Raw genomic sequence first — 54877 nt, 5'->3', positions numbered from 1 at the left:
GCATCGAGAATCTGGTGCTGGTGATCGAGAAGCCGGTGCCGGGCGCCGAGGCGACCATGCTCGGCTTCGAAACCCTCACCTTCGCCCCTATCGAGCGCGACCTGATCGAGCCATCGATGCTGACGGCGGGCGAGCGCGACTGGCTCAACGCCTATCACGCCAATGTCCTGCGGATCATCGGCCCTCAGCTCGAGGGCGAGGACCGCTCATGGCTCGAGGGCAAGTGCGCGCCGGTCTGATCCTCACCGTCGCGTTGCTCGCGCGCCTGCGCCTTGCGTTTGCGCAGGTTCGCGCGCAGCGCTTCGGCCAATCGGGCCTTCTTGTCGGCATCGCTCATGGCCCCGGCGATAAACCGGGTGCCATCGGGTTGACAATCCAGCCGCGCTCGTCTCTTAGGCGCGCTCCGTCCGGGCCTTGCAGTCCCGGGGCCGGAATGCTGCCGTAGCTCAGTGGTAGAGCGCATCCTTGGTAAGGCTGAGGTCGTGAGTTCAATCCTCACCGGCAGCACCATTTTCTACTTATAAATCAATATCTTATAAATACCCTTCGGGGGCTGGCGAGGCCGTTCCGCGAGATCGGACACGCATAGGACACAAGCGGATGAAAACCGCAGGTGCCCATGGCGTGGGTTCGGCAGCGTTTCGCCGTATCATTCGGGCGTTTCGAGGCGGTTCCGGGGTGGTTTGAAGCGCCTCTCGACTCGGGTAGGTTCGCCCCGATTCTGGCAGCGGATGAACGGCCATGTTGACGATCGCGGTCACGGCACTTCTGACGATAGCGGCGCCGGGGAAAGTCGCGCCGGACGAACCCGCAAATGCAGCTGGCTATATCAAGCGCGACGGGCTCGAGGCGGGAGTACGCAACTTCGCGTCCGACAAGTTGCAGCATCGCCGTTACTTCGAAGGCGGCTCCGCCGACGCCTGCACCAAGCCGATTCTCACCGAGCCGGGATACGAGGGCATTCCAGTCACCGATTGCACTTATGTCGACTCAGGCCTTCAGGGGTGGGTTCGTCTCGCTTCGGTCCCAGCCGACCTGATGTCCGACTGGATCCTGAATGCGGCCAAGCTTTGCAAGAAGCCCAACGCATGTGCGGCGAAGCTCGCGGACGATCTGTGGGAGTCGAACAACTATTCCTTTCCGATCGCCGGCATCATCGTCGAACGGGGGAACTCGGTGGGCGGCGGTTCGGGCGGGGCCACGAACCTGATGTTCATACACGGAGTGACTGTGGAACGCCCGGCGATCCTGCCGGAACATGCGGTGCTCGATATAGAATTGCAGAAGCGATGCGCGCTTGCATTGCTCGCTTATTCCAACGGAGTCGTGCCCGCGCCGGTCTCCGGCGACCCAAACAACAGCTGCGCCAAGATCGCCGTCGTTCGCCAGGTATCGCGGCCCGCCGCGGTGCGGCAGGACATCTACATCAGCTATGGCGACCCGAAGCTGACGAAAGAGCAGCGGGCCAGCGCCAGCGGCCCGACCTGTCCGGCGGAGTCTCGCAAGCTGAACTGGCTCGCCATTTCGCGGTCGGGCTTTATCGAGGGCTGGAAGAGTCGACATCATCCGCTGATAGATACCGCCGCTCGCGCCATCGACGCGGGAATGGATGGGCTAGGCTGGATCGACTGCGCCAAGCAGTAACGGATCGCCACGCCCGCAGGATTTTCGGCAGGTTCAGAAGGACCGAATATCCATGCGAAACGCTCGCGATGCCGGTACTGCCTCGAATATCTCGACATCCGGATTGAGACTGCGCGCCAACGCCACCAGGTCCAGGCGATTCGCGGGCGGCATCCGGCACCCAAGGATCACTCCATCGAGTTCCTCTTCCCCGAAGCGCAGGTCCTCGAACGCCGCTTCGGGATCGCGGCACAGACCGAAATTGATCCGCCACTCCTGCTCGTACGACCAGGCGCTGGCCTTGGTGAAAATCTGCTTCCGGGTCGTCGCAGGGGTATCGATGTTTGCGCCCAGGATCATGTCCGCGAACCCAGCCGTATCGAGGAACCGGGGCATTTCCTCCGAATAGGTCACGGGCCTCGCGGTCTGGAACGCATTGTTCTCACCAGCCGTCGAGAACCGCAGCACTGCGCCGGAATGCTGCTCTGCATAATGCGACCACATCAGCATGTTGCCGGGGGACACGGTCAGGCAGAGGATCTTGGTCTTCTCGGTCCATTGCCGGCTCTCGCGGTGCATATCGGCGAGCGACTGGTCGAGGCTGGCAAGCGTACCATCTAGTGTGCGGTCCAGGTCGGCCTCAAGGTCCGCGTCCTCGCGCTTCGTCCTCGCATAATGCCCGCCATCGAGCAGGACGCGAAACCGCTCCTTGACGAGGCGGCGCAGCTCGGAGGCGTCGATATCCATATGGAGATCGAAGCCCATGTCGAACGGGTCGTTGAGCAGCGAGGCAGTCGTCCAGCGCAGTCTACCGTTGGTGAGGACGATCCTCGCGGTGCCGAACGACGAATATTTATAGAAATGGGGAGGACAGGCAGCTGGAGTCATTGCGCTGGCTACCACGCCGTAAGCCCGGCCGTTACCCCGACTGGCGTTGCCCGAACTATCCCTTCGCAAGCTACCTCACCGCCAATCTTCAAGTCGGAGCATCCATCAAACCGTCTACAATCTGTCGGCATTCACCGTTTCGCCGAGCGGCAAGGTAAATATGGCAGTAATGTGAGGCTAATGATTGGATCGATACCGATACTAACTGTCGGCTATCCGGCGAGATTTGACATACGCCGATGCTTTTGGTGAAAACCAATCCAATGCCGCTCAGGCGACTTCCTTGAGAAGTTGTTCGCCCACGAGCCCGATTGAGCCGGATTGCGAGATGGCGGGTTGAGGACCCCATTTCGCAGTCGGCCGGGGTGGGTATGTCGAGGTTCGCGATTGCCGAGGCTTTCGTAGAAAATGCGCGGTCGGCCGCGAACGCCGATGTGCTTCGTGCCGCTTTGCTGGATTGCTGCGAGACGATGGGCGTGCGCTATTTCGCCCTGAGCCATCATGTCGACTTTCGCCAGGCAAACGGTCCCGCGGTCCGTGTCCACAACTATCCTCCATCCTGGCAGGAGTGGTTCGACGCGAACGGTCTTGGAAAATGCGATCCCATTCACCGGGCCTCGCATCGTGCGACCGTGGGATTTGCCTGGTCCGAGGTGCCGGACATGATCAAGATGACCCCGGAAGATCGATTTGTCCTCGATCAGGCGTACCGGATCGGCATAGGCGACGGCTTCACCATTCCGGCGAGCGTGCCCGGTGAAACGCTCGGCTCCTGTTCGTTTGCGGTAGGCGCCGGCGAGGCATTTCCGGCCGAATTCCACTTCGTCTGCCAGCTGGTCGGCGGCTTCGCATTCGAGGCGGCGCGTCGTTTGTCGGGTGCGCGCGACTTCGGGATCGCCAACACGCCTATTCTGACCGACCGGCAGCGGGACTGCGTCCTGTGGGCGGCACGGGGCAAGACCGACTGGGAGATCTCCGTGATCCTCGGCGTAGGACATGAGACAGTCATCCAGCATCTGAAGCACGCACGTGAGCGCTACGGCGTGCAGAAGCGTGCCCTGCTCGCGGTCCGAGCGCTCTTCGATGGACTGATCAGCTTCTCCGACATTTTGAAGCGCTGACGCTATCCCCATTTCTTGGAATATCCCCGTTCGGCGCTGAACGGGATGCTGAGCCTCGCTTGAATTTCGAGGGCTCACCACATGGTTTTTCTCACCGACACGATGATCGACAGCGGCAGCGACACCGCGATCCGGGCGATGTTCGCCGCCCGCAAGAGCGTCTTCGTCGACCTCCTCAAATGGGACCTGCCGGTCCTCGACGGGCGCTATGAGCTCGATCAGTTCGACGACAGCTTCGCCCGTTACCTGATCATCACCGATCGCGACCAGCAGCATCTCGGGTCGGCCCGGCTGCTGCCCACCGCGCGGCCCCATCTCCTTGATACCGTCTTCCCCGCGCTGTGCGACGCGGAGCCTCCGCGAGGCGAAAGGATCTGGGAAATCACCCGCTTTTGTCTCGACCGCCGGCTGCGTGCCGCCGAACGATTTTCGATCCGCAACCAGCTCGTGACGGCGTTGGTCGAGCACGCTCTGGCCAACGGAGTCGAGCGCTACACCGGTGTCGCCGAGATGGCCTGGCTGCAGCAGATCCTCTGCTTCGGCTGGCAATGCCGGGCGCTGGGCGAGCCTATCCGCTGCGGCCGCAGCCTGCTCGGCGCGCTCGAAATCACCATCACTGCGGACACGCCGGACGAGCTTGCCGCGGGACGCATCTGGTCGCCGATCGCCAACCGAAATCTCGCGGCGTTCGACGCCGTGAATGCCTGAGGAAACGTCATGCGCGCTATTTCAGCAGCCGATCCTGCTCGCTCCGATGTCGAGCAGCTCCGCACCCATGGTTGGTGCGTCATCCCCAACCTGTTGCCTGCCCACGCGATCCAGGCGCTCGCCGCCGATCTCGATCCACTCTACGCCGCGACGCCGTTCTGCCAGGGCGACTTCTACGGTGGTCGCACCAAGCGGTTCGGGAGCCTGCTGAAGCGATCGGCGCATTCCGCCGCGCTGGCGCTGCAACCACGCATTCTCGCGGCGACAGAAGCGGTCCTCAGCCCCTGGTGCGACACGATCCAGCTCAACCTCATGCAGGCGATCGAGCTTCATCCCGGCGCCCCTGCGCAATTCCCGCACCGCGACCAGGACATGTGGGCGGGCGTGAAGGGCGAGGTCGAATATCTGGTCAACGTGATGTGGCCGCTTACCCGCTTCACCGTCCAGAATGGCGGCACCATCATCTATCCCGGCAGTCATGGCGCCGAAGCGCTTCGTGAAGAGATGCCTGGGCAGTCCATTATCGCCGAATATGGGCCGGGCGACGCGTTTCTGTTCCTCGGCTCGACGCTCCACGGAGCCGGGGCGAACCGGAGCCCGGACGTCCGCCGCGCGGTGGTGGTCAGCTACTGCCTGGGCTGGCTCAAGCCCTATGAAAATCAGTGGCTGGCTTACCCGCCGCACATCGCGAGAGGCTTCTCGCCCGAGCTTGCAGCCCTGGTGGGCTATCGGCAGCACCGGCCGAACCTCGGCAATTATGAAGGCGTGTGCCCCTCGCTCCTCCTCACGGGCGATCTTCCGGACCATGTCGGGGCCGTGGATGCGCTTCGGCCCGATCAGGCCGAGGCGGTCGCTGCGCACCGCGCCGACCAGGAGATTGCCGCATGAGCCCGCTCCAGGCGATGGAGCGAAGCTATGCGACGCTGAAGCAAGTGCTCCGGGAGGGCCGGTATGCGCCGGGCGCCCGCCTTGAGGCGAACCGCATCGCGGAGGAGCTCGGCGTCAGCATGACGCCGGTGCGCGACGTTCTTCATCGCCTGGTCGGTGAAAGCCTGGTCGAGGCGCGCGCCGGGGAAGGTTTCCATGTGCCACGATACAGCGAAGCTGCCCTGCGCGATCTCTACGAGTGGCATTCCGCCCTTGTCCTGATGGCAGTCCGCACCGCTCGCAATCCGCTCGTGACGGATGCGTTGGACAGCGAGACGATTGCGGCGAGGACCGCGCAGCTATTCGAGCGCATCGGCGAGATGGCGCCCAATCGCGAGATTCGGGCGGCGATTTCGAGCGTTGGGGATCGCCTGCATCCGTTCCGCATGATCGAGTCGGAAGTTCTTGAACCGTTGATCGGCGAATTGGACGAGTTTGCCTTGGTAAACGCCGGGCTCCCGCAAGCAATAAGGCGCTATCATCTTCGCCGAATGAAGGCGGTCACAGAGCTAATTCGGCGCCGGGAAACGGCTTGATCGGGCCTATGATTATAATCGGATTATAAACTTCTTATAACCGCCGGCATGTCGAATCTTCTCCGGGTCGCATCTCGCGACAGGAGAATGATCATGGACCGTGAACCCAACGAAACCATCGACCTGATCGATCTCGGCGTCGCCAGCGTCGAGACCCAGGGCGCCCAGCAGGGCAAGTTCGACGTCGTCGGACTCATCCCGCAGACCGGTCTGTCGGACGACGACTGATCCGCGCGCGCACCGGCCCGGCCTCGCCGGGCTGGTGCCGTTCGTCGACCGGCTGGCGTTGGAGACCCGTCATGAGCGAAGATACGCGCAAGCTGATCGATCTGGGCGCCGCTACGACCCAGACCAAAGGCGGCTGCGTTGGCTTGCGGGTAATCATCGGGCGGATCCTTCCGTTCGACCTCTCGGACAATTGACCGCGAGATTCCGGCGCGCGTCCCCGCCGCCGGGATCGTCCACATTCTAAAACGGGAGCCGCGATGTTCTGGCAGATCCTGCCGCATGCCACCGCCTGCGTCGCCGCGCATCGCCTTTTCTTGCTCGACGCCCGACAGGATCGCTATTTTCAGGTCCCCCCCGCTCCTGCCGAACAGATGTGCGGGTGGCTCGAGCGCAATCACGCCTGCGCGCCGCCAGCGCCCGTCCTGGCAACACTGGTCCGTTCCAAGATCTTCCGTCCCGGCGACAGGGAGCCGACCAATGCCCTCAAGGAGCGGGTCGCCGTTCCCGACGGCATTGCGACCTTCGAACGCCGCCAGGTCGCTCAGCCGAGGTCCTTCAGAATCGCCCGTACCGTTGCGGGAACCTGGCTGAGACTGCGAACGCTCTCGCTCAACAGCATCCTTTCCGGGTTGAGAACGAGAGGGCCGCTGCCGGTGCGCGGCCATCTGGACGCCACGCTGGCCGAAGCGGGCGCGTTCGAGCGCGGCCGCGGCGCCGTGCCGATCGCGCGCAACTGCCTTCTCGACTCGCTCGCATTGGACGGCTGGCTCGCGAGGCGGGGCCTCGGATCGCAACTGGTGTTCGGTATAACGCCCGAGCCATTCTCGGCGCATTGCTGGCTCCAGACACCGGAAGCGATCCTCAACGACAGCTTCGATCATGTGTCGAGCTTCACGCCGATCCTGGCGATATGAACCGATCGACCTATCTCGTCTGCATCACTCCCCGCGATGCGGCGACATCCGAGCGGCTACGCGCCTTCCTCGGCAGGCTGCAACCGTCGCTCACCACCCTCGTCGATGCTCCCGGGGTCATCATCCTCGGCGACGCGAACGCCGCGAGCCTGACCCTTCCGGGTGGCCGCGGCCTGATCTGGGGACATCTCTTCGAACAGGTGACTTTCGCGCGGGTGACAGATGGGGTCAGGCCCGCGCTCCTCCAGCCTGCGGACGAACTGCTGCGCAGCCATTGGGGAGGCTATGTCGCGATCCGCTCCTTCGGAGACGCGGTGGAGGTGCTTCGCGATCCCTCGGGCGCGGTCGCCTGCTATCATGCCGAGATCGACGGCGCCCATGTCGTGACATCGCGGCCGGATCTGCTGCTTGAGCACGGGTTGCTTCTCCCGGCGATCGACTGGACGATCGTCGCCCAGTCGCTCTGCTACCGCGACCTGCGGCCGGCGCGGACCGCGCTGCGCGGGATCGATGAGGTGCTTCCCGGCATGATGCTGGAACTGCGCGCCGGTCGTGCCCAAAGCCGCTGCGCATGGTCCCCCTGGACGTTCGCCGAACCGGGACCGCAGTCGAGCGACCCGGCAACCGCTGCGGCCACGCTTCGAGCGTGCGCCATGGGTTCGATCGGCGCGTGGGTGGACTGCTTCGAGGCGCCGATCATCGAAATTTCGGGCGGCCTGGATTCCTCGCTCGTCACCGCCGGCGCCGCCGCGGTCTCCACCGCTGCCTCGTGCATCACGTTCGGGCCTGCCGAGGGCGATCCAGATGAGCGGCCATGGGCAAGGGCCGTCGCTGCGAGGACGGGGCTTCCCCTCCAGGAGCTGACACCCGACGCGTCGATCGTCGATATCGCACGAACCGATTCCGCCGACTTGCCGAGACCCTGCGCACGCGCATTGTCACAAGCCTTCGATGCGCCCCTCCAGGCGCTTGGCCGTTTGCAGGGCGCCGACGCATTTCTGGGCGGCGGTGGCGGGGACAGCATCTTCTGCCTGCTCCACTCTGCGCTGCCGGTCGTCGACCGCTGGCTAGAGGCGCCGCCGCACATCGCACCCGGCAAGCGACGCCATGTCTGGTCAATCATCGCGATCCAGAATCACCTCGAGGGCTATGGCCGCGAGGCGATTGCGCCCCTCGTCGCGCCGCTCATGTCGCAGCCGATCCTGGAGACCTGCCTAACGATCCCGACCTGGCTTTGGTGTTCGGGCGGGAACAACCGGGCGGTCGCACGCGAAGCCTTCCGCGATCTGCTGCCGGCGGCAGTCATCGATCGGCGAACCAAAGTGGCATTCAACGGCCTCGTCCACCGCGTCATCCGGGCCAGTCTGCCCACCCTTCGCGAAATCCTGCTCGGCGGCGTCCTGGCTCGGCAGGGCCTGATCGACACGCAGACCCTCGAAGCCCATCTCAAGACCGTCACTACAAATGACGAGAAGCTCCCCGAACTGATGGCGCTGGTCGAGGTGGAAGCCTGGTCACGGCACTGGGAAAGCCTGTCCTATACATCGCCTTCCTTTCCGGGGAGATCCTGCTCATATTCGGCGACGTCGGCCCAGGCGGCGACCGCGCCGGTGAAGATGTTGAGCAACCGCGTCGCCGGCGGCGGATGCGAGATGCCGGGGTCCCGCAGGCGTTCGCGGCGCAGCTCGAACAGGAGCGAGCTGATCGCGCTGGCCAGCAGCATCGCGTGGAAGCGGCCCTCGCGGCTGGCAAGGTCGGGCGCGAAGGCCAGACGGTCCTCCATCGCGTCGGCGCGCGCGGCCTGGTAGCGCTGGACCCAGCGGTTGGCGGCCATGTCCCCCGACATGCCGTGGAGGAAGAGCATCTGCGTCGCCAGCGCGTCGGCCTGAAGCTCGAGGCAATAACTGTCCTCGCGCGCCGCATCGTCGCTCGAGCTTTCCAGGAACAGCGCCTCGTCAAGACGGGCCGCGCCACCGTGCCGGCCTTCGCGGAGCCAGGCGACGTGCCCCAACAGCGCGTGTGCCTGCTCGTGGAGCGCGATCCATTCCAACGCGAGCGCCAGCAACAGGTCGGCCTGCGCGAGCCTCAGGCCGTCAAGCGGCATTCTGCTGGTGAGCGCGGCCGCGATCTCCACGCCGGGAAGCACGGTGACTTCCGAATAGTCGATATAGCGATTGCGGCCGGGCAGACCGCATTCCGCGATCAGATGTCCTTCGGGCCGATCGTCGCGGGTTGGGCGCGCGGTAAAGAAGCCCAGGACACACAGCATGTTGAGAAGCGCGTCGTCGAGCGCCAGGCAAAGGCCCTCGCTCAACTTGATGCGAAGCGCGCCATCGGGCCATTCGATCCGCGCATCGACCTTGCGGCTCGGGTCGAGCTCGACCGCGCGAAGCAGTTCGATGTTCCAGCCCTGCTGGAAGCCGCGACCTTCCTCGACGATCTCTTCGATCAACTCCAGGTATTCGGTCCGCAATTGTTCGAGCAGCGCAGCGCCGCCCTCGATGCCGTCGAAATTGAGCTGCCGGATTCCCTCGGCTCGAGGCTGCGCGAAGGGCGCGATCGCCGTGTGCAACGCCTCCAGGCTTTCGCAACCGGCACGGAGCAGAGCGCTCTTGCGGAAAGTGAGAGCAGGCTTGGACGTCACGGTCGCCATGGTGGACCCAGGACGGGCTGACGCAAGCCCCGATGCGCCAAAGCGCTTAAGCTGGGGCGCCGAGCTCCGCCAGCCATTGCGGTTGTTGAAGGCTGCCGCCGGTCACTTCGCTTGTGAGCCAGGCATTGAACTCGAGGAACCGCGCCTCTTCCTCACGGTACCGGTCGAGGTCCATCAGGACGGTGCTTTCCCCGAACCAGCGCCCCTCGGGCATCCCGACGGCCTCGGCAATGATGCCCGCCGCTTCCCATGCCTCTTCCTCGTAGAAGATGCGCTTCTCGTCATCCCAGCCGAAATGGAAGGCGTAGGATCGCGCCATGGTGCTGACGGCATGGACCGCGCGGTGGACGGGGGCCGGATGCGAGCCGCGATATTGCTCTTCGACCGATTTGTGATCGAGGTCGAAAGCCAGAAACAGCGTCGCGATCGATACCAGCCACTGTAATCCTTGCGCCTCGGACTTTTCGATCGACCAATTCTCCTTCCTGGCCTGGTCGATATCGGCCAGCAGGATCATGTCGAGTGCGTCGGTGTCCGCATCGAACTCGATCATCCGCAGCAGGCATTGGTCCGGCCCGTCTGTCCCTGTGCTCGCCAATTCATCGATCCCGTCCAGGCCGAGCTTCTCGTGCACAAGGTCGAGATGACCGCGCGCATGATGCGCGAGCTCATGGCAAAGCAGGAACAGCAGAGAGCGCTGGAAGAGATCCCACAGGGCGAGCCGCCGCTCTTCGGGCCAAAAGCCTTCGGGCACCGAAGCGAGCTGCTCGCCCCTGAGCAGGACGAGCGACGGGGAGGCCGACAGCGTGAGCGGCGGCGTATCGAACGCGCCGTCGAGAAACTCCTGTTTGGACAGTCCGATCTGGAAGGCCGCCCAAAGTCGCCACAGCAAGCCGATATAGATCGCGATACCGCGACGGTCCTCGCGTTCGATCGCCAGCGCATTTGCCGCGTTATTGCTGACATAGAAGACGGTCAGCCGCTCGAAGCGATCGGCATAGTAGCTCTGGCTGTGAAGCTCGCGCGTCTCGACGATGAGATCACGGACCACCGAGCAGGCCAGTTGCTCGAAGCGCGGCAGGCTATCGGGATCGACCAGCCCTCCCGAACGCAGCACCAGGCCGTCGCCCTGCCAGATGCCCCAATCGCCTTCGGGTCGTGCGGACTTCACAAGTGAGCCGGGATCAGTCGTCAATTGCGAGGACGATCAGGTCGATGAGACCGCCGGGGCGGTCCGCGCAGGCGTGCTCGAGGTGGATCGAATAGCCGTCCCCCTCATTTGCCCGGACGCGGCGCACGAGATTCTGGAAGGAGGTGAGGTCGGCATCGCGGTCGCTGGTCGGGCTGAGCGACGCGCCGCCCTCGGTCCGCTTGAAGATGAAGTTTCCGCCGCCCTCCTGGAGGTCATCGATAAATGCCAATGCCGATTCCTTTCGGTCCCGGTTTCGAGCGGCTGGAGGTTGGAGTCCATAGCCGGGCGGCCCAAAGGAAGGGGATATCACACCGCAGGATGCTTCGTCGCTTCCGTCGCAAGCGGCTCAGCGTCGCTCGACACTGAAGCCGATCTCAACCGCGCCAGAACAGATGGTAGCGGAACGCCTGCTCCGCGCCCCAGGGCGTGTGGTGCACCTCGTCGCGGGTGTCGATCAGCCGGAACTCATAATCGAGAAGCGCGGCCAGGCTCTCGGCATCGTGCTGGACGATCTCGAGCCCGCTGCACTTGAGCGGCCCGCCCGGCGCGAAGCCCGCGATGATCGCCCAGCCGCCCGGCTTCAGCGCGGCGCGGAGCGTGTCGAAATAGGCCTCCTGATCGGGGCGTGCGGTCAGGAAATGGAGGACGGCGCGGTCGTGCCAGAGATCGACAGGCGCGGCCGCGCGCCAGCGCGTGACGTCGGACGCGATCCATTGAACGCGATCGGCTTCGCTCCCCAGCCGCCTACGGGCGTGCTCCAGCGCCGCTTCGGAAATGTCGAGGACCGCGAGCGACGAATGGCCCGACGCCAGCAGGTGGTCGACCAGCGTCGAAGCGCCGCCGCCGACATCGAGGATTGCGGCCTCGCTGGGCAGGCCCGTCGCCTCGATCAGTGTGAGCGACACGTCCGGCCGCTCCTGGAACCAGCTCACATCGCCCGGTGCCTTGGTGCCGTAGACGGATTGCCAATGGGTGTGCCGCTCGTCTCCGATCGCCTCGGTCATGCTCGCTCCCTCACTGGATATTCTGGGTATTGCCGTGCGCGCATACAAGCTACCGCCCATCACGATTCGCCCGCCGGTCTCATCGGTGAAAAGGGCGTGCCCGGCTTGCGCGCGGCGCGCGAGCGCTCCGCGACCTCGGCGACGCGCGCCTGATAGTCGGGGTGCTCGGTGGCCATCCAGCGGTCCCACCAGCTGAAATAGAGCCCATAGTTCGTGCGCCCACTCTGGTGGTGGAGGTCGTGGTGCGTGGTGGTGTTGAGCCAGCCCCATAGCCGCGAGCGGCGCCCGGAAACGGGCGAGAATTCGACGCCGGCGTGGCCGATCACGTTGCGCGCGATCTGCCAGGTCATGAAGATGTAGAGCGCGGTGTCGTGCATCGGCACGATCGCGGCCCAGATCGGCACGAACGCGACCATGACGATCGCCTCGGGCGCATCGAAGGCATAGGCGGTCCAGGGCGTCGGCGTGCGCGACTTGTGGTGCGTCCAGTGAAAGGCGCGGAACAGCCGCGGATGGTGCATCGCGCGGTGCGTCCAGTAGAAATAGGCGTCGTGCGCGGCGATCATCAGCGCAAGCGTCACCGCGAAATAGACCGGACCCTGGACCGAGAAGTCCTTGTAGACCCTGAGCCAGCCGGAACGGACGGCGAGGTACATGCTGAAGCCGGTCAACGTGAAGATAAGCACGGTGCGCGCGGACGCGAGCACCTCGCGGCGATAATCGCTCGCGGTCGCGGACCGGCTCTGGATCTTGCGAGCCCGGAACCAGCTCCGCCAGAAGATCCAGGTTGCAAGGCTCACCAGCCCGGCGGTGACGACGTACCGCCCGCCTTCGAGCATCAGGACATGGGGCAGCACGGTGGTGAGCCCGTGCAGCACGGTGTCGAGCGAGATCATGGGCGCACTCCTGCGTTTTCGAGTTCTGGAAGCCTCTGCCGGGCGGCCGTGATCAGGATCGGGCCGGCGTGCTGCGCGGCGGAAGCATCACTCGGCAGATCGACCGCGAAGCCGGCGACTTCGAGCGCGGTGACGATCTCTTCGAGCGTGGAGAAGTTGTAGACGTCGATGGGGAACGCCTGCACCGCGGCAGCATTGGCGTTGGTGCGGAGCACCAGGACGAGGCGCCCGCCGGGCTTCAGGACGCGCGCGATCTCGCGCAGGGCAGCGCCAAGATCGGTCCAGAAATAGACGACATGGATGCACATCGCCTTGTCGAACGTCGCGTCCGGAAACGGCAGCGACTCGGCGCCCGCGATCACGACGCCGACGCGCCGCGCCCGCACGAGCTTGCGGTTCCGCTTCACGGCGATCTCCGCCATGAGCGCCGATGGGTCCGCGCCCGTAACGCGGCCCTTCGGCGCTAGCGCCGCCAGCATGGCCAGGCCGCGTCCATGGCCGCAGCCGACGTCGAGGATATGGTCGCGCGGCTCGACCTCCAGCGCTTCGATGGCGCGCTGGTTCACATCCCATGTCTCGCGCGCCATGATCGAGGCGATCAGCCACCCCAGCAGCCCTTTCGCATTGCGCGCCTGCTCGGCGATGAAACGCGGTCTGCGCATCGTCAGTGTTCCCACCGAGTGGGAACGTCGAAGATGGGCCGGGCGGCGACGGTATGAATGCGGGTCAAGCGGTGCTCCCTGCGCCGAAATGGCGCGATGGGAGCCGCATTGCAGATGACGGCGGGGTTGGCTCGCCGTTGTCGAAATCAGGCTAGCCGAAATCGAAACGCGGCTCGCCGAATCCGAAAAGAGCGCGCCGGATCAGGTTGTTAGGCGATAGCACTAGCACCCAGCGAACGCGTGCGAAACTCGCTGGGCGTCTGACCAGTCTCCGTCCGAAAGGCGCGGTTGAAGGGGCCGAGCGACGAGAAACCGGCATCGAGCGCGATCGTCGAGATCGGCACTTCGCGCTGCGCGGGGTCGGCGAGCGCTTCCTTGGCTTCCGCAAGCCGCCACTGATTGAGAAAGGTGTTGAAGTTTCGGTGGCCGAGCCGCTGGTTGATCAGGCGACGCAGGCGATATTCGGGCATCCGCAGTCTTGCAGCCAGCGCCGCGACCGTCAGTCCGGGTTCCCGCGAGAGGCGCTCCTCGCGCATCAATCGCTCCAGCATCGCCGCCGCACGTGCATCCTCTGCCGCCAGCTCGGCCGGCGGTTCAGATGCGTCCTCCGTCGGTGCTTCCTCGGTCGGTCCGAACAGCGCCGCATCGGCGCGCAGGAACGCCAGCACCCCGGCCATGCTCATCGCAAAAAGCAGCGTGGCCGCGATCGGCGAAAACGCCTCCGCCGATCGCCCGAGGATTTCGCCGGACTCGACGACCGTGACGGCAAACGCATAGGTGGCACCCGCTGCGAGCACCGGACCGCGCAGTCGCCGGCGTGGCTCGACCAGATCGCTTTTCCAGCCCGCCGCAACGATGAACAGGACGTGCGCCATCAATATCGCGCCGATGAGATTGTGGGCGAGCCAGAGGCCCTTCGCGAAATTGCCGGTTGTGATCGTCGTGCCGACACTCAGAGCCAACAACGCTGCAATCGGTACCAGGCGTCGGAACTCGAAGCGCGCGCGGTCCTCGAACAGCTCGATCGCAAACGCCCAGAACAATCCCGCGCCGACGACCGAGAGCGACCAGATCGGTACCCATGCCACGCCCAGGGCCGGACGGATTTCCGGCAATTGCGTCCACGTATGCGCGGCGGCCGCGAGGCAGAACAAGATGCCGGCAACCCGCGCACGTGCGAAACCGCCGCGCCCGATCGCGATCGCCAGGCCGAGAAAGCCGCCCACGGCAGCCCCCCGCAGCAAGAGTTCGAGAATCGGCGCGTTCGACATCGGCCGGGACTAGCACAATCGCTCCAGACGTTGTCGTGCGATCAGGCGAAGCCTCCCTGAGGTAGGCGTTGAAGGCGCTAACCCAGCCCAATGCCGCGCTGCACTCCCGCCTGCGATTGAAGGGATCCTCGCGCGCCGCTGGCATAGGTTCATCGCGAATTGTTGCTCCACCGTTTTTCGGCTAGGCGTCCACTCCAATGCCGCGCGCACTTCACTTCCTGCTTCTCCTGGGAGCCCTGATCGGCCTGTTCGGCGCCGAATCGGCCTATGCGCTGGGTCCACGGATGGCGGTCGCGCCGGCCGCGGTTTCCGGGATGGACGCCGATTGCATGGAGATGATGCGCAAGGCACCACCGTCCGCGCCAACGCCGTGCAAGGGCATGACGCTTGACTGCATCGCGGCGATGGGGTGTGTCGTGCCGGTTCTCGTCCAGGACCAGGCCGCGGCGGTCGCGGAGCCCGGCATGGCCATGCGGCAGGTCTTTTGGCCTGCCACCTCGGTGCTCGCAGGCAGCGACCCCCCACCCGAGCAACATCCACCGACACAGCTGGGCTGATCCGCCTCGGCGGCAGGTTGGCTGATGCGTGCGCGCGAGCGCATGCCGAGCGCTCTGCCGCCGTCCCGACGATCGGCCCCTAAAGGCGCGGCGATGCCCGCGTATCGAAGCGAACTTCGCTTCGATACGCGCGGACCTTCGCCCAACCGCGGCCTGATCGACCTCCGGTCGGAAGTGTTCCATGCGATTATTATTCCTCGCGCCGCTGCTCGCGGCGCTCCCCAGCGCGGCGTTCGCCGATCCGCTGACCTTCGACGAAGCCCTGACGCTTGCGGTCGGGCAGGCGCCCTCGCTGCGCGCGCGTTCGCTCGATGTCGATGCGAGGCGATCGAGCGTGATACCGGCGGGCCAGCTTCCCGATCCGAAGCTCAGTTTCGGGCTCGACAATTTCCCGGTTTCGGGCCCGCCCGCCTTCACCTTCGGCGGTGACGAAATGACGATGGCGCGGGTCGGCATCAGTCAGGACCTCCCGAACCCAGGCAAGCGTCGGGCGCGTACCGGATTTGCGACTGCCGGGGTCGGCGTCGCCGAAGCGGCACAGATGGCCGAACGTCGGCGCGTTCGGATCGCGGTGGCGCTTGCCTGGATCGATCTGGCCTATGCCGAGCGCAGGCTGGCGCTGATCGATTCGGTGCTGGTCGAGTTGCGCGAACTGGTCTCGGCGGCGACGTCCGCGGTGACGTCCGGAACCGTCCGCCCCGCGCAGGCGCTGGAAACGCGCCAGGCCATCTCCCGTCTCGAAGACCGGCGCAGCGAAATTGCCGCCGAAGTCGCCCGGGCGCGCGCTATCCTGTCGCGCTGGACGGGGGACCCCAACCCACAGATCGAGGGAGCCATTCCCGAGTTCGCCATCGATCCTGCGGCGCTCCGCGCCGCAATCGACCAGAACCCCGAGCTCGCGGTGGCAATGGCCCGAACCCGCCAAAGTGAAGCGAGCGTCGAGGTGGCGCGCGCGGACAAGCGTCCGGACTGGGGATTCGACGTCAGCTATCAGCGACGGTACCCGCGCTACGGGGATATGGTTTCCGTAGGCGTCCGGGTCGACCTGCCACTGTTCACGCGGCGGCGCCAGGATCCGATGATCGCGGCGAGCACGGCATCGGCCGGCGCCGCCCGCGCCGATCAGGAGGATCTGCGACGAGCGCTCGTCGCAGATCTCGAGGCCGGGCTCGCGGATCATGCCATGCATCACGAGCAATGGATGCGGGCGCGCGATGAACTTCTGCCGCTCGCACGCCAGCGCGCCGACCTCGAGATCGTGAGCTATTCCGCCGGTCGCGCAACGCTGATCGACGTGATCGCGGCCCAGTCCATGTTTGCCGACGCGGGACTCCTGGCGCTCGATCGCGAGGCGCTGGTCGCACGCGATGGGGCGCGGCTGGTCCTGACCTATGGGAGTGACCAATGACGATCGAACCCTCGCGCCGCGCGCAACTCGGGCTCGCCGCAGCGGCGATCGCGCTTGTGGCCGGCGGCGCCGGCTACGGCATCGCGCATCTCGGCGGGACCGGCGCTCAGTCTTCGCAGACCGAGAGCAACCGCAAGATCCTTTACTGGTACGACCCGATGGTGCCGAGCCAGCGTTTCGACAAGCCCGGCAAATCGCCGTTCATGGATATGCAGCTCGTCCCCAAATACGCCGACGAGGCGTCGGGCGGCGCCGGCGTCCGGATCGATCCCGCGCGGACGCAAAGCCTGGGCGTCCGGACCGTCACGGCTGAGCGCGGCACGCTTGCGAGCGGCCTCACGGCGACCGGCACGATCGATTTCAACCAGCGCGACGTGGCGATCATCCAGGCGCGCGCCTCGGGCTTCGTCCAGCGCGTCTATGGCCGCGCGCCCGGTGACGTGATCGGCGCCGGCGCACCGCTGGCGGACCTGCTCATTCCCGAATGGGCCGGCGCGCAAGCCGAATATCTCGCGGTCAGGCGAACCGGTGACGCTGCGCTGACGCGCGCCGCGCGCCAGCGGCTGGCACTGCTCGGCATGCCGCCCGGCACGATCAGCACGGTGGAGCGCACCGGTCGGCCGTACAACGTCATCACGGTCTCGACACCTACCGGCGGCACGATCAAGACGCTTGGCGTTCGCGCGGGCATGACCGTGTCGGCCGGGCAAACGCTTGCCGAGATCAATGGCCTTGGAACCGTCTGGCTCAACGCGGCGGTCCCCGAGGCGATGGCAGGACAGCTCAAGCCCGGCCAGAGCGCGACCGCCACGCTTGCGGCCTTTCCGGGCGAGCATTTCACCGGGCGGGTCGCGGCGATCCTTCCAGACGTCCAGGCCGAGAGCCGCACCCTGACGGTTCGCATCGAGCTCCCCAACCGCGGCGGACGGTTGCGGCCGGGAATGTTTGCGAGCGTCGACTTTGGCGGCACCAGCCGGTCGGCGCTGCTCGTCCCGTCGGAAGCCGTGATCCGCACCGGCAAGCGAACCCTGGTGATGCTCGTGCTGCCGGGTGGCCGCTACCAGCCTGCCGAAGTCCGGACCGGCGCCGAAGCGGGAGGCCGGACCGAGATCGTCGCCGGATTGTCGGAAGGCGAAAAGATCGCGGCGTCGGGCCAGTTCCTGCTCGATTCCGAGGCGAGCCTCTCGGGCATCCAGGCCCGGCCGATCACGGGCTCCGCCCCGATGCCAAGTGCTTCGTCGAGCCTCTACGAGGGCGTCGGCAGGATCGAGAAGATCGACGCGACCGGCGTCACGCTTGCCCACGGACCCGTACCCGCGCTGCGTTGGCCGGCTATGACGATGCACTTCCGGCTCGGCACGCCCGCGCTGGCCCGAGGGTATAAGGTCGGCGACCGCGTCCGCTTCGCTTTCGACCAGCCTCCCGAGGGTCCGACGCTGCGCCGCCTGGACAGGGAAGCCGGCCAATGATCGGATCGCTCATCCGCTGGTCGGTGGCCAACCGCTTCTTCGTGGTGCTCGGCGCGCTCGCGCTGGTCGCCGCCGGCCTGCTGGCGGTGCGCGCGACCCCGATCGACGCGCTGCCGGATCTGTCCGACACGCAGGTGATCATCCGCACCTCCTATCCGGGTCAGGCGCCGCAGATCGTCGAGAATCAAGTGACCTATCCGCTTGCGACGACGATGCTGTCGGTGCCGGGCGCCAAGACGGTCAGGGCCTATTCCTTCTTCGGCGACAGCTTCGTCTATGTGATCTTCGAGGACGGAACCGACCTCTATTGGGCGCGCAGCCGCGTCCTCGAATATCTCAACCAGGTTCAGGGGCGGCTGCCTGAGGGCGCAAGAAGCGCGATCGGGCCCGACGCGACTGGCGTCGGCTGGATCTATGAATATGCGCTGGTCGATCGCACCGGCGGGCATGACCTGTCGCAGCTGCGTGGGATACAGGATTGGTTCCTGCGCTACGAGCTGAAAGGCCTGCCGGGCGTCGCCGAGGTCGCGAGCATCGGCGGCATGGTCAAGCAATATCAGGTCGTGCTCGATCCCGCCAAGCTGGTCAGCTACGGCGTCACCCACGCCCAGGCGGTCGAGGCGATCCAACGCGCCAACCAGGAGGCCGGCGGCTCGGTGCTCGAAATGGGCGAGGCCGAATATATGGTCCGCGCTTCGGGCTATCTCAAATCGCTCGATGATTTTCGCGCGATCCCGCTGCGTACGGCGGCAGGCGGCGTGCCGGTGACGCTGGGCGATGTCGCCACGATCCAGATCGGGCCCGAGATGCGGCGCGGCATCGCCGACCTCGACGGCGATGGCGAGGTCGCGGGCGGCGTGATCATCCTGCGCTCGGGCGCCGACGCGCGGACCACGATCGCGGCGGTCCAGGCCAAGCTGACCGAGCTCCGCACGAGCCTCCCGCCCGGTGTCGCGATCGTCCCGACCTATGACCGCTCGCAGCTGATCGACAATGCGATCGACAATCTCAGCCACAAGCTGCTCGAGGAGTTCATCGTCGTCGCGATCGTCTGCGCGCTGTTCCTATGGCACGTCCGCTCGGCGCTGGTTGCGATCGTGACCTTGCCGCTTGGTGTGCTCGCGGCATTCATCGTGATGCGGTTTCAGGGCGTCAACGCCAACATCATGTCGCTGGGGGGCATCGCGATCGCGATCGGGGCGATGGTCGATGCCGCGATCGTGATGGTCGAGAATGCCCACAAGGCGATCGAGCGCTGGGAGCACGACCATCCCGGCGACAAGCTCGAAGGCGCCACGCGCTGGAACGTCATCACCGAAGCGGCGATCGAGGTTGGCCCCGCGCTGTTCTTCAGCCTGCTGATCATCACGCTGTCGTTCGTGCCGGTGTTCACGCTCCAGGCACAGGAAGGCCGGCTGTTCGCGCCGCTTGCCTTCACCAAGACCTATACGATGGCGGCCGCCGCGATCCTGTCGGTGACGTTGGTGCCGGTGCTGATGGGCTGGCTGATCCGCGGGCGGATTCCGTCGGAGCAGGCCAATCCGATCAACCGCGCGCTCACCGCCGTCTATCGCCCGGCGATCGACTGGGTGCTCAAGAAGCCCAAGACGACGTTGCTGATCGCGGCTTTGGTGTTCGCGACCACCGCCTGGCCCGCGTCGCGCCTGGGCGGCGAGTTTCTGCCCACGATGAACGAAGGCGACCTGCTTTACATGCCCTCGGCACTGCCGGGGCTCTCGGCGGCCAAGGCGTCTGAGCTGCTCCAGCAGACCGACCGGATGATCAAGACCGTGCCCGAGGTCCAGAGCGTGTTCGGCAAGGCAGGCCGCGCCGAGACCGCGACCGACCCGGCACCGCTGGAGATGTTCGAGACGACGATCCGCTTCAAGCCGCGCGATCAATGGCGGCCGGGCATGACCCCCGAGAAACTGGTCGAGGAACTCGACCGGGTGGTGAAGGTGCCGGGCCTCGCCAATATCTGGGTGCCGCCGATCCGCAACCGGATCGACATGCTCGCGACGGGCATCAAGAGCCCGATCGGGATCAAGGTCTCTGGCGCCGATCTGGGCCAGCTCGACCGCATCGCACACGATATCGAAGGCGTGGCGAAGACAGTGCCAGGGGTCAGTTCGGCGCTCGCCGAGCGGCTGACCGGCGGGCGCTATCTCGATGTCGACATCGATCGTGCCGCCGCCGCGCGCTACGGGCTCAACATCGCCGATGTCCAGGGGATCGTGTCCGGCGCGATCGGCGGCGAGAATGTCGGCCAGACCGTCGAAGGCCTTGCGCGCTATCCGATCAACGTCCGCTACCCCCGCGAGCTTCGCGATAGCATCGACAAGTTGCGGACGCTCCCCGTTCTGACGCCGTCGGGGCAGCAGATTACGCTCGGGACGGTCGCGCGCATTGAAGTCACCGACGGCCCGCCGATGCTCAAGACCGAGAACGGACGCCCGTCGACCTGGGTCTATATCGACGTGCGCGGTCGCGACCTCGCGTCCGTCGTCGGGGATTTGCAGGCGGCGGTGAGCCGGCAGGTGAAGCTCTCGCCCGGTGTCAGCATCGCCTATTCAGGGCAGTTCGAATATCTCCAGCGCGCGGTCGAACGGCTGACGCTGGTGGTGCCCGCGACGCTCGTGATCATCTTCCTGTTGCTGTTTTTGATCTTCCGGCGCCTGGGTGAGGCGGCGCTGATCATGGGGACGCTGCCGTTCGCGCTGACCGGCGGGTTCTGGATCCTCTATCTGCTCGGTTATCACCAGTCGGTCGCGACGGGCGTCGGATTCATCGCGCTCGCCGGGGTCGCCGCCGAGTTCGGCGTGGTGATGCTGATCTACCTGAAGAGCGCGCTGGAGGAGCGCGGGCCGACGCCAGACACCGACGAGGTCGCGACCGCGGTTCGCGAAGGCGCGCTACTCCGGGTCCGGCCCAAGGCAATGACGGTCGCGGTCATCATCGCCGGACTCCTGCCGATCCTGATCGGCACCGGCGCCGGCTCCGAGGTGATGAGCCGCATCGCCGCGCCGATGATCGGCGGCATGCTCACCGCGCCCTTGCTCTCAATGTTCGTGATCCCCGCCGCTTACCTGCTGATGCGGCGGCGGAGAGCGAAACCAGATGTTCAATCCGATCAACCGTGAAGGAGAAGACGACGATGAAACCTCTCTACCTGATTGCCCTGCTCGGCCCCGCCGCGCTGCTCGCCGCGTGCGGTGAGAAAGCCGGGACCAACGTGATCGCTGCCAACACGTCCGCCGAAGCTTCGGGAACGATGACGGGCATGGACAATATGTCCGGCGACATGGGCAACATGGCGATGCCGGCCGCGAAGACCGCCAAGGGCTCCGGCACGGTCACGGCGATCGACACGGCCGCGGGCACCATCACGCTCGACCACGGCCCCATTGCCGAGGCGGGCTGGCCGGCGATGACGATGGCGTTCAAGGCCGCGCCCGCACTGCGCGACAGCGTGAAGGTCGGCGACAAGGTCGCGTTCGAGCTCAAGCTCGAAGGCGGCTCGGGCGAGGTGACGTCGATCGCGAAGCAGTGAACCGGCAGCCGGCCGTCTGTTAGTCCTTCCACCATACGGGCGGCCGGCTCCCCGACTGTTTCGAGTTTTGTCGAAGAATGACGGCGTTTGCGGCGACCTCACCTGACCGGTTCGCTTACCCCCGCAACGCTGTGCCGATGAGTCCTTCGAATGCCGGCCACAGATAGGCGAGTACCATCATTGCCGTCGCAAGGCCCATGATGGCCAGCGTGGACCGGGCCGGGCGTTTGCCTGAGCGCTTCGATTGATAGGCAATCCACAGCCAGCCCGCGGCGACCGCTGCGACAGCGATCGGCGTCAGCCAGCCATAGGCATGCGCGAACCAGGAAATGAGAGCACCGAACGAACCCAGCATCGCCGCAGGGATCGCCAGCGGCAGGACGCAGCAGACACCGCAGGCGAGCGCGGCGACGGACGCAGTAGCGGCAACGGTGCCGACCGTCCGGTTGTCCTGCTTTTGCGGCTCGGCGTTCATGCGCCGCATCCGCCGGTGCAGCCGCAGTCCGTGGCCTGCAAGGTCTTCCCCTGAAAAGGTCCGAACAACGCCTCTGCCGCGTCGCGCGCCGTCTCCGGCGCTGTGATCGCCAGCGTCGCGACGTCCTCGCCCTCGGTGAGTTCGAAGTTCAGGAACGCACAGCATTCCTGCTCCTGCGCGACCATCAGCCGGACATCGGCGAGCGCTGACGGCGCATAGTCGAGTTCAAGACGGAGATCGTTGCGCCGCACGGCCTTCAGGACCCGTGCATTGAGGTCGGCAATCCACGCCATCCTTGTCTTGAAGCTGCCGCCGTCCAGCGTGCACGCGATTGGTGCCATGTCGGTCATTCCACTCATATCCACTCCTGCCAACGGCGTTGCCGACGTGTCGCGATCGTCGCTAGTCAGAGCTATACAAGTTGAAGTAACTTGAGGTTCAAGGGCTATTTTCGAGGACCTCATGGCATCGCACAGGATCGGCGCACTCGCCGAGCGCACCGGCACCAACGCAGCGACCATCCGCTATTATGAGGGCATTGGTCTGCTGCCACGCCCCGATCGCCAGGAGGGCAACCAGCGTCGCTATGGCGACGATGACGTCCGCCGGCTGACCTTCATTCGCCGCTGCCGGGATTTCGGATTTTCGATCGAACAGGTGCGCACGCTGACCTCGCTCGTGGAGGATCGATCGCGATCCTGCCTCGAGGCCAGGGATCTTGCCCATGCGCACCTCGTCGCCGTTCGCACCAAACTGCGCGAACTCAGGGCGCTGGAGAAGAGTATCGCGCAATTCGTTGAAGTCTGCGACGCCGAGTGCGTCGGGGGACCGGGACCGGATTGCGTCATCCTCGACGACCTGTCCGGCAAGCGCCCGATCGCATCCTCATGTTGCGGGACTGCCTGATGCCGACGATCCTTGCCTATATCGGCGCGGCCCTGGCGGAGATCGGAGGATGCTTCGCATTCTGGGCCTGGTTGCGGCTCGGCAAGTCGCCGTGGTGGATCGCACCTGGGGTTGCGTCGCTCACCTTGTTTGCGTGGCTATTGACGCTGGTCGATAGCGCAGCTGCGGGCCGGACATATGCGGCGTACGGCGGCATCTATATCTGCGCTTCACTGGCCTGGCTTTGGGCCGTCGAAGGCTTGAGACCGGACCGTTGGGACCTGACTGGCGCTGCGATCTGCTTGGCCGGTGCCGGAATCATCCTGTTCGCTCCCCGCCCCGCTTAGGATCATCGGTCGAAAGGAAGGAGTGCTTCGACCCGGTCAACGTCCCGGTGAAAGTGCTTCGATGATTCGGCAGTCCGCTATCGTCGAGCCAGCGCAGCTGTCGAGGCGCCTGACCAGTTCGCTGCGCAGCGCCTGCAAGTCGGCAAGCTTGCGGTCGATCTCTACGACATGCGCGGTCGTGATGGCATCGACCTCGCCGCACGGTGCGGCCGGGTCGTCGGCCAGCCGCAGCAGCGTGCGAACCTGATGGAGCGTGAAGCCGAGGTCGCGCGAGCGGCGGATGAACGAGAGGCGGTCGAGATGCGCCTGCTCGTAGATGCGGTAGTTGCTGCTGCTGCGCGCAGGGCGCGGAATCAGTCCCTCGGCCTCGTAGTAGCGGATCGTCTCCACCTTGGTGCTGGTGACGCGTGCGAGATCGCCGATTTTCATCGCTTGACCCTATAGTGGCTTCAGGGTGCATGGGTCCAGTCACGCCGACGACTTGAGGCTTCGTGCATGGCCGATGATTGCTGCTCCAGCAAAGGCGATACGATCGCCGCGCTTGCCGTGAAGGCCGAGCAGCGGCGGGTGCTGGTTATCGTCATGGCCATCAATTTCACGATGTTCGCGATCGAATTCGGCGGAGGGCTGGTCGCCCGATCCTCGGCGCTGATGGCGGACTCGGTCGACATGCTCGGCGACGCGCTCGTTTATGCATTGAGCCTCTATGCACTGCATCGCGGGCCCAGATGGGAGGCAGGCGCGGCGATCGCCAAAGGTGGCCTGATCCTCCTGCTTGGGATCGCAATCGCCGTCGAGATTGCCGACAAGCTGGCGAATGGCGTGCCGCCTTCGAGCTCGTTGATGCTTGCCTTCGGCGGCGCTGCGCTGGCGGCCAACCTCGTCTGCCTGGCGCTGCTTTGGCGCTTCCGCGAGACTAATGTGAACATGCGCAGCACCTTCGAATGCTCGCGCAACGACGTTGCCTCGAACATCGGCGTGCTTCTCGCGGCCGGGCTGGTCGCCGTGACCGGCACCGCCTGGCCGGACATTGTGGTGGGCGGGGCAATCGCGCTTCTGTTCCTGCGCTCGGCGTGGCGCGTTCTGGCCGAGGCGATTCCAGCCTGGCGCGATGCGCGATCGCGACCGGAGGCGTTGCGATGACAAAGCGGACGGCGACCGCTATCCGGGCACCGATGCTTCGCCATGCATGGTTCCTTCTCCTCTGCCTGCTTGCGTCGTCCCTGGTGGCGACGACAAGTGCGCATGCGCAGGAGAGCTACCGCACTGCGGAACTCCCCTGTTGCGCGGCCGCGCATGCCGAAGGCGACGGCGACCAGGTTCCGGCCGACAGCGACCAACCCGTTCCGCACCATCATGGCGCCTGCCATGGGCATAGCCTGAGTACGCCGGTAGCGGCGGCGGCGCTTCCGCGGATGGTGATCGCGGTCGAGAACCCGGATGCGCCGGTCATGTCGCGCCTGGCGAAGCGCATGGTCGGCCCGGCGCTCGAGCCGCCACGCATCTGACGCCGCGCACCAGGCGCTCGCCAATTTCGAAGCTCGGCCGGCGCGGAATCCGTGCTGGCCCCGGGGAACCCGACCATGAAGCTCATTATCGCGGCTCTGCCGCTCCTGTTCGCGCTCGGCGCCTGTAGCGGCGGGAGTCAGCCCGCCGAAAACCATGCCGAGGCCGAAGCCGCGCACGGCGAGGAAGGCATTGTCACGCTCACGCCCCAGCAGATCGCCACCGCGGGGATCGAAATCGTCAGCCCAACGATCGGCGGCAATGGCGGCACGATCGAGCTGCCGGCGCTCCTGGAGAGCGATCCACAGGCGACGCGGATCGTCGCCGCCACCGTGCCCGGCCGTATCGTCGAGCTGCGCCACAATCTCGGCGACAGCGTGCGCGCCGGGGAGACGCTGGCGGTGCTCGAAAGCCGCGAGGCGGCAGGTCTCCAGGCCGAGGTTCAACGCGCCCTCGCCGCCCTGGAACTGGCACGATCCACGCTCGCGCGCGACGAGGCGCTCTATGCCAAGGGCTTCCGGCCGCTGCGCGAAGTTGAAATCTCGCGGGCGGCCGCCAAGCAGGCGCAGGTGGCTCTGCGCCTGGCACGCCAGCAGGTTGCCGCCAGCGGTGCCCGCGGCGGCAGCGACAACCGCATCGTGATCAGAGCGCCGATTTCGGGGCGGATCATCGCGCGCACTGCGGTGCTGGGCCAGAATTTCGCGGCGGACGCCGCCGACACCGAGTTGTTCCGGATCGCCCGCCTTGATGAGTTGAGTGTCACGCTTTCGCTCTCTCCGGCCGATGCAGGGCGTGTGCGCCCGGGAATGACGGTGGTGGTCACGGCGCCCGGGCGCAGCCGGCCGGCTCGGATCAGCTTTGTCTCGCCGGCGCTGGACGCCGAGACCCGTCAGGTGCCGGCAATTGCGATGCTCGACAATCGCAGCGGGCAATGGCGCGTGGGCGAGCCGGTCACCGCTTCGATCCAGCTTGCCGGATCGAGCGGGAGCACGATCCAGGTGCCATCGACGGCCGTGCAGACGGTCGAAGGCAAGACCGTCGTGTTCGTCCGCACCGAGGCCGGTTTCCGTGCGGTTCCCGTGACGCTCGGGCGGCAGGACGGCGCGATGGTCGTGGTGACCGCCGGGCTGACAGGGCGCGAGCGGATCGCCGCGGCCAACAGCTTCACGCTCAAGTCCGCGCTCGGCGCCGCCGAAGCCGGTCATGAGGACTGAGCCATGATCGAACGCATCGTCACATGGGCGGTCGACCGGCGCTGGCTGGTCCTGCTGCTCACCGCCGTCGCCGCGATCGTCGGCGGCATCTCGCTCTACCGGCTGCCGATCGACGCGGTGCCCGACATCACCAACAACCAGGTGCAGGTGAACGTCCTCGCGCCGGCGCTGTCGCCCGAGCTAATCGAGAAGCAGGTCGCCTTCCCGATCGAGACCGCACTTGCCGGGATCAAGGGGCTGGAGAGCACGCGGTCGCTGAGCCGCAACGGCTTCGTGCAGGTCACCGCGATCTTCTCGGATTCGACCGACATCTATTTCGCGCGCGCACAGGTGCAAGAGCGGCTGACCGCGGCGCAGGAGACGCTTCCGCCGGGCGCAAAGCCCGAAATGGGGCCGATCGCGACCGGCCTGGGCGAAGTCTATATCTGGACCTTGCGCTACGCCGAGCGCGCGCACGAACAGCACCGGCCGGGCGAGCCGGGCCTACAGCCCGATGGCAGCTACATCACCCCGGAAGGCGACCGGCTGGCGAGCGAGGCCGACAAGGCGACCTATCTCCACACCGTGCAGGACTGGATCGTCGCGCCGCAGATCAAGACGGTCGATGGCGTCGCCGGGATCGACTCGCTCGGCGGCTACGAGAAGGAATATCTCGTCGTCCCCGACGTCCAGCGGCTGGCGGCGTTGAAGCTGTCGCTGGCCGATCTCGCGACCGCGCTCGAGCGCAATAATGTCGCGACCGGTGGCGGCACGGTGAATCGCAATGGCGAGGGCCTCGCGGTCCGCGCCGACGCGCGCATCCGCAGCCTTGCCCAGCTGCGCGGCACCGTGATCGCGACGCGCGAAGGCGTGCCGATCACCCTCGGCCAGGTCGCCGAGGTGCGGCTCGGTCAGGGCGTCCGGATGGGGGCAGGGTCGGAGAATGGCCGCGAGGTGATCACCGGCACTGCGATCATGCGGATCGGCGAGAACAGCCGAACGGTATCGTCGGGCGTCGATGCCAAGCTCAAGGCGATCGCGCCGTCGCTGCCGCGCGACATCGTCATCGAGCCGGTGCTCGACCGCACCAAGCTGGTCAACGCCACCATCTCGACCGTGGCGAAGAACCTGTCCGAAGGCGCGTTGCTCGTCATCGTCGTGCTGTTCCTGCTGCTCGGCAATTTCCGGGCAGCGCTGATCGCGGCATTGGTGATCCCGATCACCATGCTGCTCACCGGCTTCGGCATGCTGCGCGTCGGCGTCTCGGCGAACCTGATGAGCCTGGGCGCGCTCGATTTCGGGCTGATCGTCGATGGCGCGGTCATCATCGTCGAGAATGCGCTCCGCCGCATCGCCGAGCGCCAGCACGGCGAGGGACGGACGCTGACCTTGCCGGAGCGGCTCGCGGTCGTCGCCGGCGCGGCGCGCGAAATGATCCGCCCTTCGGTCTACGGCCAAGCGATCATCATCCTCGTCTATGTGCCGCTGCTCACGCTCAGCGGTGTCGAGGGCAAGACGTTCGAGCCGATGGCGCTTACCGTCATCATGGCGCTGGTCTTTGCCTTCGTCCTGTCCTTGACCTTCGTGCCCGCGGCGATTGCGGTCGCGCTGTCACGCCCGGTTGCGGAGAAGGAAGGACGCGTGCTGGGCTGGCTGCGGCGGCGCTACGAGCCCGGGCTCGACCGTGCGATGCGACGGCCCCGCCTGACGATCGGCGTGGCGGTCGGGGCACTGGCATTAGCGGCCGGCGCCTACACCACGCTCGGCCAGGAGTTCCTGCCCCAGCTCGATGAAGGCGATGTGCTCGTCTCGGCGTTCCGCGTGCCGGGCACTTCGGTCGAGCAAAGCCAGAAGATGCAGGCGCAGATCGAGCATGCGCTTTCCGGCATGCCCGAGATCCGCACGGTCTTCTCGCGCACCGGCACCGCCGAGGTCGCGTCCGACCCGATGCCGCCCAATGCGACCGACACCTTCATCATGCTCAAGGACCGCAAGGACTGGCCCAACCCGTCGGAGGACAAGGCGGCCGTGGTCGAGCGGATCGAGGCGCGGCTCGCGCAGGTGCCCGGCCACGCCTATGAAGTCACCCAGCCTATCCAGATGCGCTTCAACGAGCTGATCGCCGGGGTGCGGTCGGATGTGGCGATCAAGGTGTTCGGCGAGGACTTTGCCGAGATGAACGCGACCGCCGCGAAGATCGCAGGCGTGCTCCGCCGCACGGCGGGTGCGGAGGACGTCAAGGTCGAGCAGACCGAAGGCCTGCCGATGCTCGACATCGCCTATGCGCAGGACCGTGCCTCGCGGCTCGGGGTCAGCGCGCAGGATGTCGCCGATACGGTTTCGACTGGCGTGGGAGGGCGTGAAGCGGGCCGGATATTCGAGGGCGACCGCAGCTTTCCGGTCGTCATCCGGCTGGCCGACGCCGCCCGCGCCGATATCCAGACGCTCGGGCAGACGCCGGTGCCGACGCCCGGCGGCAGCTTCGTTCCGCTGGCTTCCGTCGCCGACATCAGCGTGATCGACGGGCCGAACCAGATCAGCCGCGAGAACGGCAAGCGCCGCGTCGTCGTCCAGGCCAATGTCCGTGGCCGCGATGTGGCGAGCGTCGTGGCCGATGCGCGAGCAGCGATTGCGCGGGAGGTACAGCTTCCGGCCGGCACATGGCTCGAATGGGGCGGCCAGTTCGAGAACCTCGCCTCCGCGCGCGACCGGCTCGCGCTGGTCGTGCCCGCATGCTTCGCGCTGATCCTGCTGCTGCTATTCGGCGCCCTCGGCAATCTGCGCGATGCAGCGATCGTCTTCACCGGCGTGCCACTGGCGCTCGTGGGCGGCGTACTCGCGCTGTTGTTGCGCGGCATGCCCTTCTCGATCTCGGCGGCAGTCGGGTTCATCGCGCTGTCGGGCATCGCGGTGCTCAACGGGCTCGTCATGCTGACCTCGATCCAACAGCTGGTGGCCGAAGGGCGCGACCGCGCGGCGGCGGCGCGTGAGGGCGCATTGGCGCGTCTGCGCCCGGTGGCGATGACCGCGCTGGTCGCGAGCCTGGGGTTTGTGCCGATGGCGCTCGGCCATGGCGCCGGCGCCGAGGTGCAGAAGCCGCTGGCGACCGTGGTGATCGGCGGTTTGATCAGCGCCACGCTGCTCACTTTGTTCGTGCTGCCGACGCTCTACGCGCGGTTCGGCAGTCGCAATGCCGCGCAGGCTCCAGACTGAGGAAACGGATCCATGTACTATCTGGCAGCGAAGGCGATCATCTCCGGCATCCTGATCGCGGCAGCGTCGGAGATGGCGAAGCGCTATCCGGGCACGGGAGCGCTGATCGCCTCGCTGCCTTTGGTGTCGGTGCTCGGGATGATCTGGCTCTGGCACGACAAGCCTGACGCCGAGAACATGGCGGTGCATGCCGGCGCGACCTTCTGGTACGTGCTCCCGTCGCTGCCAATGTTCCTGCTCATCCCCGTGCTGCTGCGCCATGGCACACCGTTCTGGATTGCGCTCGGTGCGGGATGCGCGCTGACCATCCTGCTCTATTCGGCGACGGTCTGGATCGCCCGGCAAAACGGCCTTCCTCTGTAGCTTCGGATAGCCAAGTCGGGCGCGCTTGCTGCTGCAGGCGGTCCTATGGAATATTTGCGGGATGCACCCGGACTTTCGAGACCATGCCTTATCCAACTCCCGGCTCGGAGAGCTGGTGCGCTCGGTGTGGAGCCTCGATTACGGCTGCGACACCGAGCGGCTGGAGGGGCTGATCGGGCCCGACTGCCAAGTCGAATTCGTCTTCCAGCTGGGCGACCCTTGCCGCCTTTCAGATGGCGGTTCGACGCGAGCGACACCGCGCGCGATGATCTACGGCCTCCGTCATGGCATGCTGCGGATGCTACCGGACGGCGCGAATATGATGGTGTCGTTCCGCGTAGCGGCGGCGGTCGCTTGCGCCATTCTTCGCGCTCCCTTGCTGGATTGCTGGGATCGCCCGGTCCCGCTCACCGAGCTGATCGGGTCTGAGGCAGACAGCCTCCTCGACCAGCTCGCGAGCACGCCACGCGCCGCCATCGGCACCGTGATCGAAACCTGGCTGGTATCGCGGTTGCGCGACTGGAGCGCCGAGGATGCGCGGCAGCTGGCAATTCAGAATGCGCTATTGTCGCGCTTCGCCGGGCATCGGCTGTCGAGGCTCTCCGAGGAAGTGGGGATTTCAGATCGGACTCTACGCCGCTTCTGCGAGCGTCACGCCGGACTGTCGCCGAAGCAACTCGTCATGTCCGGCCGGATGTTGCGCGGGTGCGTATTGCTGCGCGACCGCCCCGGCATGCCCATCGCCGAAGTTGCTGACCAACTCGGCTTCAACGACCAGCCGGCATTTGCCAACGCGTTTCGTCACTATGTCGGCATGACGCCCGCCAGGCTGCGCGCCGAGCCGCTTGTCTATTGCGCGCTGCCCTGACCGCTTTTTGCAAGACGGCAGCGAACGGATCGGAGTAGCTTCAGACATACGGGGAGGCACCATGAAGCTCGCGACCACATTCCTGGCCCTTCTGTTTTTGGCGCTTTCGCCTCAGGCCGCGCCTGCGCAAACGCAACCAAGCGATCCGCTGGCGCCCGTGGCGATGCTGGCCGGCGATTGGACCGGTATTGGTGAGGGAGACCCGGGCAACTCCGCCGCCTTCCGCCATGGCGAGCGCGCGCACGAAGGACGATACCTCCGAATCGAAGGGCGGTCGGTCTATCCGAGGCAGGAGAAGAACAAGAAGGGCGAGGTCCACACACAGACCGACTGGTGGAGCTATGATAAGTCGCAGAAGCACCTCATCCTGCGCCAGTTCGACAATCTCGGCTTCGTCTCGACCTATGCTCAGGATCTGGCAGCAAGCCGGCCGGGACATATCGTGATGGTGTCCGTGCAGCTCGAGAATGTGCCTGCGGGCTGGAAGGCGCGCTACACCTACGACTTGATTGGCGACGACACATACGAGGAGCGGTTCGAGCTCGATCCCGACGGCAAGGGATTCCAGCCCTACACCTTCAATCGTTTCCTTCGCGATCGGCCCGACTGAACGCTCATCCAAGCGAAGCCAAGCGCAACTCTCCTGCTGCGGCGCTAGAATGGTCTGAGGTCAGGCCGCGGCCGATATGTCCGGTTGGGCCTGAGCCTTCCGCCAGGCGACAAGAGCGTCCGCTGCATAAACGACACGCCGACCGATTTTGCGAAAGGCAGGGCCCGTCCCCATCCAGCGATAGGTCTGCATCGTACCCACCGTGAAGCCGAGCATCGCCGCGGCGGCACGCGTGTCCAGCCATTGGGTGCGGATGATTGCCCCCAGGATAGGATCGGGCGGGTGCGTCTCGCTTTCAGGCTCCATGGCCCAGAATGTTTCGAACGGATCGGCGTCCGCCGTATCGTTGGCGGCGGGAAAAGTCATTGCCTCACCTAGGTGTTTCGCGATCTCGTCCGAAATCCGCTCTGCCGCCGACTTGAGCGGATGGTCCGAGAGATGGGTGTAGCGCTCCGTCGTCTTCGCGCTGCGGTGACCGAGTAGCGCGCCGATGATGAGCATGCTGTCGCCGGTCGATGCGCCGATCGATGCGAAGCTGTGGCGCAAATCGTGGATGCGCACATCTTCGAGCCCTGCAGTCTTGCGGATGCGCACCCACACCGCCTGAAGGTCGGTCACATGCGTGCCTTCCTTCTTGCCGGGCAACAAATACGGATTGCCGACGACCTGAGGGACTCCGGAGATGATGCGCATCGCCGGAGCGCCCAGATGGACGACCTTCGCGCCGGTCTTGCTGTCCGGCAAGCGGAGGCACCGATGATAGGCGTCGATATGGACCCGCTTGAGCTTGAGGATTTCGTTCTTCCTGCAGCCGGTCAGGATCAGCAAGCGCAGCGCCGCGATCGCGTAGACGCTCTCCACTCCCAGCGAAGCGGCAGCTGCTAAAGCCTCACCCAGGCGCGCCAATTCCACGGGCGCCAAAAAGCGCTCCATCTTCTTGCCAGGGAATTTCTTGACGCCGATCGCGGGGTTGTCGAGGCGTAGGCCGCGCACCACCGCAAATCCCAGCACTGCGCTGAGGGTCGTCACCGCCTGATTGGCGGCACCTCTTCCTCCACGCACGCGGGAGAGTTTGCGATACCCGGTCTTGCGAACGCTCCGCGTCTTACCCGCGGCGATATCGCGTAGAAGCTGCTCGATATCGGCGCGCACAATTTTCGAAGCACGCCGCGAACCGATCAGCGGCTTGATGTGATTCTCAATGTTGTTGCGGGCCTGCTTGATCGAGCTCTCCTTGGCCGCGTACAGCGCCTCCGCCAGATAAGTATCGCAAAGCTCAGCGACCGTCTGTTCTTTTCGTTCTGCGATTTTTTCTTGCTGCGGATCGATACCATCGGCGACTTTACCTAGAAGAACTTGCGCTTCGGCACGAGCGGCCTCCGGCGTCCAAGGCGCCCCATGAACGCCTATCCTGTACTTCCGCTGGCGCCCCTCGAACCAATAGCGCAGGATATAGGTGATGTGGCCCGCAGGCGTTATTTTTACCCCGAAACCAAGGACATCACTGTCCCGAATAGTCATGTCCATCGCGCCCGGCTCTAGGGCATCGACCAAACGCTTCGTGATGCGGGCTCTCGCATCGGCCATTATACCTACTCCATCGCGACCTCAGCCTTGCCAGAGTATCCGGAAATCGGACACGCATAGGACACAAGCGGATCGAAACCGATGAAATCATCGTCGCGCCTTAGAGTAATTGAGTCAACCAAAAATGGCTGAAATCGTAGCTTTGGATAGTATAGCGCAAGAAAAAAAGCGTCTTGGTAAGGCTGAGGTCGTGAGTTCAATCCTCACCGGCAGCACCATTTTCCCGAAGTCCTGACTCGTCGTAGCCCTGCGGCCCTTCGGCGCAGCGCCATTGCATAGTTGCAGAGTAGGAATAGGCTCGCCCTCCCTGTGATGGAGATGTGCGATGGCGTCGCTTGCCCTGCCTGCCGATCTCTTCGCGATCGTGACCACCTCGGATCGCAGCCAGAAATCGCCCTTGTGGAAGTCGCTGCTCGACTGGCCCCGGTCCGGCGACTCGCATATCGATTATGCCGCCGACACGCTCGCCCGGCGCAACATCTGGGCCGCGCGGCTCGATCAGGCGGTGCTGCGCTCGGAAAAGCCGGTGCTGCTCGTCGCCAGCGGCGAAAGCTGCCTCGCCACCGCCTGGTGGGCGCGGCTGTCCCCCGCCTCCTATGTCTCGAAGGTCGCCGGCGCCCTGCTGTTCGCGCCGACCCCGGGCGATGAAGCCGACAGCAGGTTCGCCTCGCCCCGCGCCGCGCTCCCCTTCCCCTCGGCGGTCATCGACCATGCGTCGCACGACCGGATCGAGGCGCTGGCGCAGGGCTGGGGCAGCGCATTCGAGAAGGACTGGGAGGGCCCCGCCGAAGCGCGCGCCTGGCACCAGGCGCAGGCTATGCTGATGCGGATGACCGCGAGCCTGGTCGAGCGCCGGATGCGCGCCGCCGACGCGCTGGGAATCCCGGGCTAGACTTTGGTCCCGGCCTACTGTATTATTCATCTAATACAGTGGCGGAGGCATCGATGCAGCGGCGATCGTTCCGGGGCGAGGCAGGCAGGCCGTTCGGCACCGTCGCGGCGCTTTTCGCGCTGATCCTGACCGTCGCGCTGCTCATCCTGTGGGATATCGCCCGCGACCTCACCGGCGCGGCCGACCCCTTCCACGCCGTGCCCGCGCAGGCGCGGGCCTATTGGGGCGTCCTCCTCGCCGCCGAGATCGTGAAGTGCGTGACCGGCGGCGCGATCCTGCTCGCCATCTGGACCCTCGCCGCCCCGATCGGGCCGCGCACGCCGCGGAGCCTCGCCGCGCTGGCGTTCGGCACGGTCGGCACGGTGCTGATCGGCGTCGCGGCGCATTGGTATCTCGAGGCCGCGGCCTGGCTCGGCGATGGCCGGGTCTCGCCGATGGGGCCGCTCATGGCGACGCTGAGCTCGGCGGCCTTGGCCTGCTACGGGCTCTGGGCCGGCCTGACCGCGATCGAGGCCCGCGACGCGCGCAGCCTGCCCGAATGGGTGCAGGGGCTCGGACTGCTGCTGGCGGTCGCCTGTGTCGCCGCGGCCCTCGCGCCGGGGCTGATCTTCACCGCCGTCTCGCTCAGCGTGCTGTGGTGGGGTTCGGTGTTCGCGGCGCTCTACCGTCCCGAGGACCGGCTCGCTTAGGGTCTGCGCTCCATTCGCTGTGGCTTGAACGCATCGCTCCCCAGGCCCTTGCAGTGTAGGATTTCGCCTGCTTGGCTCGCGCAGCCGGTCGCTCCGGCCGCGCTTTGACCCTGTCGATCCGCACCTGGCGAATCAGGCCTTTTCTCCCGGGAACTGCACGGCGGAAAACATGCCGATCAGTGTTACCCTAGTGTCACCTTTCACATGCTGGGACGGCCCGGCCCTGTGCGCCAATAGAGCCCGGACCCTAGTCGTCGGCGCCGCGCCGGTCGGTAATGCGCAGATTCGCGCGCGAGCCGAACACCCATTGCATCACGGTCCAGTCGCGGATGCGGTTGCGCTGACGCGCGTCGCGGCGGGCATCGCGGGCCCTGAGCCGGCGCTTGGTGCGCTGATCCATCACGACCAGCCATGTAACGAGCGCGCCGAAACCACCCACTGCCGCGTAGAGCATTAGAGATCCCCCCGAATCGGTCGTTGCGCTGCAGCATGACAGCGAGTCCGGAGCCTCGCAACACCCTCGCTCAGACTTGCCAGCGCGCGCCGATTCCACGATGGCGGCGGGCAAGATCCAAGCGAGGGGAGTCCGTATGAAAACCCGTGCCGCCGTGGCGTTCGAAGCGAAAAAGCCGCTCGAAATCGTCGAACTCGATCTCGAAGGCCCCAAGGCCGGCGAGGTGCTGGTCGAGATCATGGCGACGGGCATCTGCCATACCGACGCCTATACGCTCGACGGCTTCGATTCGGAGGGCATCTTCCCGAGCGTACTGGGGCATGAGGGCGCGGGCATCGTCCGTGAGGTCGGACCGGGGGCCACCAGCGTGAAGCCCGGCGACCATGTCATCCCGCTCTACACCCCCGAATGCCGCCAGTGTAAGTCGTGCCTCAGCGGCAAGACCAACCTCTGCACCGCGATCCGCGCGACCCAGGGCAAGGGGCTGATGCCCGACGGCACCAGCCGCTTCAGCTACAAGGGGCAGACCATCTTCCACTATATGGGCTGCTCGACCTTCTCGAACTTCACCGTACTGCCCGAGATCGCGGTGGCGAAGATCCGCGAGGACGCGCCGTTCCAGACCAGCTGCTATATCGGCTGCGGCGTCACCACCGGGGTCGGCGCGGTGGTCAACACCGCGAAGGTCCAGGCGGGCGAGAATGTCGTCGTGTTCGGGCTTGGGGGCATCGGGCTCAACGTGATCCAGGGCGCCAAGATGGTGGGTGCCGGCAAGATCGTCGGGGTCGACATCAACCCCGACCGCGAGGAATGGGGCCGCAAGTTCGGCATGACCGATTTTGTCGACGGCCGGGGCAAGGACCGCGCGGCGGTGATCGCCGAAATCCTCGAGCTCACCGATGGCGGCGCCGACTACAGCTTCGACGCGACCGGCAATACCGAGGTGATGCGGACCGCCCTGGAATGCTGCCACCGCGGCTGGGGCGAATCGATCATCATCGGCGTGGCCGAGGCGGGCAAGGAAATCGCGACGCGCCCCTTCCAACTCGTCACCGGCCGCGTGTGGAAGGGCACCGCATTCGGCGGCGCCAAGGGCCGGACCGACGTCCCCAAGATCGTCGACTGGTACATGAACAAGAAGATCGAGATCGACCCGATGATCACCCATGTGCTCAGCCTCGAGGAGATCAACAAGGGCTTCGACCTGATGCATGCCGGCGAGAGCATCCGCAGCGTGGTGGTGTACTGAGATGTTCAACCATATCATGCTCGGCTCGAACGATATCGAGCGGTCCAGGGCCTTCTACGACGCGGTACTCGGTACGCTCGGCTTCGCGGGCGAACCGATCCGCAACGTCAACGCCACCGGCCAGACCCGGCTATTCTACCGGCACGATGGCGGGACGCTGTGCATTTCCGAGCCGATCGACGGGGAACCCGCGACCTGCGCCAATGGCGGCACGATCGGGTTCAAGTGCGGCTCGGCCGAGCAGGTGGCGGCGTTCCACGATGCCGGCGTCGCGCATGGCGGCACCTCGATCGAGGACCCGCCCGGCGAGCGCGACGGCGGCGCGCTGGGGCCGATGCATCTCAGCTATATCCGCGATCCGGACGGCAACAAGCTCTGCGCGATCTACCGGGCCGGGTGATGGAGACGGTCAGCACCAACCGGGCGCATGGCGGGGTGCAGGGCGTGTACAGGCACGCCTCGTCCGCGACCGGCACCGGCATGATCTTCTCGGTCTATGTGCCCCCGCATGCCCAGGGCGTGAGGCTGCCGGTGCTCTGGTATCTCTCGGGCCTCACCTGCACGCACGCCAACGTCACCGACAAGGGCGAGTATCGCCGGGCCTGCGCCGAGCATGGCGTGATCCTCGTCGCACCCGACACCAGCCCGCGTGGCGAGGGCGTGCCCGATGTTCCCGAATATGATTTCGGCCAGGGCGCGGGCTTCTATGTCGACGCGACCGAGGCGCCCTGGGCGGCGCATTTCAGGATGCGATCGTACATCGAGCAGGAGCTGCCCGCGCTGATCGCCGAACAATTTCCGATGGCCGATATGGGCCGTCAGGGCATTACCGGTCATTCCATGGGCGGGCACGGCGCGCTCACCATTGCGCTGCGCAACCCCGGCCGCTTCCGCAGCGTCTCCGCCTTCGCGCCGATCGTCGCGCCGAGCCAGGTCCCGTGGGGTGAGAAGGCGCTGGGCGGCTATCTGGGCGCCGACCGCGCGGCATGGCGGACCCATGACGCCGTCGCGCTGATCGAGGACGGCGCCCGGCTGTCCGATCTGCTCGTCGATCAGGGCGACGCCGATGCCTTCCTCGCCGAACAACTCAAGCCCGAACTGCTGGAGGCCGCATGCGCCGCCGCCGGCATCCCGCTGACGCTCCGCATGCAAGCCGGCTACGACCACAGCTATTATTGCATCTCGACCTTCATGGCCGATCACGTCGCCTGGCACGCGGCACGGTTGAAAGGCTGAGGCGATAACCGCATCTTAAGCGGCGACGGCAAAACTCGTGTCTCATTCCGGGGAGCTTCCTGCCCATGTTGAAGATGTTCGCGCGCGCGCTGACGGCGCTGGCGCTCCTGCTCACCCCCGCCGCCCATGCCCAGACGGTCAAGGATGCCGATCCGGCGATCTGGGTGGTGCGCGATCGCGACACGACCATCTATCTCTTCGGCACCTTTCATGCGCTAAAGCCGGGCCTGACCTGGTTCGACGAGGCGGTGAAGGACGCATTCGACAAGAGCGACGAGGTGATGCTGGAAATGGTCCTGCCCGATGCCGCGACGGTGCAGGACGCGGTGCGGCGGATCGCCTATCACCCGGGCGGACCGACGATCACCGAGCTGCTGCCGCAGGACAAGCGCGCGCCCTATGCCGCGGCGATGACCGGGCTGGGCGTGCCGCCCGCGATCTTCGAGAATTTCGATCCCTGGCTGCCGGCGGCGACGCTCAGTTCGGTCTCGCTGCCCAAATATGGCTTCGATCCCAATCTCGGCGCCGAGCATGTCATCACCGACGCCGCCACGGCCGCGGGCAAGCCGGTGGGCGGGTTCGAGACGGTCGATCAGCAGCTCGGCTTCTTCCACGAACTGCCGCAGCCGATCCAGGTCAAGTTCCTCGTCCAGACGATAGACGAGCTGCCCAAGCTGGGCGCCACGCTCGATTCGATGCTGGACAAATGGTCGGCGGGCGATGCCGAGGGGATCGGCAAGTTGCTCAACGAGGATCTGGACCAGACCCCCGAAATGGCGAGCGTGCTGCTGTTCCAGCGCAACGAGCGCTGGGCCGGCTGGATCGCCGAGCGGATGGAGCGCCCCGGCACGGTGTTCATCGCGGTCGGCGCGGGGCACCTTACCGGGCGGAACAGCGTGCAGGACTATCTCGCCAAGCGCCACCTGACCGCCGAGCGGATCCCCTATTGATGGCCCGCAGCCGAACGGTTCAGGGTCCGCGCCCCTTTGTCGGCCTCGCCGCCGGGATCGCCGCAGGCCTGGTCGCGGCCGCGGCGATGGCGGCGTTCGAGGCGCAGGCGTCGAAGCTGATCGAGGACGAGGGCGGTGACGCGCCCGACGAGCCCGAGGGCGGGGCGGCGCCCTATATCGTCGGTGCGGTGATCGGCGGCATCTATGGCGTGATCAGCGAGTATCGGCCCGAGGCGAGCGGCGGCTTCACCGGCACCTATGGCATCGCCGCCGCTGCGCTGGCCGACCCCGCGGGCTCGCTGGGGCTGGATAGCGGCGCGGACGAGGCGCCGGACGCGATCCGGACCGCCTCGAACCTGGTGTTCGGCGCGGTGCTCGAAGGCGTGCGCTGGCTGATCGGCGGGCGGCGCTGAACGACCGGCTTAAGGTCCCGCACATCGCGTTCATTGGTGACCTTTCCCCGAGGGGATTTGCGCATCCTGTTGGAGCCAGGGAGCACCATGAGCAAAAGGCGATCGACGGTTCAAAGAGCGGCCTGAACTTCCAGCCAGCCGATTGCAGCAGGAGAAATCCAACATTTCAAGCGGTTAAAGTCAGCTCGACTCAAGACCGTCATCCCGGCGAAAGCCGGGACCCAGAGTCACAAGGGTTGACCTGCCTGGCCCTGGGTCCCGGCTTTCGCCGGGATGACGATCTGGTGGGTTAGAGCAGCAGATCCTGCGCCGTCGTGCGGCCGATGCTGCCCCCGCCGCGCCGCCGCTCATATTCGGTGCGCGCGGTGAAGCGGACATCCTCGTCACGGTCGCCCATGAAGCCCTGCAGCACCTCGTCCTCGACCTCGGTCCATTCCTTGCCGCGATCGGGGCCGTAGCGGACGCGCGGGAGCAGGCCGGGAATGCTCGACCATTCGATCAGCTGCGCCACGCTCGCCTCGTTGAGCATGTCGCGCAGATGGTGCGCGGTCACATAGGCATCGGGAAAGGCGCGGTGCGCGGGAAGGCCGCGTTCATGCTCGAGTCCTTGCGGGTTGCGCCAGTAGCGCAGCACCTGGTTCGAGAAGCTGGGGCTGTCCGGCCAGAGCCGGAGCGCGCATTTCCAGGTGCAGATCCAGTCGGCGCCCTGGGTGAGCGCGGGGGTGCAGAATTGCTGCTCGAAGCTCGCCCGGTGCGCCGCGAGCGCGATCCGGCGCGGCCAGGGATTGAGGATCGGACGCGCGCAATCGTGCCACCAGGGCGCGTCGGCCACATCCTGATCGCGGATATGATGGATCGCGGTGGTGATCGGGTTCATCTGGCGGCCCGGATTGACGAGCTGCGCCCCGCCCTCGCCGAGCAATTCCCAGCGCCCGCTCTCGCTCAGCGCGACATCCTGCCAGCCGATCTCGCACACGCCATGCGCGGGCGGCGCCTGGCCGGTTGTCTCGAGATCGATGACGCGGATGATCTGGGGGGGTGACGCCATGGCGCGCGATGTGGGGGCAATGACCGCTAAAAGCGAGTCCTTCTTGCCCCCACCCCGGCGCGTGGGGGGCGCCGCGCCGGTTGACTAATAGCGCATCGAAAAAAAGCATCCGCAATTTGTTTTGCATCAACTTCCCTCTATCGCGAGTCATCGATAATCTAATGCTCTCAATAATTGAGATCATAGTCAATTACTTAAAGTTGGTATCGTCACATTAATTACTACTCATAATGGCAGTAACTTTATTTCTTTTCAGGTCAAAGGCGCAGAATTGCATGACACGCGTTGGTATTAGGCGAACTTTGCTTGGTTTGCGCCGGCCATCGGAGGGCTGCACCGGGAGATTTTAGCGATGGACCTGTCAGCCGGCCTGAGGGAAGATCGCGCACATGATGCGCCTTGCCTCCGCCCTCGTCTTCGCCCCGCTGATTGGCGGGATCGCCAGGCCGGCGCAGGCGCAGAGCCAATCGATCGAGATCAACGGCAAGCGCCTGAGCCTGTCCTCCGAAGAAGCCAAGGCGCTGGGGGCGGTCAGCAACACGATCCCGGGCCGCAACCGCCCGCTCCAGGACAATGCGCTCGCCAGGGCGCGCAGCATCGTGAAGAGCCCCGATGCGCGCCACGTGCTCGCGCTGTACGAGCTCGAGATCGGCACCCAGCGTGGCGACAATGCGATGCGCATTCCCGCGCTCGATGTGCTGATCGCGAGCGACCTGACCTCGGCGCAGAGTCTTGCCTCCTATCTGTCGGTGCGCGGCGGGATCGCCTTTGACGCGCACGACTTCGCGACGGCGAACACGCTGTGGACGCGGCTGCTGGCGATGAAGCCCGACGATCCCGATGCGCTCGCCAATCTGGCGCAGGTGCGCATCGCCCAGAATGATCCGGCGGGCGCGATCGATCTGATCGAGCGCGCCATCGCGAAGCTGACCGCGGCGCACCGGCCGGTTTCCGAGGCGCTCTATCGCCAGCGGCTGAGCATCGCCAACCAGGCGAAGCTGGCGCGGCCCGCCTTTGCCGCCGCGCTCGATCTGGTCCGCGCCTATCCGAACCCGCGGAACTGGCGCGATGCGCTGGTGGTGTACCGCCAGATCGCGCAGCCGCAGGGCGGGCTCGAGATCGACCTGCTCCAGCTGATGCGCGCGGTGGGAGCGCTGACCCAGCCCGCCGAATATCAGCGGCTGGCGCAGCTGCTCACCCATGCCGGCAGGGCGGCCGAGGCGCGCAAGGTGCTCGATGAGGGGGAGGCGCGCGACGTCATCCCTGCGCTCGACCTGCTGACTCGCCAGATCCGCGCCGAGATCGACCGGGAGATTGCCACAGGGCGCGGCCAGTCCGCCCGGCCCGACGCCGATCCCGCCGCGACCAGCCTCCACCGCGCGATGGCGCTGGCCGCGGCCGGCAATCGTGACGAGGCCCAGTCGGCCTTCCGCGCGCTCGCGGCCCAGCCCGGTGGCTATGGCGAGCTGGCGGGATTCTGGCTGGCGTGGCTGGAGCAGCTGGGGCGTTAGCCGACAAAACTCCCCTCCCTGCAAGGGAGGGGTCGGGGGTGGGTAGCGAGCGTAGCGAGCGATCCGCTCGGTATCGGAAAAAAGAAAAGGCCGGGCATCGAGCCCCGCCTTTTCTAACCCACCCCTAGCCCCTCCCTTGCAGGGAGGGGAAAAGGCAGCTCAGTGCGCCGCCTGCGGGCCGCGCACCAGGCCGCTTGCCGCCAGTTGCGCGTCGATCTGGGCCAGGAGCCGGTCGAGGCCCTCCTGCGACCTGGCCTCGGCGCGTGCGACCAGCACGTCCTGCGTGTTCGAGGCGCGGAGCAGCCACCAGCCATCGGGGGTGTTCACGCGCGCGCCGTCGGTGCGGTTGACCTCGGCGCCTTCGGCCTCGAGCCGGTCGAGCACCTCGTCGATCACCGCGAACTTGCGGGTCTCGTCGACCTGGAAGCGCATCTCGGGCGTGTTGACCATCGCCGGCATCTCGTCCTTGAGCTGAGTCAGCGACTTGCCGATGACATGGATCGCCTGGATCAGCCGGACTGCGGCATATTGGGCATCGTCGAAGCCGTAATAGTTATGCGCGAAGAAGATGTGGCCGCTCATCTCGCCCGCGAGCGGCGCGCCGGTTTCCTTCATCTTGGTCTTGATGAGGGAATGGCCGGTCTTCCACATCAGCGGCTCGCCGCCGAGCTCGGCGATGCGGTCGTAAAGAGCCTGGGATGCCTTGACGTCGGCGATGATCGTCGCGCCCGGCAGCTCGCGCAGCACCGGCTCGGCGAGGATCGACAGGAGCTGGTCGCCCCACACCACCCGGCCCTCGCCGTCGATCGCACCGATCCGGTCGCCGTCGCCGTCGAAGGCCAGTCCGAAATCGAGCTTCTTGTCGGCGACGAGGCGCTTCAGGTCCGCCAGATTCTTTTCTTCGGTAGGATCGGGATGATGGTTCGGGAAATTGCCGTCGACATCGGTGAACAACGTGTGATGCTCACCCGGAAGCAGCTTGACCAGCTTCTCGATCACCGGACCGGCGGCGCCGTTGCCCGTATCCCATCCGACGCGATAGGCGCCGCCGGCATAGCCCGCGAACAAGCGGTCGACATAGAGATCCTCGACATCGGCGTCGGTCACGGTCGTTTCGCCCGAGGGCTCGTCCCAATCGCCTTCCGCCGCCATGCGGCCGATCGTCTGGATATCCTCGCCGAAAAAGGCGCGGTGCTGAAATACCATCTTGAAGCCGTTGTAATTGCCGGGATTGTGGCTGCCGGTTATCTGGATGCCGCCATCCACTTCTAGCGTCGCCTCGGCATAATAGAGCATCGGCGTGGGGCCCATGCCGATGCGGACGACGTCGCAGCCGCTGGCGGTGAGCCCTTCGATCAGCGCGGCTTCGAGCATCGGCGACGAGGTGCGCCCGTCGCGGCCGACCGCGACCCTATGCCCGCCCGCGCGGCGCAGCAGGGTCGCGAAACCGCGCCCGATCGCGCGCGCATCGTCGGGGCCCAGCGCTTCGCCGACGATCCCGCGGATATCATATTCGCGCAGCGAGCTGGGGTGGAACTGATGGGTCATGAGGCCTCCGGGGGAATCGGTTGCGCGCCTAATCCGCGAGGGCGGCGGAAGTTGCAACTGAATCTCCCCTCTCGCTTGCGGGAGGAGGACTAGCGCCGCCTCAGCAGCACGTCCCTTGCCGCATTGATCCGCCGGGTCAGCTCGGCCGAACCGCCCTTGTCGGGGTGGAGCGCGCTGACCAGGCGGCGGTGCGCGGCGCGGATGGCTTCCTCATCGGCATGGGGGCCGACACCCAAGGTCTCGCGCGCCTCGGCCTCGGGCATGCGCGGCGCGGCTCTGGTCGGCTTGCGGAGAAGCAGGAAGATCGCGCCGATGATCAGCGCGGCAATGAGGAATTTTGACATCAGGCGAACAGCGGCATGACCGGTTCCGGAAGCGCCAAGCCGGCCATCATCTCGCGCAGCTCCTGCCGCGCCGCGACATGGCTGAGCGCCATATCCCCGAACTCGCGCGAATCGAGCATGGTGAGGCCCTGCGGGAAGAGCTCGCGATAGATGACGCGCTCGCTGAGCCCCGAGATCACGCGGAAGCCGACGCGCTTCGAGAGCTGGTCGATCGCCTCGGACACGCGCTTCATGTTGCGCGCCTCGATATGCTGGACGCGGTTGCGCAGCACGACCCAGTCGATCGTCTCGCCATCGGTCTTGGCGCGGCGCTTGCGCGATTCCCAGATCAGCTCCGAATAGAAACTGGGCTTGGAGACGCGGTAGGTCTCGGGGTCGACCTGGCCGATCAGGTCGAAATCGACGAAGCTGTCGTTCATTGGGGTGACGAGCGTGTCGGCATTGGTGACCGCGATCCGCGCGAAGCGGTCGTCGCGGCCCGGCGTGTCGATCACGAGGAAGTCGCTGCCCTCGCTCAGCCGGTCGAGCGTTTCGGAGAAGCGGGCGATGCTCTCGCCGTCATGCGTCTCGAAGCGCGGCATGGGGAGGTCGCGCCCGGTGCGCTTGATCGTCTCGACGCGATTGTCGAGGTAACGGCCCATCGTCCGCTGGCGATGATCGAGGTCGAAACAGGCGACATTGGCGCCCTTGGCCGCGAGCGCGATCGCGGTGTGCACCGCGGTCGTTGACTTGCCGGTGCCGCCCTTCTCGTTCGCGAAGACGATGACATGCAGGCGATGCGGTCCGTCCAACACCCGGTTTCCTTTGTTGATCCTCCGGCCGTCCCCCCATAGAAGGCCGCCCCTGCTGTCTTATCGAAAGTGTTAACGCGTGCAAACCGTCCGTCAGCTTCCCGAACTCCGTCAGGCGATTTCCGCCTTTCGCGATGCCGGAGAGCGCGTGGCGCTGGTGCCCACCATGGGCGCGCTCCATGCCGGGCATATGGCGCTGGTGGACGCGGCGAAGCGCGCGGCGGACCGGGTGGCCGTGTCGATCTTCGTCAATCCGACCCAGTTCGGGCCCAATGAGGATTTCGCGCAATATCCGCGCAAGGAGATGGCCGATTCGGCGATGCTCGCCAAGGCGGGGGTCGACCTGCTCTGGATGCCGCCGGTCGAGGTGATGTATCCCGATGGGCTGGAAACAACTGTCTCCGTTTCGGGGGTAAGCGAGGTGCTCGACGGGGCGCACCGGCCCGGGCATTTCGACGGGGTGGCGACGGTGGTGTCGCGGCTGTTCGAGCAGGTGACGCCCGATGTCGCCTTGTTCGGCGAGAAGGACTGGCAGCAGCTCGCGGTGATCCGCCAGATGGTCGCCGACCTCGGTCTGAAGCTCGAGATCCAGGGCGTGGTCACCCAGCGCGACGATGACGGGCTCGCCCTCTCCTCGCGCAACGCCTATCTGATGCCCGAGGACCGCGCCAAGGCGGTGGCCCTGCCGCGCGCGCTGGGCGCGGCGGAACGGGCGATCGCCGATGGCGGCGATCCCGAGGCCGCGCTGGCGCAGGCGCGCGAGACGATGGCCGCGGCGGGGTTCGAGATCGACTATGTCGAACTGCGCGACGCCGCGACGCTGGGCAATCCCATTCCCGGCAAGCCGCGCCGCCTGCTCGCCGCGGCGCGGATCGGCAAGACGCGGCTGATCGACAATATCCCGGTCGGGGGCTGAGAGCCTTTTTGCGAAACTCGCGGAAGAGCGAGTTTCGGTACGGTGCCAGCCCGCTCCCCCCACCCGCCTCCCTTACTTTAATATCCTATGGGAGGCCGGGCGAGGGAGCGGCTGGCGCCGCCTATCGCCGTGAGGCGATCAAACACGATCGTAGCGTTCACGAATATGAACAATTACCGTTAACGCGGTTAACCATTTGTTCGGAACTGGCCTGCCACAAGACCCACACCACGAGGGTGGAAAAGGGGTAGTGACATGGGCAACAGCCTGAAGAGCGCACAGTTCCTGATCGAAAGCCGGCTCCGCGATGCGGCGCGCGGCGATGCCGACGCCTGCTACGATCTCGGCATGGTTTATTCGAGCGGCGCCGACGGCGTCGATCTCGACCTGATCGAAGCGCATAAATGGTTCAACATCGCCGCGATGGGCGGTGATGAGCGCGCCAAGGAATGCCGTGCGGAGATCAGCGAGGACATGACCGCCCGCGAGATCATCGCCGCGCAAAAGGCCGCACGCGACTGGCTCCAGACGACGCAGCGCCGGGCGGCGTGACCGGTCAAAGCCGCGCCGTCCTCAGGCGCAGCGAATTGCCGATCACGGCGACCGAGCTGAACGCCATCGCCGCGCCGGCGATGTCCGGACTGAGCAGCAGCCCCGACCACGGATAGAAGATCCCCGCGGCGATCGGGATTCCCGCCGCATTGAACACGAACGAGAAGAACAGATTCTCGCGGATGTTACGCATCACCGCCCGGCTGAGCCGTCGTGCGCGCACGATTCCGGCCAGATCGCCCTTCACCAGCGTGACTGCGGCGCTTTCCATCGCCACATCGGTGCCGGTGCCCATGGCGATCCCGACATCCGCCGCCGCCAGCGCGGGCGCGTCGTTGATGCCGTCCCCCGCCATCGCCGCCCGCCGCCCCTCGCCGCGCAGCCGCTCGACGATCGCTTGCTTGGCCTCGGGCAGCACATCGGCGTGGATCTCGTCGATGCCGCCGACCTTGCGCGCAACCGCTTCAGCGGTGCGGCGATTGTCGCCGGTCAACATCACCACGCGCACGCCCTCCGCATGCAGCGCCGCGATCGCCGCGCCGGCGCTTTCCTTGACCGGATCGGCCACCGCCACCCATCCGCCGAACGCGCCGTCGACCGCGACGAACATCACCCCCTGACCCTCCGCCCGCATCGCGTCGGCCTCTGCCTCGAGCGGCGCGACGTCGACGCCGAGCCCGGCCATCAGCGCGGCGTTGCCCAGCGCGACTCGCCGCCCCTCGACGCGAGCCGAGACGCCCTTGCCGGTGTGCGATTCGAAATCGACCGCTTCGCCCGGCGCCAGCCCGCGTTCGGCCGCACCCTCGACGATCGCTTCCGCCAGCGGATGCTCGCTGCCGCGCTCGAGTCCGGCGGCGAGCCGCAGCACATCCTCTTCGGTCATCCCCGCGTCCGGGCCGACCGCGACCAGGCGCGGCCGGCCCAGCGTCAGCGTGCCGGTCTTGTCGATCACCAGCGTGTCGACCTTCTCCATCAGTTCGAGCGCTTCGGCGTTGCGGACCAGCACCCCGGCGCCGGCGCCGCGGCCGGTCCCCGTCATGATTGCCATCGGCGTGGCGAGCCCGAGCGCGCAGGGGCAGGCGATGATCAGCACCGACACGGCGGCGACCAGTGCATGGCTCATCGCCGGCGCGGGGCCGAGGATCGACCAGGCGACAAACGCCAGGATCGCGATCGCGATCACCGCCGGCACGAACCAGCCCGAGACCTTGTCCGCCAGCGCCTGGATCGGCGCGCGCGAGCGCTGTGCCTGTGACACCATGTGCACGATCCGTGCGAGCATCGTATCCTGCCCCACGCGCTCGGCGCGCATCACAAGGCTGCCGGTGCCGTTGACTGTCGCGCCGGTCAGCCGCTCGCCCGGCGATTTCTCGACCGGCACGGGCTCGCCGCTGATCATCGATTCGTCGACCGCCGAGCGACCCTCCGTCACCACGCCATCGACCGGCACTTTCTCGCCCGGGCGGACGCGCAGCGGGTCCCCGGGACGTACATCTTCAAGCGGAATATCCTCCTCGCGCCCGTCCGCGCGGACGATGCGCGCGGTGGCGGGCGCGAGCCCCAAAAGCGCGCGGATCGCCCGGCCGGTCGCCGAGCGCGCGCGCAACTCGAGGACCTGCCCGAGCAGCACCAGCGCGACAATCACCGCCGATGCTTCGAAATAGGCGGCAACCATGCCCCCCATCGTCCGAAGCGCGGGCGGGAACAGCCCGGGAAACACGGTCGCCACCACGCTGTAGCCAAACGACACGCCCACCCCGAGCGCGATCAATGTGAACATGTTGAGGCTTCGGTTCCGGACCGACGCGACGCCGCGCACGAAGAAGGGCCACGCCCCCCACAGCACCACCGGCGTCGCCAGCGCCAGCTGGAGCCAGGCCGAAACCGCCATCGGCAGCGGGTGCCATGCCAGCAGGTCGCCGCCCATGGCGAGCACCACCAGCGGCAGCGCCAGCACGGCGCTGACCCGGAACCGCCGGGTCATGTCGATCAACTCGGGGCTGGCGCCGCCATCCTGGGCGGGATCGAGCGGCTCGAGCGCCATCCCGCAGATCGGGCAGTAGCCCGGGCCCGGCCGCCGGATTTGCGGATGCATGGGACAGGTCCAGATCGCACCCGAAGGAAGGACGGCATGATCGGAATGCTGGGCGTGTTCGCTATGAGTCACGGGCGAGCCCTCCGGGTCATGGTCATCAGTGCCTGCCCGTGGCGCGGGAACCGCCCGCTCGCCATTCGCGAGATTACGTAGGCGGCACCTTGACCTTCTTCTTCGCCGGCGCCTTTTTCTTCGGCGCCGCCTTCTTCTTTCCTTTGCCCTTCGCGGGCCCCGCAGCCGCGCGCGCATCGATCAGTTGCGCGGCTTCCTCGAGCGTGAGCTGGTCCTTGTCGATCGACTTGGGGAGCGTCGCGTTGGTGGTGCCGTCGGTGACATAGGCGCCGTAGCGGCCCTCCATCAGCTTGATTTCGGCCTCGGTGCGCGGGTGTGCGCCCAGCACCTTGAGCGGCGCCTGGCTCCCACGCGCGGGGCGGCCGGCATTGGCGGCGGCCTCGGCGAGCTTGACCACGGCGGCGTTCATGCCGGTTTCGAACACCTCCATCGTCGACTGGAGCCGGGCATATTTGCCGTCATGCGCCAGATAGGGGCCGTAGCGGCCGATCGAGGCGGTGATCGTCTTGCCGGTCTCGGGATGATCGCCGATCGTGCGCGGCAGCTTGAGCAGCTTGAGCGCCATTTCAAGGTCGAGCTCGACATCCTTGGGGATCGAGGCGCGCGCGGCCTCCTTGCCCTCGCCAAGCTGGATATAGGGGCCGAACCGCCCCGATTTGCGCTCGACCGGCAGCCCGGATTCGGGATCGTTGCCGAGGATCTCGGCGGCGCCGCCCTCGCCCGTCTCTCCGCCCGGCTGTCCGAAGCGGCGAGTGAACTTGCAGTCGGGATAGTTGGAGCAGGCGACGAACGCGCCGAACTTGCCGCCGCGCAGCGCCAGCCGCCCGGTGCCGCAGGTGGGGCAGAGCCGCGGATCGCTGCCGTCGGCCTTGGGCGGAAACAGATAGGGTTCGAGGAACAGGTCGAGCGCCGCGGTCACTTCGCTCGGCTTCTGCTCCATCACCTCGGTGGTGCGCGGCTTGAAGTCCTTCCAGAAGCTGTCGAGCACCGCCTGCCATTCGGCGCGGCCGCCCGAGACCTCGTCGAGTTCGTCCTCGAGGCCGGCGGTGAAATCATAGCCGACATATTTTTCGAAGAAACGTTCGAGAAAGGCGGTCACGAGGCGCCCGGATTCCTCGGCGAAGAAGCGGTTCTTCTCGATGCGGACGTACGACCGGTCCTTGAGCGTCTGGATGATCGAGGCATAGGTGGAGGGGCGGCCGATGCCGAGTTCCTCGAGCCTTTTGACCAGCGAGGCTTCGGAGAAGCGCGGCGGGGGCTGGGTGAAATGCTGCTCGGCGGTGACCGCCTTCTTGGCGGGGGTATCACCCTGCGAGAGCTTGGGCAGGCGCTTCGATTCCTCGTCCTCACTGTCGTCGCGGCCCTCCTCGTAGAGCGCGAGATAGCCGGGGAAGAGCACGACCTGGCCGGTGGCGCGCAGGCCGTGCTGGCCGGTCGCGTCCTCGAGGTCGATCGTGGTGCGCTCCATCCGCGCGCTCGCCATCTGGCTCGCCAGCGCGCGCTTCCAGATCAGGTCGTAGAGCTTGGCGTGATCGCCCGAGCCCGCGCGGTCCTTGCTGAAATCGGTGGGGCGGATCGCCTCATGCGCTTCCTGGGCGTTCTTGGCCTTGGCGGTGTATTGGCGCGGCTTTTCGGGGACGTAGAAGCCGTCATAGCGCGCGACTACCGCCTTGCGCGCTTCCTGGATCGCGGCGCCATCCATCTGGACGCCGTCGGTGCGCATATAGGTGATCGCGCCGTCTTCGTAGAGCCCCTGCGCGATCCGCATCGTGTGGCTCGCCGAGAAGCCGAGCTTGCGCGCGGCCTCTTGCTGGAGCGTCGAGGTGGTGAAGGGCGGGGGCGGGTTGCGCAGCTGCGGCTTGGTCTCGACCGAGACGACCGAGAAGCGGCCCTCCTCGACCGATTGCTTCGCGGCATCGGCGGTCTTGCCGTCGCCGATCGTCAGGCGCTCGATCTTGTTCCCCCGCCATTTGACGAGGCGGGCAAGGAAGAGGGTGCTGTCCTGCTCCATCTCGGCGGCGACCGACCAATATTCCTGCGCGGTGAAGCTTTCGATCTCGCGCTCGCGGTCGACGATAATGCGCAGCGCCACCGACTGGACGCGGCCCGCCGACTTGGCGCCCGGCAGCTTGCGCCACAGCACCGGCGAGAGGGTGAAGCCGACCAGATAATCGAGCGCGCGCCGGGCCCGGTACGCATCGATCAGATCGGTATCGAGCTCGCGCGGATGCGCCATGGCCTCGAGCACCGCGGCCTTGGTGATCGCGTTGAAGGTGACGCGCTCGACCTCCTTGGGGAGCGCCTTTTTCTGACGGAGCACCTCCTGGACGTGCCACGAAATCGCCTCGCCCTCGCGATCGGGGTCGGTAGCGAGGATCAGCCGGTCGGCCTTCTTCGCCTCGTCGGCGATCTCCCTCAGCTGGCGCGCCTTGTCGGCATAGGCCTCCCACTCCATCGCGAACCCATCGTCGGGGTTCACCGATCCGTCGCGCGGCGGAAGATCGCGGACATGCCCGTAACTGGCGAGCACGCGGTAATCCTTGCCCAGATATTTCTCGATGGTTTTCGCCTTGGCGGGCGATTCGACGATGACAAGCTGCATGGAGTTGGTGTCTGATCCTCTCGCGTACGCGTACGAGGGTGGTGGCCCTCGCGGCGGTTCGTCAAGCGGGGGGATAGATGATGGTGATTTTCGCAATCGCAATGGCGCTGCTAGCGCCGGGCGCAACGGCGCTGATCGCCCAGGCCGGCGAATGGCTGGCGATGCCGATGCCCGAGGGGTTCGTGACGGCCCACCAGCAGACCGCCCAGGTCGGTTCGATCGAGGAGCGCATTCCCCAGGGCGAGACGGTCGAGCAATGGACGCGGATGATCACGCTGATCACGCTCAACACCGATTCCCCGCCCGAAGCCTATGCGGCGGAGTTCGACCAGCGCCTGCAAGGCGGGTGCCCCGGCGCGCGGTCCGCGCCGCACACTGTGTCGCGCATCGGCACACGCGCCGCGTTCGATGGCCAGCTCGATTGCCCGCGCAATCCCGCGACGGGCAAGCCCGAGACGCTCTTCTACCGCGTCACCAGCGCGGGCGGGCGGCTGCACATGGTGCAGGTCGCGTTCCGCAGCGTACCCGATGCCCAGGGGGTCGCCTGGGCGCGCGAGCGGATCGGCAGCGCGGTGCTGTGCACGCCGCGTTCGACCGAGCCGGCGTGCAAGCGCTGAGCTTGCCGCCCGGGCAGGAATGGGGATAGTCGCGCCCGATGGAGCAGCATCCCGATCTCGCCAGGGCCGTCGCGCTCTGGGATGAAGGCCGCCAGGACGAGGCGATCCCGCTAATCGCCAGGCACGCCGATCTGGGCGATCCCGATGCGATGTTCGCGCTCGCCGACATCTATTGGCAGGGCGCCTATGCGCCGCGCGACGGCGCGCTGGCGCTGGGGCTGTTCCGCCAGGCCTCCAACGCGGGGCACGCGGTTTCGGGGCGCGCCTATACCAATTTGCTCGCCAACGGCGCCGGCGGCGTGCGCGACTGGCCCCAGGCGATGGCGCGGCTGCGCTTCGAGGCGCAGAGCGACTCGCGCCGCGCGCATATGCTGCGGCTGATCGAGGCGATGCCGCTGACCCCGACCGGCTTCGTCGCGACCGTTCCGCGCGGCCAAAGGATCTGCGAACGGCCCGAGATCCTTCACTTCCAGCACCTCTTCACGCCCGAGGAATGCGATTATCTGGTGGAGGTCGCCGAGCCCGACCTTGCCCCCGCAATGGTGATGAACAGCGCGGGGCAGGCGGTGCGCGATCCGGTCCGCACCGCCGACGGTTTTGCCTTCCATATCCTGGTCGAGGACCCGGCGACGCATGCGCTCAACCGCCGCCTCGCCGCCGCCAGCAACACGCGCCACGAGCAGGGCGAGCCGCTCTGGGTGCTGCGCTACCAGCCAGGGCAGGAATATCGGCCGCATCTCGACGCGATTCCCGGCTTCACCAACCAGCGCATCCTGACCGCGCTCGTCTATCTCAACGACGATTATGAAGGCGGCGCGACCCTCTTCACCAAGGCGGGTGTCGAAGTGAAGGGGCGCAAGGGCGACGCCATCGTCTTTCGCAACACGATCGAGGGCAGCCGCGCCGATCCGATGTCCGAACATGCCGGGATGCCGGTGACCAGCGGCACCAAATATCTCGCCAGCCGCTGGATCTGCGAGCGGCGGCACGTGCCGAGGCCTGACGAAGCCGCCGGGCGCTAGGCGAAGGACACGCGCCCGCCGGCATGGCGCTCGAGCCTGCCCGCCAGTTCGAGTTCGAGCAACACCATTTGCACCACCGGCGCGGGCAGCGCCGCCTGGCGGATCAGTTCGTCGACCGCGACGGGGACGGGCCCGAGCAAGGCCTTGATCGCCCTGCGGTCGGCATCGTTCGCGTCGGCGGGTGGCTCGGCGCCATAGCGGCTCACGGGCGAGCGCAGCGCGCGCGGGTCGATCGGACGGATCGCTTCGAGGATATCCTCGACCGACTGGACCAGGGTGGCGCCCTCGCGGATCAGCAGGTTGCAGCCCTGCGCGCGCGGATCGAGCGGCGAGCCGGGCACCGCCATCACCTCGCGCCCCGCCTCCGCCGCGATCCGCGCGGTGATCAGCGAGCCCGAGCGCGGCGCCGCCTCGACCACCACCGTGCCGAGCGCGAGCCCGGCGATGATGCGGTTGCGCGAGGGGAAGAAGCGCGCGAGCGGCTCGGTGCCCGGAGGCTGCTCGGCGAGGAGCAGGCCTTCGGTGGCGACGCGTTCCTGGAGCTCGCGATTTTCGGGCGGGAAGGTCACATCGATCCCCGACGCGATTACGCCGATCGTGCCGCTGTCGAGTGAGCCGATATGCGCCGAGGTGTCGATGCCCCGCGCGAGCCCCGAGGCCACGGTCGCCCCCGCCTCGCTCAGCCCGAGCGCGAGTTGGCGGGCGAATCGGCACGCCGCCGCCGAGGCGTTGCGCGCCCCGACCATCGCGATGGTGGTGCGCCGGGCGAGATCGATCCGGCCGCGGGCGATCAGCGCGGGCGGCGCGGTCTCCATTTCGGCGAGCAGCGCGGGATAGTCGGGATCGCCGAGGAACAGATAGCGCGCGCCGAGCCGCTCGACCCGTTCGATTTCGCGTAGCACGGCTTGCCGGTCGGCGAGCATCGGTGCCCGTCCCCCGCCGCGCGCCGCGAGCATCGGCAACGCCTCGATCGCGACCTCGGCGCTGCCGAAGCGCGCGATCAGCTGGGCATAGGTGACCGGCCCGACATTGGCCGACCGGATCAGACGGAGCCGCGCTTCGCGCGCGTCAGCCATCCTGTTTCCGGGCGCCGACGCCCCGTCCGACTCTGGGCTCGGTGCCGCTCAGCAGCCGGTCGATATTCTCGCGATGCTTCCACACCACGATCAGCGCGAGCGCGAGAAAGAGCAGGACGAGATCGGTCCGCCCGAAGAAAGCGGCGCTGACGGGCGCGCTGACCGCCGCGGTCATCCCCGAAAGCGACGAGACGCGGAAGCCCGCGAGCATGCCGAGCCACACCGCGGCATAGACCAGCCCCGAGGGCCAGTGGAGCGCGAGCACCACGCCCATCAGGGTCGCCACGCCCTTGCCGCCGCGGAACCTGAGCCACACCGGATAGCAATGGCCGAGGAACGCCGCCATCGCGCCGAGCATCGCCGTGCCGGGGAAGAGCGCGTCGGCGATCAGCACCGCCGCCGCGCCCTTGGCCATGTCGAGCAGCAAGGTCGCCGCGGCGAGGCCCTTGCGGCCGGTGCGCAGCACGTTGGTCGCGCCGATATTGCCCGATCCGATGCTGCGCAGGTCGCCCGCGCCGCCGAACCGGGTGATCAGCAGGCCGAACGGGATCGAGCCCAGCAGATAGCCGAGCACAAGCGCTCCCAATGCACCCTGCCAGAGTATTTCGGTCTGCAAGCAATCCCCCTGGCGCCCATGATAATCGCTTCTCATGCGCGGGCGCAATGATCTGCTTCATGGGATACCAGACGGCGCGGCTTGGGAAGCCGCGCGTCCCGCGCTAGCCTGAACGCCGGCAGCCCAGGCCCTGACCGGTTGACGGCGCAGATTGACGCGCGGCGGGCGCGGGGCCATCTCCGCGCCCGATGCCCGATACGCGCCCGATCCTGTTCTTCGATTCCGGCGTGGGCGGGCTTTCGGTGCTGGCCCCCACCCGCGCGCTGCTGCCCCAGGCGCCTCTCGTCTATGTCGCCGACTCGGCGGGCTTTCCGTACGGGACCAAGACCGAGGCGGAGATTGCGGGGCGGGTGCCGGCCCTGCTCGGGCGGCTGGCGGAGCGTTACGATCCGCGGCTGATCGTCATCGCCTGCAACACCGCCTCGACGATCGCGCTGGCCGAGGTGCGCAAGGCGCTCGATCTGCCGATCGTCGGCACGGTTCCCGCGATCAAACCGGCGGCCGAGCTGAGCCGGACGCGCGTGATCGGCGTGCTCGGCACCGATGCGACGGTGCGCCAGCCCTATGTCGACGATCTCGCGGCGCGCTTCGCGAGCGACTGTACCGTGCTGCGCCACGGCTCGGCCGAGCTGGTCGACCTTGCCGAGGGGGCGCTGCGCGGGTCCCCGCCCCCGGCCGAGCGGCTGCGCGCGGTGCTGGCCGGGCTCTTCGATCAGCCGGGGGGCGAGCGGCTCGACCTGATCGTCAACGCCTGCACCCATTTCCCGTTGCTCGAGGCCGAACTGGCGGCAGCGGCGCCGCACCCTGTGCGCTTCGTCGATGGCGGCCCCGGCATCGCGCGGCGCGTGGCGTATCTCACCCAAGGGCAGGACTGGCCCGAGTCGCCGGGGCCCGGCCGCGCCGTCTTCACCGCGCGCGACTCGGACACCGGCAGGCTGGCCCCGGCGCTCGCGCGGTTCGGGCTGACCGAAATCGACTCGCTTTAGAGCTGGACCGGCCGCGCCATCAGCGGCTCGCGGACCAGAGCCGCATAGCGTTCCGCGAGTTCGAGATGGATACGGCGCGCGCCAGGCTCGTCGCAGCGCTCGGCGGTCTCGCGCTCCTGCTGCTCCCTTCGGCGGTAATAGTCATGGTCGTGCATCATCGTGGCGGTGTCCCGTCAATCAAGCGGGAGAGCGCTGTCTCTCTGCCGCGGGCCTGCCTGTTGCCGAGTCGCTCGCGGTGTCCCGGCTTATAGCAGAATTCTTCTTCCCCGCCCACCGGCTCCCGATCGGCTTTCGGGGGATTTCGCACACGGCTCGGCGAGGGACAGCCGGACTGTCCGCAGGTGCTGGAAATCCCGCTTCCAAAACGCTAGGAGGCGAAAATGGACACCACGACCAATGTGTCCGCGGGTGTGGACTACTCGCGGGTCTTCAGTTCGGCGATCGACCGGCTTCATGCCGAGGGTCGGTACCGTGTGTTCATCGACATATTGCGCAACAAGGGCGCCTATCCCAATGCGCGGTGCTTTGCGGGGCATAACGGCCC

General features: G+C 66.6%; 59 protein-coding genes, 1 tRNA gene and 1 pseudogene (1 of these 61 cut by a window edge). 39 read left to right on the top strand and 22 right to left on the bottom strand.

The genetic code is table 11. The annotated features are described in order from the left end of the window. Positions 1 to 239, top strand: the 3' end of a protein-coding gene (locus tag OF829_RS11820; protein WP_264940258.1) for an aminopeptidase P family protein. Its footprint begins 1555 nt before the window's first position; the window shows 239 of its 1794 coding nt (coding positions 1556–1794); its start codon lies off the left edge, out of view; it ends in the stop codon at positions 237 to 239. Here OF829_RS11820 and OF829_RS11815 read toward each other — a convergent pair. Further along, positions 185 to 337 (bottom strand): hypothetical protein, encoded by a 153-nt coding sequence (locus tag OF829_RS11815; protein WP_264940257.1) that lies wholly within the window; start codon positions 335 to 337, stop codon positions 185 to 187. The genes OF829_RS11820 and OF829_RS11815 overlap by 55 nt on opposite strands. Before the next feature lie 98 nt (positions 338 to 435). On the opposite strand from OF829_RS11815, the gene OF829_RS11810 reads away from it, so the two are divergent. Together OF829_RS11810 and OF829_RS11805 are read left to right on the top strand one after the other, a co-directional pair. After that, positions 436 to 510: transfer RNA gene (locus OF829_RS11810), tRNA-Thr, on the top strand. Between the two features lie 231 nt (positions 511 to 741). Next, positions 742 to 1644, top strand: a complete 903-nt coding sequence (locus OF829_RS11805; protein ID WP_264940256.1) for a hypothetical protein — start codon at positions 742 to 744, stop codon at positions 1642 to 1644. 33 nt (positions 1645 to 1677) lie between these two features. Here OF829_RS11805 and OF829_RS11800 read toward each other — a convergent pair whose 3' ends face one another. After that, positions 1678 to 2526: a DUF2971 domain-containing protein gene (locus OF829_RS11800; RefSeq protein ID WP_264940255.1), complete on the bottom strand. Its 849-nt coding sequence runs from the start codon at positions 2524 to 2526 to the stop codon at positions 1678 to 1680. 356 nt (positions 2527 to 2882) lie between these two features. Between OF829_RS11800 and OF829_RS11795 the strand changes: the two genes are divergently transcribed. The 8 genes from OF829_RS11795 (at position 2883) to OF829_RS11760 (ending at position 8753) form a co-directional block, all read left to right on the top strand. Next, positions 2883 to 3632, top strand: coding sequence for a LuxR family transcriptional regulator (locus tag OF829_RS11795; protein ID WP_264940253.1), 750 nt, complete (start codon positions 2883 to 2885; stop codon positions 3630 to 3632). 102 nt (positions 3633 to 3734) lie between these two features. Continuing rightward, a complete protein-coding gene (locus OF829_RS11790) occupies positions 3735 to 4340 on the top strand; it encodes an acyl-homoserine-lactone synthase (protein WP_264940252.1) in 606 nt (201 codons plus the stop codon). Positions 4341 to 4349: 9 nt separating this feature from the next. Further along, complete coding sequence (locus OF829_RS11785; RefSeq protein WP_264940251.1) at positions 4350 to 5228, top strand: phytanoyl-CoA dioxygenase family protein; 879 nt, start codon at positions 4350 to 4352, stop codon at positions 5226 to 5228. After that, on the top strand, positions 5225 to 5803 hold the full coding sequence (locus OF829_RS11780) for a GntR family transcriptional regulator (RefSeq protein WP_319951549.1): 579 nt from the start codon (positions 5225 to 5227) through the stop codon (positions 5801 to 5803). The genes OF829_RS11785 and OF829_RS11780 overlap by 4 nt, the downstream gene beginning before the upstream one ends. Before the next feature lie 93 nt (positions 5804 to 5896). Further along, a complete protein-coding gene (locus OF829_RS11775) occupies positions 5897 to 6031 on the top strand; it encodes a benenodin family lasso peptide (protein ID WP_264940250.1) in 135 nt (44 codons plus the stop codon). Positions 6032 to 6102: 71 nt separating this feature from the next. Then, the gene (locus OF829_RS11770) at positions 6103 to 6225 is read left to right on the top strand and encodes a hypothetical protein (RefSeq protein WP_264940248.1); all 123 of its coding nucleotides are present in this window, start codon (positions 6103 to 6105) and stop codon (positions 6223 to 6225) included. A 63-nt stretch (positions 6226 to 6288) separates the two neighbouring features. Next, positions 6289 to 6945 (top strand): lasso peptide biosynthesis B2 protein, encoded by a 657-nt coding sequence (locus tag OF829_RS11765; protein WP_264940247.1) that lies wholly within the window; start codon positions 6289 to 6291, stop codon positions 6943 to 6945. Next, entirely contained in the window at positions 6942 to 8753 is a 1812-nt protein-coding gene (locus OF829_RS11760) for an asparagine synthase C-terminal domain-containing protein (protein WP_264940246.1), read from the top strand. Before OF829_RS11765 ends, OF829_RS11760 begins: the two co-directional genes overlap by 4 nt. Before the next feature lie 891 nt (positions 8754 to 9644). Here the strand turns inward: OF829_RS11760 and OF829_RS11755 are convergent. From OF829_RS11755 to OF829_RS11730, 6 genes are all read right to left on the bottom strand, one after another. Then, on the bottom strand, positions 9645 to 10769 hold the full coding sequence (locus tag OF829_RS11755; RefSeq protein ID WP_264940245.1) for a hypothetical protein: 1125 nt from the start codon (positions 10767 to 10769) through the stop codon (positions 9645 to 9647). Between the two features lie 13 nt (positions 10770 to 10782). Beyond that, positions 10783 to 11019 (bottom strand): hypothetical protein, encoded by a 237-nt coding sequence (locus tag OF829_RS11750; protein WP_264940244.1) that lies wholly within the window; start codon positions 11017 to 11019, stop codon positions 10783 to 10785. Between the two features lie 145 nt (positions 11020 to 11164). After that, complete coding sequence (locus tag OF829_RS11745) at positions 11165 to 11794, bottom strand: class I SAM-dependent methyltransferase (RefSeq protein ID WP_264940243.1); 630 nt, start codon at positions 11792 to 11794, stop codon at positions 11165 to 11167. Between the two features lie 59 nt (positions 11795 to 11853). After that, positions 11854 to 12690, bottom strand: coding sequence for a sterol desaturase family protein (locus OF829_RS11740; RefSeq protein WP_264940241.1), 837 nt, complete (start codon positions 12688 to 12690; stop codon positions 11854 to 11856). Continuing rightward, positions 12687 to 13352, bottom strand: a complete 666-nt coding sequence (locus OF829_RS11735) for a class I SAM-dependent methyltransferase (protein ID WP_319951548.1) — start codon at positions 13350 to 13352, stop codon at positions 12687 to 12689. Before OF829_RS11735 ends, OF829_RS11740 begins: the two co-directional genes overlap by 4 nt. 209 nt (positions 13353 to 13561) lie before the next feature. Further along, positions 13562 to 14623 (bottom strand): helix-turn-helix domain-containing protein, encoded by a 1062-nt coding sequence (locus OF829_RS11730; RefSeq protein WP_264940240.1) that lies wholly within the window; start codon positions 14621 to 14623, stop codon positions 13562 to 13564. Positions 14624 to 14820: 197 nt separating this feature from the next. Here OF829_RS11730 and OF829_RS11725 point away from each other — a divergent pair, with 197 nt between their 5' ends. The 5 genes from OF829_RS11725 (at position 14821) to OF829_RS11705 (ending at position 21607) form a co-directional block, all read left to right on the top strand. Next, positions 14821 to 15180 carry a hypothetical protein gene (locus tag OF829_RS11725; protein WP_264940239.1) on the top strand — a complete coding sequence of 120 codons (360 nt, stop codon included), beginning with the start codon at positions 14821 to 14823 and terminating at the stop codon, positions 15178 to 15180. Positions 15181 to 15361: 181 nt separating this feature from the next. Next, positions 15362 to 16588 carry a TolC family protein gene (locus tag OF829_RS11720; protein ID WP_264940238.1) on the top strand — a complete coding sequence of 409 codons (1227 nt, stop codon included), beginning with the start codon at positions 15362 to 15364 and terminating at the stop codon, positions 16586 to 16588. Further along, complete coding sequence (locus OF829_RS11715) at positions 16585 to 18057, top strand: efflux RND transporter periplasmic adaptor subunit (protein WP_264940237.1); 1473 nt, start codon at positions 16585 to 16587, stop codon at positions 18055 to 18057. Before OF829_RS11720 ends, OF829_RS11715 begins: the two co-directional genes overlap by 4 nt. Further along, complete coding sequence (locus OF829_RS11710) at positions 18054 to 21197, top strand: efflux RND transporter permease subunit (protein ID WP_264940236.1); 3144 nt, start codon at positions 18054 to 18056, stop codon at positions 21195 to 21197. The genes OF829_RS11715 and OF829_RS11710 overlap by 4 nt, the downstream gene beginning before the upstream one ends. A gap of 14 nt (positions 21198 to 21211) precedes the next feature. Next, entirely contained in the window at positions 21212 to 21607 is a 396-nt protein-coding gene (locus OF829_RS11705; RefSeq protein ID WP_264940235.1) for a copper-binding protein, read from the top strand. Positions 21608 to 21722: 115 nt separating this feature from the next. Here OF829_RS11705 and OF829_RS11700 read toward each other — a convergent pair whose 3' ends face one another. Both OF829_RS11700 and OF829_RS11695 read right to left on the bottom strand, forming a co-directional pair. Continuing rightward, positions 21723 to 22082 carry a hypothetical protein gene (locus tag OF829_RS11700; RefSeq protein WP_264940234.1) on the bottom strand — a complete coding sequence of 120 codons (360 nt, stop codon included), beginning with the start codon at positions 22080 to 22082 and terminating at the stop codon, positions 21723 to 21725. Then, complete coding sequence (locus OF829_RS11695) at positions 22079 to 22432, bottom strand: hypothetical protein (RefSeq protein WP_264940233.1); 354 nt, start codon at positions 22430 to 22432, stop codon at positions 22079 to 22081. Before OF829_RS11695 ends, OF829_RS11700 begins: the two co-directional genes overlap by 4 nt. A 112-nt stretch (positions 22433 to 22544) precedes the next feature. On the opposite strand from OF829_RS11695, the gene OF829_RS11690 reads away from it, so the two are divergent. Beyond that, complete coding sequence (locus OF829_RS11690; RefSeq protein WP_264940232.1) at positions 22545 to 22988, top strand: MerR family transcriptional regulator; 444 nt, start codon at positions 22545 to 22547, stop codon at positions 22986 to 22988. Then, complete coding sequence (locus tag OF829_RS11685; protein ID WP_264940231.1) at positions 22988 to 23314, top strand: YnfA family protein; 327 nt, start codon at positions 22988 to 22990, stop codon at positions 23312 to 23314. Before OF829_RS11690 ends, OF829_RS11685 begins: the two co-directional genes overlap by 1 nt. Before the next feature lie 36 nt (positions 23315 to 23350). On the opposite strand, the gene OF829_RS11680 is transcribed toward OF829_RS11685, so the two are convergent. Next, complete coding sequence (locus tag OF829_RS11680) at positions 23351 to 23743, bottom strand: MerR family transcriptional regulator (protein ID WP_264940230.1); 393 nt, start codon at positions 23741 to 23743, stop codon at positions 23351 to 23353. A gap of 66 nt (positions 23744 to 23809) precedes the next feature. Here OF829_RS11680 and OF829_RS11675 point away from each other — a divergent pair, with 66 nt between their 5' ends. From OF829_RS11675 to OF829_RS11645, 7 genes are all read left to right on the top strand, one after another. Next, on the top strand, positions 23810 to 24457 hold the full coding sequence (locus OF829_RS11675; RefSeq protein WP_264940229.1) for a cation transporter: 648 nt from the start codon (positions 23810 to 23812) through the stop codon (positions 24455 to 24457). A gap of 83 nt (positions 24458 to 24540) precedes the next feature. Beyond that, on the top strand, positions 24541 to 24822 hold the full coding sequence (locus tag OF829_RS11670; RefSeq protein WP_264940228.1) for a hypothetical protein: 282 nt from the start codon (positions 24541 to 24543) through the stop codon (positions 24820 to 24822). Positions 24823 to 24897: 75 nt separating this feature from the next. Beyond that, positions 24898 to 26034, top strand: coding sequence for an efflux RND transporter periplasmic adaptor subunit (locus OF829_RS11665; RefSeq protein ID WP_264940226.1), 1137 nt, complete (start codon positions 24898 to 24900; stop codon positions 26032 to 26034). A gap of 3 nt (positions 26035 to 26037) precedes the next feature. Further along, positions 26038 to 29226 (top strand): efflux RND transporter permease subunit, encoded by a 3189-nt coding sequence (locus OF829_RS11660; RefSeq protein WP_264940225.1) that lies wholly within the window; start codon positions 26038 to 26040, stop codon positions 29224 to 29226. A 12-nt stretch (positions 29227 to 29238) separates the two neighbouring features. After that, positions 29239 to 29589 (top strand): DUF3147 family protein, encoded by a 351-nt coding sequence (locus OF829_RS11655; protein ID WP_264940223.1) that lies wholly within the window; start codon positions 29239 to 29241, stop codon positions 29587 to 29589. Between the two features lie 25 nt (positions 29590 to 29614). Then, the gene (locus OF829_RS11650) at positions 29615 to 30457 is read left to right on the top strand and encodes a helix-turn-helix transcriptional regulator (protein WP_264940222.1); all 843 of its coding nucleotides are present in this window, start codon (positions 29615 to 29617) and stop codon (positions 30455 to 30457) included. 61 nt (positions 30458 to 30518) lie between these two features. Beyond that, positions 30519 to 31067: an FABP family protein gene (locus OF829_RS11645; RefSeq protein ID WP_264940221.1), complete on the top strand. Its 549-nt coding sequence runs from the start codon at positions 30519 to 30521 to the stop codon at positions 31065 to 31067. 60 nt (positions 31068 to 31127) lie between these two features. Here the strand turns inward: OF829_RS11645 and OF829_RS11640 are convergent, their stop codons facing one another. Further along, positions 31128 to 32654 carry a tyrosine-type recombinase/integrase gene (locus OF829_RS11640; protein WP_264940220.1) on the bottom strand — a complete coding sequence of 509 codons (1527 nt, stop codon included), beginning with the start codon at positions 32652 to 32654 and terminating at the stop codon, positions 31128 to 31130. A gap of 325 nt (positions 32655 to 32979) precedes the next feature. Between OF829_RS11640 and OF829_RS11635 the strand changes: the two genes are divergently transcribed. Further along, positions 32980 to 33546 (top strand): alpha/beta hydrolase, encoded by a 567-nt coding sequence (locus OF829_RS11635; RefSeq protein ID WP_264940219.1) that lies wholly within the window; start codon positions 32980 to 32982, stop codon positions 33544 to 33546. A 53-nt stretch (positions 33547 to 33599) separates the two neighbouring features. Beyond that, positions 33600 to 34235 (top strand): hypothetical protein, encoded by a 636-nt coding sequence (locus tag OF829_RS11630; protein ID WP_264940218.1) that lies wholly within the window; start codon positions 33600 to 33602, stop codon positions 34233 to 34235. A gap of 247 nt (positions 34236 to 34482) precedes the next feature. Here the strand turns inward: OF829_RS11630 and OF829_RS11625 are convergent, their stop codons facing one another. Further along, positions 34483 to 34689 (bottom strand): hypothetical protein, encoded by a 207-nt coding sequence (locus OF829_RS11625; protein WP_264940217.1) that lies wholly within the window; start codon positions 34687 to 34689, stop codon positions 34483 to 34485. A gap of 136 nt (positions 34690 to 34825) precedes the next feature. Between OF829_RS11625 and OF829_RS11620 the strand changes: the two genes are divergently transcribed. The 5 genes from OF829_RS11620 (at position 34826) to OF829_RS11600 (ending at position 38537) form a co-directional block, all read left to right on the top strand. Beyond that, positions 34826 to 35938 carry an S-(hydroxymethyl)glutathione dehydrogenase/class III alcohol dehydrogenase gene (locus tag OF829_RS11620; protein WP_264940216.1) on the top strand — a complete coding sequence of 371 codons (1113 nt, stop codon included), beginning with the start codon at positions 34826 to 34828 and terminating at the stop codon, positions 35936 to 35938. Between the two features lies 1 nt (position 35939). Further along, positions 35940 to 36338 (top strand): VOC family protein, encoded by a 399-nt coding sequence (locus OF829_RS11615; RefSeq protein WP_264940215.1) that lies wholly within the window; start codon positions 35940 to 35942, stop codon positions 36336 to 36338. Further along, positions 36338 to 37174, top strand: a complete 837-nt coding sequence (fghA, locus tag OF829_RS11610) for an S-formylglutathione hydrolase (protein ID WP_264940214.1) — start codon at positions 36338 to 36340, stop codon at positions 37172 to 37174. The genes OF829_RS11615 and fghA overlap by 1 nt, the downstream gene beginning before the upstream one ends. A gap of 65 nt (positions 37175 to 37239) precedes the next feature. Beyond that, complete coding sequence (locus tag OF829_RS11605; RefSeq protein WP_264940213.1) at positions 37240 to 38124, top strand: TraB/GumN family protein; 885 nt, start codon at positions 37240 to 37242, stop codon at positions 38122 to 38124. Further along, entirely contained in the window at positions 38124 to 38537 is a 414-nt protein-coding gene (locus OF829_RS11600) for a DUF1440 domain-containing protein (RefSeq protein WP_264940212.1), read from the top strand. Before OF829_RS11605 ends, OF829_RS11600 begins: the two co-directional genes overlap by 1 nt. 289 nt (positions 38538 to 38826) lie before the next feature. Here OF829_RS11600 and OF829_RS11595 read toward each other — a convergent pair whose 3' ends face one another. Next, entirely contained in the window at positions 38827 to 39585 is a 759-nt protein-coding gene (locus tag OF829_RS11595; RefSeq protein ID WP_264940211.1) for an exonuclease domain-containing protein, read from the bottom strand. 389 nt (positions 39586 to 39974) lie between these two features. On the opposite strand from OF829_RS11595, the gene OF829_RS11590 reads away from it, so the two are divergent. Then, positions 39975 to 41096 (top strand): tetratricopeptide repeat protein, encoded by a 1122-nt coding sequence (locus tag OF829_RS11590; RefSeq protein WP_264940209.1) that lies wholly within the window; start codon positions 39975 to 39977, stop codon positions 41094 to 41096. Positions 41097 to 41255: 159 nt separating this feature from the next. Here OF829_RS11590 and pgmG read toward each other — a convergent pair whose 3' ends face one another. The 3 genes from pgmG to OF829_RS11575 all read right to left on the bottom strand — a co-directional run bounded on the left by pgmG (position 41256) and on the right by OF829_RS11575 (position 43779). Then, positions 41256 to 42644, bottom strand: coding sequence for a phosphoglucomutase/phosphomannomutase PgmG (pgmG, locus tag OF829_RS11585; protein WP_264940208.1), 1389 nt, complete (start codon positions 42642 to 42644; stop codon positions 41256 to 41258). An 89-nt stretch (positions 42645 to 42733) separates the two neighbouring features. After that, positions 42734 to 42988 (bottom strand): J domain-containing protein, encoded by a 255-nt coding sequence (locus OF829_RS11580; protein WP_264940207.1) that lies wholly within the window; start codon positions 42986 to 42988, stop codon positions 42734 to 42736. Next, positions 42988 to 43779 (bottom strand): division plane positioning ATPase MipZ, encoded by a 792-nt coding sequence (locus OF829_RS11575; RefSeq protein ID WP_264940206.1) that lies wholly within the window; start codon positions 43777 to 43779, stop codon positions 42988 to 42990. The genes OF829_RS11580 and OF829_RS11575 overlap by 1 nt, the downstream gene beginning before the upstream one ends. A gap of 79 nt (positions 43780 to 43858) precedes the next feature. Here OF829_RS11575 and panC point away from each other — a divergent pair, with 79 nt between their 5' ends. Continuing rightward, positions 43859 to 44695 (top strand): pantoate--beta-alanine ligase, encoded by an 837-nt coding sequence (gene panC / locus OF829_RS11570; protein WP_264940205.1) that lies wholly within the window; start codon positions 43859 to 43861, stop codon positions 44693 to 44695. A gap of 255 nt (positions 44696 to 44950) precedes the next feature. Then, positions 44951 to 45247: an SEL1-like repeat protein gene (locus tag OF829_RS11565; protein ID WP_264940204.1), complete on the top strand. Its 297-nt coding sequence runs from the start codon at positions 44951 to 44953 to the stop codon at positions 45245 to 45247. 4 nt (positions 45248 to 45251) lie between these two features. On the opposite strand, the gene OF829_RS11560 is transcribed toward OF829_RS11565, so the two are convergent. After that, positions 45252 to 47342: a copper-transporting P-type ATPase gene (locus tag OF829_RS11560; RefSeq protein ID WP_406701424.1), complete on the bottom strand. Its 2091-nt coding sequence runs from the start codon at positions 47340 to 47342 to the stop codon at positions 45252 to 45254. 145 nt (positions 47343 to 47487) lie between these two features. Beyond that, positions 47488 to 50016, bottom strand: coding sequence for a type I DNA topoisomerase (gene topA / locus OF829_RS11555; RefSeq protein ID WP_264940203.1), 2529 nt, complete (start codon positions 50014 to 50016; stop codon positions 47488 to 47490). 77 nt (positions 50017 to 50093) lie between these two features. Between topA and OF829_RS11550 the strand changes: the two genes are divergently transcribed. Then, positions 50094 to 50633, top strand: a complete 540-nt coding sequence (locus OF829_RS11550; protein ID WP_264940202.1) for a hypothetical protein — start codon at positions 50094 to 50096, stop codon at positions 50631 to 50633. Between the two features lie 38 nt (positions 50634 to 50671). Further along, positions 50672 to 51655 (top strand): 2OG-Fe(II) oxygenase, encoded by a 984-nt coding sequence (locus tag OF829_RS11545; protein ID WP_264940200.1) that lies wholly within the window; start codon positions 50672 to 50674, stop codon positions 51653 to 51655. Here OF829_RS11545 and dprA read toward each other — a convergent pair. Together dprA and plsY are read right to left on the bottom strand one after the other, a co-directional pair. Next, positions 51652 to 52731 (bottom strand): DNA-processing protein DprA, encoded by a 1080-nt coding sequence (gene dprA / locus OF829_RS11540; protein ID WP_264940199.1) that lies wholly within the window; start codon positions 52729 to 52731, stop codon positions 51652 to 51654. The two genes, OF829_RS11545 and dprA, sit on opposite strands and share 4 nt — an antisense overlap. Continuing rightward, positions 52724 to 53347, bottom strand: coding sequence for a glycerol-3-phosphate 1-O-acyltransferase PlsY (plsY, locus tag OF829_RS11535; RefSeq protein ID WP_264940198.1), 624 nt, complete (start codon positions 53345 to 53347; stop codon positions 52724 to 52726). The genes dprA and plsY overlap by 8 nt, the downstream gene beginning before the upstream one ends. A 188-nt stretch (positions 53348 to 53535) precedes the next feature. Here plsY and murI point away from each other — a divergent pair, with 188 nt between their 5' ends. Further along, positions 53536 to 54333 (top strand): glutamate racemase, encoded by a 798-nt coding sequence (gene murI, locus OF829_RS11530; RefSeq protein WP_264940197.1) that lies wholly within the window; start codon positions 53536 to 53538, stop codon positions 54331 to 54333. Here the strand turns inward: murI and OF829_RS11525 are convergent. After that, positions 54330 to 54491 (bottom strand): hypothetical protein, encoded by a 162-nt coding sequence (locus OF829_RS11525; protein WP_264940196.1) that lies wholly within the window; start codon positions 54489 to 54491, stop codon positions 54330 to 54332. The two genes, murI and OF829_RS11525, sit on opposite strands and share 4 nt — an antisense overlap. 252 nt (positions 54492 to 54743) lie before the next feature. Here OF829_RS11525 and OF829_RS11520 point away from each other — a divergent pair. Next, positions 54744 to 54877: pseudogene (locus tag OF829_RS11520) on the top strand (5-aminolevulinate synthase); the annotation flags it as partial.

Source organism: Sphingomonas caeni (assembly GCF_026013415.1).
GTDB classification, from domain to species: Bacteria; Pseudomonadota; Alphaproteobacteria; order Sphingomonadales; family Sphingomonadaceae; genus Sphingomonas; species Sphingomonas caeni.
This window is presented reverse-complemented; position numbering and strand designations above follow the sequence as displayed.

Excerpts from the sequence above, each read along its gene's own strand:
- OF829_RS11815 (WP_264940257.1), bottom strand. The coding sequence starts at position 337 with ATGAGCGATGCCGACAAGAAGGCCCGATTGGCCGAAGCGCTGCGCGCG.
- OF829_RS11805 (WP_264940256.1), top strand. The coding sequence starts at position 742 with ATGTTGACGATCGCGGTCACGGCACTTCTGACGATAGCGGCGCCGGGG.
- OF829_RS11795 (WP_264940253.1), top strand. The coding sequence starts at position 2,883 with ATGTCGAGGTTCGCGATTGCCGAGGCTTTCGTAGAAAATGCGCGGTCG.
- OF829_RS11790 (WP_264940252.1), top strand. The coding sequence starts at position 3,735 with ATGATCGACAGCGGCAGCGACACCGCGATCCGGGCGATGTTCGCCGCC.
- OF829_RS11785 (WP_264940251.1), top strand. The coding sequence starts at position 4,350 with ATGCGCGCTATTTCAGCAGCCGATCCTGCTCGCTCCGATGTCGAGCAG.
- OF829_RS11780 (WP_319951549.1), top strand. The coding sequence starts at position 5,225 with ATGAGCCCGCTCCAGGCGATGGAGCGAAGCTATGCGACGCTGAAGCAA.
- OF829_RS11775 (WP_264940250.1), top strand. The coding sequence starts at position 5,897 with ATGGACCGTGAACCCAACGAAACCATCGACCTGATCGATCTCGGCGTC.
- OF829_RS11770 (WP_264940248.1), top strand. The coding sequence starts at position 6,103 with ATGAGCGAAGATACGCGCAAGCTGATCGATCTGGGCGCCGCTACGACC.
- OF829_RS11765 (WP_264940247.1), top strand. The coding sequence starts at position 6,289 with ATGTTCTGGCAGATCCTGCCGCATGCCACCGCCTGCGTCGCCGCGCAT.
- OF829_RS11760 (WP_264940246.1), top strand. The coding sequence starts at position 6,942 with ATGAACCGATCGACCTATCTCGTCTGCATCACTCCCCGCGATGCGGCG.
- OF829_RS11745 (WP_264940243.1), bottom strand. The coding sequence starts at position 11,794 with ATGACCGAGGCGATCGGAGACGAGCGGCACACCCATTGGCAATCCGTC.
- OF829_RS11740 (WP_264940241.1), bottom strand. The coding sequence starts at position 12,690 with ATGATCTCGCTCGACACCGTGCTGCACGGGCTCACCACCGTGCTGCCC.
- OF829_RS11735 (WP_319951548.1), bottom strand. The coding sequence starts at position 13,352 with ATGCGCAGACCGCGTTTCATCGCCGAGCAGGCGCGCAATGCGAAAGGG.
- OF829_RS11730 (WP_264940240.1), bottom strand. The coding sequence starts at position 14,623 with ATGTCGAACGCGCCGATTCTCGAACTCTTGCTGCGGGGGGCTGCCGTG.
- OF829_RS11725 (WP_264940239.1), top strand. The coding sequence starts at position 14,821 with ATGCCGCGCGCACTTCACTTCCTGCTTCTCCTGGGAGCCCTGATCGGC.
- OF829_RS11720 (WP_264940238.1), top strand. The coding sequence starts at position 15,362 with ATGCGATTATTATTCCTCGCGCCGCTGCTCGCGGCGCTCCCCAGCGCG.
- OF829_RS11715 (WP_264940237.1), top strand. The coding sequence starts at position 16,585 with ATGACGATCGAACCCTCGCGCCGCGCGCAACTCGGGCTCGCCGCAGCG.
- OF829_RS11710 (WP_264940236.1), top strand. The coding sequence starts at position 18,054 with ATGATCGGATCGCTCATCCGCTGGTCGGTGGCCAACCGCTTCTTCGTG.
- OF829_RS11705 (WP_264940235.1), top strand. The coding sequence starts at position 21,212 with ATGAAACCTCTCTACCTGATTGCCCTGCTCGGCCCCGCCGCGCTGCTC.
- OF829_RS11700 (WP_264940234.1), bottom strand. The coding sequence starts at position 22,082 with ATGAACGCCGAGCCGCAAAAGCAGGACAACCGGACGGTCGGCACCGTT.
- OF829_RS11695 (WP_264940233.1), bottom strand. The coding sequence starts at position 22,432 with ATGACCGACATGGCACCAATCGCGTGCACGCTGGACGGCGGCAGCTTC.
- OF829_RS11690 (WP_264940232.1), top strand. The coding sequence starts at position 22,545 with ATGGCATCGCACAGGATCGGCGCACTCGCCGAGCGCACCGGCACCAAC.
- OF829_RS11685 (WP_264940231.1), top strand. The coding sequence starts at position 22,988 with ATGCCGACGATCCTTGCCTATATCGGCGCGGCCCTGGCGGAGATCGGA.
- OF829_RS11680 (WP_264940230.1), bottom strand. The coding sequence starts at position 23,743 with ATGAAAATCGGCGATCTCGCACGCGTCACCAGCACCAAGGTGGAGACG.
- OF829_RS11675 (WP_264940229.1), top strand. The coding sequence starts at position 23,810 with ATGGCCGATGATTGCTGCTCCAGCAAAGGCGATACGATCGCCGCGCTT.
- OF829_RS11665 (WP_264940226.1), top strand. The coding sequence starts at position 24,898 with ATGAAGCTCATTATCGCGGCTCTGCCGCTCCTGTTCGCGCTCGGCGCC.
- OF829_RS11660 (WP_264940225.1), top strand. The coding sequence starts at position 26,038 with ATGATCGAACGCATCGTCACATGGGCGGTCGACCGGCGCTGGCTGGTC.
- OF829_RS11655 (WP_264940223.1), top strand. The coding sequence starts at position 29,239 with ATGTACTATCTGGCAGCGAAGGCGATCATCTCCGGCATCCTGATCGCG.
- OF829_RS11645 (WP_264940221.1), top strand. The coding sequence starts at position 30,519 with ATGAAGCTCGCGACCACATTCCTGGCCCTTCTGTTTTTGGCGCTTTCG.
- OF829_RS11640 (WP_264940220.1), bottom strand. The coding sequence starts at position 32,654 with ATGGCCGATGCGAGAGCCCGCATCACGAAGCGTTTGGTCGATGCCCTA.
- OF829_RS11635 (WP_264940219.1), top strand. The coding sequence starts at position 32,980 with ATGGCGTCGCTTGCCCTGCCTGCCGATCTCTTCGCGATCGTGACCACC.
- OF829_RS11630 (WP_264940218.1), top strand. The coding sequence starts at position 33,600 with ATGCAGCGGCGATCGTTCCGGGGCGAGGCAGGCAGGCCGTTCGGCACC.
- OF829_RS11625 (WP_264940217.1), bottom strand. The coding sequence starts at position 34,689 with ATGCTCTACGCGGCAGTGGGTGGTTTCGGCGCGCTCGTTACATGGCTG.
- OF829_RS11620 (WP_264940216.1), top strand. The coding sequence starts at position 34,826 with ATGAAAACCCGTGCCGCCGTGGCGTTCGAAGCGAAAAAGCCGCTCGAA.
- OF829_RS11615 (WP_264940215.1), top strand. The coding sequence starts at position 35,940 with ATGTTCAACCATATCATGCTCGGCTCGAACGATATCGAGCGGTCCAGG.
- fghA (WP_264940214.1), top strand. The coding sequence starts at position 36,338 with ATGGAGACGGTCAGCACCAACCGGGCGCATGGCGGGGTGCAGGGCGTG.
- OF829_RS11605 (WP_264940213.1), top strand. The coding sequence starts at position 37,240 with ATGTTGAAGATGTTCGCGCGCGCGCTGACGGCGCTGGCGCTCCTGCTC.
- OF829_RS11600 (WP_264940212.1), top strand. The coding sequence starts at position 38,124 with ATGGCCCGCAGCCGAACGGTTCAGGGTCCGCGCCCCTTTGTCGGCCTC.
- OF829_RS11595 (WP_264940211.1), bottom strand. The coding sequence starts at position 39,585 with ATGGCGTCACCCCCCCAGATCATCCGCGTCATCGATCTCGAGACAACC.
- OF829_RS11590 (WP_264940209.1), top strand. The coding sequence starts at position 39,975 with ATGATGCGCCTTGCCTCCGCCCTCGTCTTCGCCCCGCTGATTGGCGGG.
- pgmG (WP_264940208.1), bottom strand. The coding sequence starts at position 42,644 with ATGACCCATCAGTTCCACCCCAGCTCGCTGCGCGAATATGATATCCGC.
- OF829_RS11580 (WP_264940207.1), bottom strand. The coding sequence starts at position 42,988 with ATGTCAAAATTCCTCATTGCCGCGCTGATCATCGGCGCGATCTTCCTG.
- OF829_RS11565 (WP_264940204.1), top strand. The coding sequence starts at position 44,951 with ATGGGCAACAGCCTGAAGAGCGCACAGTTCCTGATCGAAAGCCGGCTC.
- OF829_RS11560 (WP_406701424.1), bottom strand. The coding sequence starts at position 47,342 with ATGCATCCGCAAATCCGGCGGCCGGGCCCGGGCTACTGCCCGATCTGC.
- topA (WP_264940203.1), bottom strand. The coding sequence starts at position 50,016 with ATGCAGCTTGTCATCGTCGAATCGCCCGCCAAGGCGAAAACCATCGAG.
- OF829_RS11550 (WP_264940202.1), top strand. The coding sequence starts at position 50,094 with ATGATGGTGATTTTCGCAATCGCAATGGCGCTGCTAGCGCCGGGCGCA.
- OF829_RS11545 (WP_264940200.1), top strand. The coding sequence starts at position 50,672 with ATGGAGCAGCATCCCGATCTCGCCAGGGCCGTCGCGCTCTGGGATGAA.
- dprA (WP_264940199.1), bottom strand. The coding sequence starts at position 52,731 with ATGGCTGACGCGCGCGAAGCGCGGCTCCGTCTGATCCGGTCGGCCAAT.
- murI (WP_264940197.1), top strand. The coding sequence starts at position 53,536 with ATGCCCGATACGCGCCCGATCCTGTTCTTCGATTCCGGCGTGGGCGGG.
- OF829_RS11525 (WP_264940196.1), bottom strand. The coding sequence starts at position 54,491 with ATGATGCACGACCATGACTATTACCGCCGAAGGGAGCAGCAGGAGCGC.